The 57333-nt window shown below is 58.9% G+C and carries 54 protein-coding genes and 3 tRNA genes; 29 read left to right on the top strand and 28 right to left on the bottom strand.

What is annotated here, in order from left to right; all coding sequences use genetic code 11:
- Positions 1-49 precede the first annotated feature (49 nt).
- The gene (locus tag HNQ50_RS21785) at positions 50-658 is read left to right on the top strand and encodes a hypothetical protein (protein WP_184103669.1); all 609 of its coding nucleotides are present in this window, start codon (positions 50-52) and stop codon (positions 656-658) included.
- Here the strand turns inward: HNQ50_RS21785 and HNQ50_RS21780 are convergent.
- From HNQ50_RS21780 to folD, 10 genes are all read right to left on the bottom strand, one after another.
- Complete coding sequence (locus tag HNQ50_RS21780; RefSeq protein ID WP_184103666.1) at positions 655-1359, bottom strand: LrgB family protein; 705 nt, start codon at positions 1357-1359, stop codon at positions 655-657. The two genes, HNQ50_RS21785 and HNQ50_RS21780, sit on opposite strands and share 4 nt — an antisense overlap.
- A complete protein-coding gene (locus tag HNQ50_RS21775; protein ID WP_184103662.1) occupies positions 1356-1718 on the bottom strand; it encodes a CidA/LrgA family protein in 363 nt (120 codons plus the stop codon). Before HNQ50_RS21775 ends, HNQ50_RS21780 begins: the two co-directional genes overlap by 4 nt.
- A gap of 12 nt (positions 1719-1730) precedes the next feature.
- Positions 1731-2432 carry an electron transport complex subunit E gene (locus HNQ50_RS21770; protein ID WP_246428824.1) on the bottom strand — a complete coding sequence of 234 codons (702 nt, stop codon included), beginning with the start codon at positions 2430-2432 and terminating at the stop codon, positions 1731-1733.
- On the bottom strand, positions 2429-3061 hold the full coding sequence (rsxG, locus tag HNQ50_RS21765) for an electron transport complex subunit RsxG (RefSeq protein ID WP_184103659.1): 633 nt from the start codon (positions 3059-3061) through the stop codon (positions 2429-2431). The genes HNQ50_RS21770 and rsxG overlap by 4 nt, the downstream gene beginning before the upstream one ends.
- Positions 3058-4104 carry an RnfABCDGE type electron transport complex subunit D gene (locus HNQ50_RS21760; RefSeq protein WP_184103656.1) on the bottom strand — a complete coding sequence of 349 codons (1047 nt, stop codon included), beginning with the start codon at positions 4102-4104 and terminating at the stop codon, positions 3058-3060. Before HNQ50_RS21760 ends, rsxG begins: the two co-directional genes overlap by 4 nt.
- Before the next feature lie 24 nt (positions 4105-4128).
- The gene (rsxC, locus tag HNQ50_RS21755; RefSeq protein ID WP_184103653.1) at positions 4129-6006 is read right to left on the bottom strand and encodes an electron transport complex subunit RsxC; all 1878 of its coding nucleotides are present in this window, start codon (positions 6004-6006) and stop codon (positions 4129-4131) included.
- On the bottom strand, positions 6003-6569 hold the full coding sequence (gene rsxB, locus HNQ50_RS21750; RefSeq protein WP_184103650.1) for an electron transport complex subunit RsxB: 567 nt from the start codon (positions 6567-6569) through the stop codon (positions 6003-6005). The genes rsxC and rsxB overlap by 4 nt, the downstream gene beginning before the upstream one ends.
- 11 nt (positions 6570-6580) lie before the next feature.
- The gene (gene rsxA, locus HNQ50_RS21745) at positions 6581-7162 is read right to left on the bottom strand and encodes an electron transport complex subunit RsxA (RefSeq protein WP_221303313.1); all 582 of its coding nucleotides are present in this window, start codon (positions 7160-7162) and stop codon (positions 6581-6583) included.
- Between the two features lie 265 nt (positions 7163-7427).
- The gene (locus tag HNQ50_RS21740) at positions 7428-8453 is read right to left on the bottom strand and encodes a quinone-dependent dihydroorotate dehydrogenase (protein WP_184103647.1); all 1026 of its coding nucleotides are present in this window, start codon (positions 8451-8453) and stop codon (positions 7428-7430) included.
- A gap of 77 nt (positions 8454-8530) precedes the next feature.
- A complete protein-coding gene (folD, locus tag HNQ50_RS21735) occupies positions 8531-9385 on the bottom strand; it encodes a bifunctional methylenetetrahydrofolate dehydrogenase/methenyltetrahydrofolate cyclohydrolase FolD (RefSeq protein WP_184103645.1) in 855 nt (284 codons plus the stop codon).
- A gap of 119 nt (positions 9386-9504) precedes the next feature.
- Between folD and HNQ50_RS21730 the strand changes: the two genes are divergently transcribed.
- The 11 genes from HNQ50_RS21730 (at position 9505) to HNQ50_RS21680 (ending at position 18247) form a co-directional block, all read left to right on the top strand.
- Positions 9505-9578: transfer RNA gene (locus HNQ50_RS21730), tRNA-Pro, on the top strand.
- 50 nt (positions 9579-9628) lie between these two features.
- A tRNA-Arg gene (locus HNQ50_RS21725) sits at positions 9629-9705 on the top strand.
- 72 nt (positions 9706-9777) lie between these two features.
- A tRNA-His gene (locus tag HNQ50_RS21720) sits at positions 9778-9853 on the top strand.
- Between the two features lie 435 nt (positions 9854-10288).
- Positions 10289-10855: a glutathione binding-like protein gene (locus HNQ50_RS21715; RefSeq protein WP_184103642.1), complete on the top strand. Its 567-nt coding sequence runs from the start codon at positions 10289-10291 to the stop codon at positions 10853-10855.
- 306 nt (positions 10856-11161) lie between these two features.
- Entirely contained in the window at positions 11162-12241 is a 1080-nt protein-coding gene (locus HNQ50_RS21710; RefSeq protein WP_246428823.1) for a glycosyltransferase, read from the top strand.
- Complete coding sequence (locus HNQ50_RS21705) at positions 12238-13383, top strand: FAD-dependent oxidoreductase (RefSeq protein WP_221303312.1); 1146 nt, start codon at positions 12238-12240, stop codon at positions 13381-13383. The genes HNQ50_RS21710 and HNQ50_RS21705 overlap by 4 nt, the downstream gene beginning before the upstream one ends.
- On the top strand, positions 13380-14177 hold the full coding sequence (locus tag HNQ50_RS21700; protein ID WP_184103639.1) for an NAD-dependent epimerase/dehydratase family protein: 798 nt from the start codon (positions 13380-13382) through the stop codon (positions 14175-14177). Before HNQ50_RS21705 ends, HNQ50_RS21700 begins: the two co-directional genes overlap by 4 nt.
- The gene (locus HNQ50_RS21695) at positions 14174-15007 is read left to right on the top strand and encodes a sugar phosphate isomerase/epimerase family protein (RefSeq protein WP_184103636.1); all 834 of its coding nucleotides are present in this window, start codon (positions 14174-14176) and stop codon (positions 15005-15007) included. The genes HNQ50_RS21700 and HNQ50_RS21695 overlap by 4 nt, the downstream gene beginning before the upstream one ends.
- Entirely contained in the window at positions 15004-15360 is a 357-nt protein-coding gene (locus HNQ50_RS21690; RefSeq protein ID WP_184103632.1) for an EamA family transporter, read from the top strand. The genes HNQ50_RS21695 and HNQ50_RS21690 overlap by 4 nt, the downstream gene beginning before the upstream one ends.
- A gap of 2 nt (positions 15361-15362) precedes the next feature.
- Entirely contained in the window at positions 15363-16199 is an 837-nt protein-coding gene (locus HNQ50_RS21685) for a glycosyltransferase family 2 protein (protein ID WP_184103629.1), read from the top strand.
- A gap of 65 nt (positions 16200-16264) precedes the next feature.
- Entirely contained in the window at positions 16265-18247 is a 1983-nt protein-coding gene (locus HNQ50_RS21680) for a glycosyltransferase family protein (RefSeq protein WP_184103626.1), read from the top strand.
- Positions 18248-18346: 99 nt separating this feature from the next.
- On the opposite strand, the gene HNQ50_RS21995 is transcribed toward HNQ50_RS21680, so the two are convergent.
- Complete coding sequence (locus HNQ50_RS21995; RefSeq protein WP_221303311.1) at positions 18347-18703, bottom strand: hypothetical protein; 357 nt, start codon at positions 18701-18703, stop codon at positions 18347-18349.
- Positions 18704-19048: 345 nt separating this feature from the next.
- On the opposite strand from HNQ50_RS21995, the gene HNQ50_RS21670 reads away from it, so the two are divergent.
- Positions 19049-20026 carry a TauD/TfdA dioxygenase family protein gene (locus HNQ50_RS21670; RefSeq protein ID WP_184103623.1) on the top strand — a complete coding sequence of 326 codons (978 nt, stop codon included), beginning with the start codon at positions 19049-19051 and terminating at the stop codon, positions 20024-20026.
- A gap of 87 nt (positions 20027-20113) precedes the next feature.
- On the opposite strand, the gene HNQ50_RS21665 is transcribed toward HNQ50_RS21670, so the two are convergent.
- On the bottom strand, positions 20114-20386 hold the full coding sequence (locus tag HNQ50_RS21665) for a metal-sensing transcriptional repressor (protein WP_184103620.1): 273 nt from the start codon (positions 20384-20386) through the stop codon (positions 20114-20116).
- 116 nt (positions 20387-20502) lie between these two features.
- Here HNQ50_RS21665 and HNQ50_RS21660 point away from each other — a divergent pair, with 116 nt between their 5' ends.
- From HNQ50_RS21660 to HNQ50_RS21620, 9 genes are all read left to right on the top strand, one after another.
- A complete protein-coding gene (locus tag HNQ50_RS21660) occupies positions 20503-21585 on the top strand; it encodes a nickel/cobalt efflux protein RcnA (RefSeq protein WP_184103617.1) in 1083 nt (360 codons plus the stop codon).
- Positions 21586-22318: 733 nt separating this feature from the next.
- Positions 22319-23005, top strand: coding sequence for a response regulator transcription factor (locus tag HNQ50_RS21655; RefSeq protein ID WP_184103614.1), 687 nt, complete (start codon positions 22319-22321; stop codon positions 23003-23005).
- Positions 22983-24416 carry a sensor histidine kinase gene (locus HNQ50_RS21650; RefSeq protein ID WP_184103611.1) on the top strand — a complete coding sequence of 478 codons (1434 nt, stop codon included), beginning with the start codon at positions 22983-22985 and terminating at the stop codon, positions 24414-24416. The genes HNQ50_RS21655 and HNQ50_RS21650 overlap by 23 nt, the downstream gene beginning before the upstream one ends.
- A gap of 374 nt (positions 24417-24790) precedes the next feature.
- Complete coding sequence (locus tag HNQ50_RS21645) at positions 24791-25525, top strand: acid phosphatase (RefSeq protein ID WP_184103608.1); 735 nt, start codon at positions 24791-24793, stop codon at positions 25523-25525.
- Positions 25526-25534: 9 nt separating this feature from the next.
- Positions 25535-27013 (top strand): alkaline phosphatase family protein, encoded by a 1479-nt coding sequence (locus tag HNQ50_RS21640; protein ID WP_184103605.1) that lies wholly within the window; start codon positions 25535-25537, stop codon positions 27011-27013.
- Between the two features lie 75 nt (positions 27014-27088).
- A complete protein-coding gene (locus tag HNQ50_RS21635; RefSeq protein WP_184103602.1) occupies positions 27089-29362 on the top strand; it encodes a TonB-dependent receptor in 2274 nt (757 codons plus the stop codon).
- Between the two features lie 208 nt (positions 29363-29570).
- Positions 29571-30230 (top strand): MotA/TolQ/ExbB proton channel family protein, encoded by a 660-nt coding sequence (locus HNQ50_RS21630; RefSeq protein WP_184103599.1) that lies wholly within the window; start codon positions 29571-29573, stop codon positions 30228-30230.
- A 1-nt stretch (position 30231) separates the two neighbouring features.
- Positions 30232-30624, top strand: coding sequence for an ExbD/TolR family protein (locus tag HNQ50_RS21625; protein WP_184103596.1), 393 nt, complete (start codon positions 30232-30234; stop codon positions 30622-30624).
- Positions 30621-31280 carry a TonB family protein gene (locus HNQ50_RS21620; protein WP_184103593.1) on the top strand — a complete coding sequence of 220 codons (660 nt, stop codon included), beginning with the start codon at positions 30621-30623 and terminating at the stop codon, positions 31278-31280. Before HNQ50_RS21625 ends, HNQ50_RS21620 begins: the two co-directional genes overlap by 4 nt.
- Before the next feature lie 55 nt (positions 31281-31335).
- Here the strand turns inward: HNQ50_RS21620 and HNQ50_RS21615 are convergent, their stop codons facing one another.
- From HNQ50_RS21615 to cyoA, 6 genes are all read right to left on the bottom strand, one after another.
- A complete protein-coding gene (locus tag HNQ50_RS21615) occupies positions 31336-32751 on the bottom strand; it encodes a DHA2 family efflux MFS transporter permease subunit (protein WP_281386238.1) in 1416 nt (471 codons plus the stop codon).
- A 522-nt stretch (positions 32752-33273) separates the two neighbouring features.
- On the bottom strand, positions 33274-34176 hold the full coding sequence (cyoE, locus tag HNQ50_RS21610; protein WP_184103586.1) for a heme o synthase: 903 nt from the start codon (positions 34174-34176) through the stop codon (positions 33274-33276).
- Between the two features lie 10 nt (positions 34177-34186).
- A complete protein-coding gene (gene cyoD / locus HNQ50_RS21605; protein WP_184103585.1) occupies positions 34187-34531 on the bottom strand; it encodes a cytochrome o ubiquinol oxidase subunit IV in 345 nt (114 codons plus the stop codon).
- The gene (gene cyoC, locus HNQ50_RS21600) at positions 34531-35157 is read right to left on the bottom strand and encodes a cytochrome o ubiquinol oxidase subunit III (RefSeq protein ID WP_184103584.1); all 627 of its coding nucleotides are present in this window, start codon (positions 35155-35157) and stop codon (positions 34531-34533) included. The genes cyoD and cyoC overlap by 1 nt, the downstream gene beginning before the upstream one ends.
- A 13-nt stretch (positions 35158-35170) precedes the next feature.
- On the bottom strand, positions 35171-37159 hold the full coding sequence (cyoB, locus tag HNQ50_RS21595) for a cytochrome o ubiquinol oxidase subunit I (RefSeq protein WP_184103583.1): 1989 nt from the start codon (positions 37157-37159) through the stop codon (positions 35171-35173).
- A gap of 6 nt (positions 37160-37165) precedes the next feature.
- Complete coding sequence (gene cyoA / locus HNQ50_RS21590) at positions 37166-38110, bottom strand: ubiquinol oxidase subunit II (RefSeq protein WP_184103580.1); 945 nt, start codon at positions 38108-38110, stop codon at positions 37166-37168.
- Positions 38111-38418: 308 nt separating this feature from the next.
- Between cyoA and HNQ50_RS21585 the strand changes: the two genes are divergently transcribed.
- On the top strand, positions 38419-38607 hold the full coding sequence (locus HNQ50_RS21585; protein WP_184103577.1) for a hypothetical protein: 189 nt from the start codon (positions 38419-38421) through the stop codon (positions 38605-38607).
- Positions 38608-38977: 370 nt separating this feature from the next.
- On the opposite strand, the gene HNQ50_RS21580 is transcribed toward HNQ50_RS21585, so the two are convergent.
- Positions 38978-40861 (bottom strand): glycoside hydrolase family 64 protein, encoded by a 1884-nt coding sequence (locus HNQ50_RS21580; protein WP_221303309.1) that lies wholly within the window; start codon positions 40859-40861, stop codon positions 38978-38980.
- Between the two features lie 522 nt (positions 40862-41383).
- Between HNQ50_RS21580 and HNQ50_RS21575 the strand changes: the two genes are divergently transcribed.
- On the top strand, positions 41384-42571 hold the full coding sequence (locus HNQ50_RS21575) for an acyltransferase family protein (RefSeq protein ID WP_184103574.1): 1188 nt from the start codon (positions 41384-41386) through the stop codon (positions 42569-42571).
- Between the two features lie 6 nt (positions 42572-42577).
- Here HNQ50_RS21575 and HNQ50_RS21570 read toward each other — a convergent pair whose 3' ends face one another.
- On the bottom strand, positions 42578-42841 hold the full coding sequence (locus HNQ50_RS21570) for a DUF2164 domain-containing protein (protein WP_184103571.1): 264 nt from the start codon (positions 42839-42841) through the stop codon (positions 42578-42580).
- A gap of 105 nt (positions 42842-42946) precedes the next feature.
- On the opposite strand from HNQ50_RS21570, the gene HNQ50_RS21565 reads away from it, so the two are divergent.
- Entirely contained in the window at positions 42947-43651 is a 705-nt protein-coding gene (locus HNQ50_RS21565; RefSeq protein WP_184103568.1) for a tyrosine-protein phosphatase, read from the top strand.
- A 10-nt stretch (positions 43652-43661) separates the two neighbouring features.
- Here the strand turns inward: HNQ50_RS21565 and HNQ50_RS21560 are convergent, their stop codons facing one another.
- Complete coding sequence (locus HNQ50_RS21560; RefSeq protein WP_184103566.1) at positions 43662-44570, bottom strand: LysR family transcriptional regulator; 909 nt, start codon at positions 44568-44570, stop codon at positions 43662-43664.
- A gap of 170 nt (positions 44571-44740) precedes the next feature.
- Between HNQ50_RS21560 and HNQ50_RS21555 the strand changes: the two genes are divergently transcribed.
- The 4 genes from HNQ50_RS21555 to panS all read left to right on the top strand — a co-directional run bounded on the left by HNQ50_RS21555 (position 44741) and on the right by panS (position 49734).
- Positions 44741-45607 carry a pirin family protein gene (locus HNQ50_RS21555; RefSeq protein ID WP_184103563.1) on the top strand — a complete coding sequence of 289 codons (867 nt, stop codon included), beginning with the start codon at positions 44741-44743 and terminating at the stop codon, positions 45605-45607.
- 127 nt (positions 45608-45734) lie between these two features.
- Complete coding sequence (locus HNQ50_RS21550) at positions 45735-46613, top strand: pirin family protein (RefSeq protein ID WP_184103560.1); 879 nt, start codon at positions 45735-45737, stop codon at positions 46611-46613.
- Positions 46614-47271: 658 nt separating this feature from the next.
- Complete coding sequence (sbcB, locus tag HNQ50_RS21545) at positions 47272-48693, top strand: exodeoxyribonuclease I (protein WP_184103557.1); 1422 nt, start codon at positions 47272-47274, stop codon at positions 48691-48693.
- 87 nt (positions 48694-48780) lie between these two features.
- Positions 48781-49734, top strand: coding sequence for a ketopantoate/pantoate/pantothenate transporter PanS (gene panS / locus HNQ50_RS21540; RefSeq protein WP_184103554.1), 954 nt, complete (start codon positions 48781-48783; stop codon positions 49732-49734).
- A 39-nt stretch (positions 49735-49773) separates the two neighbouring features.
- Here the strand turns inward: panS and HNQ50_RS21535 are convergent, their stop codons facing one another.
- From HNQ50_RS21535 to cls, 7 genes are all read right to left on the bottom strand, one after another.
- Positions 49774-50844: a glycoside hydrolase family 18 protein gene (locus HNQ50_RS21535; protein ID WP_184103552.1), complete on the bottom strand. Its 1071-nt coding sequence runs from the start codon at positions 50842-50844 to the stop codon at positions 49774-49776.
- Between the two features lie 197 nt (positions 50845-51041).
- Complete coding sequence (locus HNQ50_RS21530; RefSeq protein ID WP_184103549.1) at positions 51042-51395, bottom strand: RidA family protein; 354 nt, start codon at positions 51393-51395, stop codon at positions 51042-51044.
- Positions 51396-51549: 154 nt separating this feature from the next.
- A complete protein-coding gene (locus tag HNQ50_RS21525) occupies positions 51550-52740 on the bottom strand; it encodes a DesA family fatty acid desaturase (protein ID WP_184103546.1) in 1191 nt (396 codons plus the stop codon).
- Between the two features lie 137 nt (positions 52741-52877).
- Complete coding sequence (locus tag HNQ50_RS21520) at positions 52878-54224, bottom strand: mechanosensitive ion channel family protein (RefSeq protein WP_184103543.1); 1347 nt, start codon at positions 54222-54224, stop codon at positions 52878-52880.
- Complete coding sequence (locus HNQ50_RS21515; RefSeq protein WP_184103540.1) at positions 54221-54724, bottom strand: adenylyltransferase/cytidyltransferase family protein; 504 nt, start codon at positions 54722-54724, stop codon at positions 54221-54223. Before HNQ50_RS21515 ends, HNQ50_RS21520 begins: the two co-directional genes overlap by 4 nt.
- Positions 54725-54728: 4 nt before the next feature.
- Positions 54729-55568 carry a ferritin family protein gene (locus HNQ50_RS21510; protein WP_184103537.1) on the bottom strand — a complete coding sequence of 280 codons (840 nt, stop codon included), beginning with the start codon at positions 55566-55568 and terminating at the stop codon, positions 54729-54731.
- A gap of 200 nt (positions 55569-55768) precedes the next feature.
- On the bottom strand, positions 55769-57160 hold the full coding sequence (gene cls, locus HNQ50_RS21505) for a cardiolipin synthase (RefSeq protein WP_184103534.1): 1392 nt from the start codon (positions 57158-57160) through the stop codon (positions 55769-55771).
- Between the last annotated feature and the right edge of the window lie 173 nt (positions 57161-57333).

The raw sequence follows: 57333 nt of genomic DNA, 5'->3' as shown, positions 1-57333 counted from the left end.
TCTTCTGATGAAATGCTGTGTTGCATCAATGGTTTAAGGAGGAAATCCCTTGGCCAGCACCTCGGTCTCGCCAGTCTCTTCAACCTTTGCCGCCTCACCCATCTTGTCGAGCAGCGTGCGCAGTACACCCGCTGCCGATGGCACCGGCGGCGGTGGTGGCAACCCCAACCAGGCCCGGGCGGAACTGGAAGCCGCGCTGTTGCGCGCCAATGCAGAGGGCGGTCGGCACCATGGTCAGGAGCGCGACGGCCATGCACCAGAGCGACCGCCGCCCGAAGACGAATATGTGCAGATCCAGAACGAAGCTGATGAAGCCATACCTGCCAGTACCGCGCCTGTTTCTGGCGCCTCACCCTACCATCATCTGATGGTGGAACCGGACGGAGCCCGTTCGGTCATCTTTGGCCACCGCAAGGTCAACTTGCGCAAAGGCCGCACTCCTGAAGAAACCCTGCGTACCGCACGTATCATCATGGCCACGTCGCTCACGCCAGAGAGCCCATCCCCTGAGGAACTCTCTGCCGCAGAGGACGCGCAAAAGCTGGAAGACGAAGCCATTCAAGAGATCAATGCGCGCCAGACCGTTGCCGCACGCCAGCTCAGCGCCTACCAGCCGCCCGACTTGCCCGCCGTCTCTGATTTTGAAGAAACGGCCTAGAGCAAAATCGCCAGCAACAAGGGCAACAACAGCGAGGTCAGCAAGCCATTGAGGCCCATCGCCAACCCGGAAAAAGCCCCCGCCGTTTCCGACACCTGAAACGCCCGTGCCGTGCCAATGCCATGGCCAGCCACGCCCACGGCCACACCCGCAACCCGATCATCGTCAATACGCAACCAGCGCAGCAAAGGCACCAGCAGAATCGCGGCGACAATGCCGGTGACAATCACAATCCCTGCCGTCAATGATGGCAAACCACCGGCACGCGCCGACAACGCCATGGCAATCGGCGTGGTGACTGATTTGGGCGCAAACGACAACAGCACCGGCATGGACAAACCCAGCCAGCGGCCAAGTAATACTGCGCTGACGATACCGGTTACGCTGCCCACCGTAACGGCAATCAGCAGCGGCCCGGCAATCGCCTTCATGCGCTGGATATTGATGTACAACGGAATAGCCAGCGCCACCGTGGCCGGGGCCAGTAAAAAATGGATCAGTCTGGCCTGCTCAAAATAGGTGGCGTACGGGACGTGCAGCACCAGCAGGCTGACGATCACCAGCACAATCCCGACCAATACCGGGTTCAACAGGGCGAAGCGGCCCGACTTCAGATAGAGATAATCCGCCAGCAGAAAGGCCGCGCAGGTCAGCGCCAGCCAGGTGCCGGGGAAGTTTTGCAGACTCTGCCACGGATTCATGCGGCATCATCCTTGTGCGCCGCGCGGCGCTTGAGCAGCCACGCCAGGGTCAGTGCGGTAGCCAGCAGCGTCATCAGCGTAGACAACACCAGCACGGCCACCATGGCAATGCCTTGTTCCCGCAACAGCCCGGAGAGCGCCATGACACCAGCACCAGCCGGCAAAAAGAACAGACCCAGATAGCGCAACAGGCCGGTGGCGGCCTGTGCGGTGCGCTCGTCAGCGCCTTTGCGGATCAGGCACCAGATGAGCAGTAACACCATGCCGGACACGGTGCCCGGCAGGGGTAGATGGAGAAAATCACTCGCGGCCTCGCCGGCCACGAGAAACCCCAGAATAACCGCCAGCCCGTACAGCATGGCGGACCGGGGTCAAGCAGCCAGCGGAGCGGAGGCTTCTGCCTCGCGCCGGCGCGCAGCTTCCGCAGCGCGACGATCCAGTGCAGCCTTGCCCGCCACCAGCAAACCCAGGCCAATAAACGCGCCCGGCGGCAAAATCATGAACAGGAACTGGTAGTTCAGGTCTGCGGGGATCACGTGGATCACCCAGGATTTGGCCGAAGCACCAAACACCAGATCAATCCCTGACAGCAGTGTGCCCTTGCCCAGGACTTCTCGAATCCCGCCCAGGATCGCCAGCACCACGGTGCCGCCCATACCCATCATGAAGCCATCCAGGCCGGACTGGATCACGCCATTCTTGGCCGCAAAGGCTTCCGCCCGCGCCAGCACAATGCAGTTGGTGACGATCAGCGGGATGAAAATACCCAGCACGTTATAGAGCGCGTGCATATAGGCATTCATGGCCAATTCCAGGATCGTGACCACGGCGGCAATGATCAGGATGTAGATCGGGTTGCGCAGTTCGTTCGGCACAAACTGGCGCAGCAGCGCGACCGCAGCGCCCGAGCACGCCATCACCAGCGCCGTGGCAATCCCCAGGCTGGCGCCGTTGATGACGGAGGTGGTCATGGCCAGCGTCGGGCACATGCCCAGAATCTGCACGACACCGGGGTTCTGCTTCCACACGCCGTTATGGCTGATGTCGCGGACTTCCTGGCGGCTAATCATCATGATGCATCTCCAAACAGACTCGACTTGTGCGCGTCGACGTAAACCAGTGTCTTGCCCAATGCCTTGACCACGGCGCGCGGGCTGATGGTGGCGCCTGCATGGCTGTCAAAGTCACCACCGTCTTTTTTCACTTTCCAGCGCTCCAGCGCCGGATTACCCAAGCCCTTGCCCTTGAACTGGTCGATCCAGTTCGAGATGGCGGCATCGATATAATCGCCCAGGCCCGGGGTTTCTTTGTGATCCACCACGCGCACGCCCAGAATCTGGCCGTTGGGCGCAATACCCACAAGCAGCTTGATCTTGCCAGCGTAGCCATCTGGCGCGGTGGCTTCCACCACAGCACCGACGGTTTTACCGGCTTTTTTGGCCATATAGATGGCCGATGCGTCATCGTTGCCCAGCGCTTTGGCATCCGCTTTGGGCACCACTTGCTTGTCGGCCAGCAGGTTGTTGTCATAAGAACCTGCGGGCAAGACCTGCGCAATCAAGGCACGCTCGGCATCTGCCTGGTTCTTGGCAACAATGTCCTTGGTCATGGCAAAGGTGCCCGCCATCAACGCGGTGAATACCACTGTGAACGCCAACAGGGTCAGCGCGCCCCGCACGCCATTGGCAATCATCGTTTTCATGATTGCACCCCGGCTTTTTTCTGCTTGCCCTTGCGGCCAAAGACCGCCGGTTGGGTGTACTGGTCAATGAACGGTGCGGCCAGGTTCATGATCAGCACGGCAAACGCAATGCCATCCGGATAACCGCCAAACACACGGATCAGGTAGGTCAGCAAACCAATCAGCGCGGCGAAGATCACACGGCCCAGCGGCGTGGTCGGCCCGGTGACCGGGTCGGTCACAATGAAGAATGCGCCCAGCATGGCCGCACCACTGAACCAGTGGAACAACGGCGAGGTGTAATGCGTGGGGTCAACCAGGTGGAAAACGCCAGCCACGCCACCCAGCACGGCCAGGAAGGTGACTGGAATCTGCCACGGGATCAGCTTTTGCCACAGCAGGTAAAGGCCACCCAGGAGGTAAGCGGCGGTAATCCACTCGGTCCCCACGCCACCAATGGTGCCAAACAGCGGAGACTGGAAAATATGGCTCATGCTGGCGTGCTGCATGAGCTGCGTCTTGACGGTATCGAGCGGGGTGGCCGACGCCACGGCATCAAACGCCAGACCGGCAGGCAGGTTGCCAGTGAAAATCCACGACAGTTGCGCGGACCAGTCCAGGCTTTGCGGCAGCACGCCAAACGGTGCGGCCCAGCGCGACATTTGCGCCGGAAACGACACAATCATGATGGCAAAACCGACCATGGCCGGGTTGAACGTGTTCTGGCCCAGGCCGCCGTACATATGTTTGGCCAGCGCGATCGAGATCACTGCCGCGACAACAATCATCCACCATGGTGCCAGCGGCGGAAACGACAGCGCCATCAGCCAGGCAGTCACAATGGCGGAGCCATCGGTCACAAAGGGCTTGATGGGGTAGCCGCGCAACTTGAGGCAAACCGCTTCCGTTGCCAGCGCCGCGACGGTCGCCAGCGTGATCTGCACCAGCACGCCAATGCCGAACGAATACGTATACACGGCAATCGCCGGCACCAGCGCCAGCGCAACCTTGAACATCACCACTTGCAGTGGCGTGGGCTTGATAAAGAACGGAGACGTATTCATTGGTTTTGGTTTTGTCGTAACGGGTTATGCGCCATCGGCCTGATCGCCCTGTGCCTTGGCGGCTTCTGCTGCTTTGGCTGCTTTTTTGGCGGCGGCGGCAGCCATGGCGGCCTCAATCTTGGCTTTCTTTTCTGCCTCACGCGCGGCTTTTTCTTCCGGGCTCATGGCTTCCAGGGCGGCTTTCTCGGCCGCGCGTTTTTCCATCGCCTCACGGATGCGCTCGGCTTTTTCCGGATCAAGCTGGCTCACGGGGGCAACTGGCTCGGGAGCGGGGGCTGCAACAGCCTCGGCAACCGGTACGGCGTTGGCGTCCGGGTCCAGCGGGGTGAGCGGATCGGCAGCCACTTGCGCGGCGGCAGCTTCTACCTTCTTGGCGGCGGCGCGTTCCATGGCGGCTTTGATCTTGGCGGCGCGCTCGGCATCGGCCGGATCAGCAGAGCTGGCGGCGGCGTCGTGCTTTTGTGCGGCCTTGGCAGCAAGACGCTCGGCCTTCTCGCGTTTCTCCCGCTCTTCACGGAACTGGCGGAATTCGTGGCGCTCCCGCGCCTGGTCGGCGGCCTTTTTGGACTTTTCTGCGGCCCAGATTTCGGACTTGGAGAAACGGAAGTAATCCACCAGCTGAATGTTGGACGGGCACACGTATGCACATGCGCCACATTCAATACAGTCGAAGAGGTTGCGTTCCTGCGCCTTGCCAAAATTCTTGCTCTTGCCAAACCAGTACAGGTCCATCGGCTGCAATTCAGCCGGGCATGCGTCGGCGCATTTACCGCAGCGAATGCACGGCATTTCTGCCGGCTTGGGCGGGAACAGACCGCTGCTCTTGGCAATGATGCAGTTACCGGCCTTGGACAGACCCACATCTGTGCCCGGAATTTCAAAGCCCATCATCGGGCCGCCGTAAATATACGAGTCCGAATCGGGCTTGTTGCCGGCAAATGCCAGCAGATCGGCAATCGGCGTGCCGATCAGCGCATCAACGTTGCCAGGGCGCTCCACATTGCCGGTCAGCGTGACGACGCGGCTGATCACCGGCTCGCCGTGTTCAATGGCGCGGTAGATGGTGTACACGGTCGCCACATTGAAGCACTGCACGCCCAGATCGGTCGAACGCACGCCGGACGGTACTTCCTTGTTGGTCAGCAACTTGATCAGTTGCTTGGCACCGCCGGACGGGTACAGCGTCGGCACCACCACGACATCAATCTTGAATTCGCAGCCAGCAATGGCGGCACGCATGGCGTCCACCGCTTGCGGCTTGTTGTCTTCCACGCCGATCAGCACTTCACGCGCTTGCAGCAAGGCCTGCAGAATCTTGATACCTTCGACAATCTGCACCGCGCGTTCCCGCATCAGCAAGTCATCGCAGGTAATGAAGGGTTCGCATTCCGCCGCGTTGATGACCAGCGTATCCAGGCCATCGCTGGCGCCGCCAATTTTCAGGTGGGAGGGAAACACCGCGCCGCCCAGACCCACCACGCCCATATCCCGCAAATAATCGCGGATAGCGCGGGATTCGGCGGTACGCCAGTCAAAACGGTTACGGTCGATCCAGCGATCTTCGCCATCCGACTCGATCGTGATGCAGTGTTCCAGCAAGCCGGACGGATGCGGCACCCGCTGCGGGCTGATCGACAGCACGCGGCCAGACGTCGGTGCATGCACGGCGGCAGACACCGTGCCATCTGCAGCGGCAATCATCTGCCCTTTGAGGACATGGTCACCGACATTGACGAGCGCCTTGGCCATATTGCCAATGCTCTGATGCAGCGGCACCACCAGCTTTGCCGGAATCGGCCCCGCCGCAATGGGCGTGCCGGAAGATTCGGTTTTATGTTCCTGCGGATGAACCCCACCATGGAACGGGAAGAAAGTGACAGCCAGCGCGGCACGTGCGTTCATGCGGCGGCCTTTACAGTCAACGGGATCACGGGATAACGCCACTTCCAGGTGGTCACGGTCTCGCCCACGGTCTGCATGCTGATGCAGTCCACCGGGCACGGCGCAATGCACAACTCGCAACCGGTGCATTCGCTGGAGACAATGGTGTGCAGATGTTTGGCCGCGCCGACAATGGCATCGACCGGGCAGGCCTGAATGCACAAGGTGCAGCCAATACAGGTGTCTTCATCAATCACGGCGACGGCTTTGGGCTTTTCTTCACCGTTTTCCGCGTTCAGTGCCTTGAAGTCTTTACCCAGCAAATCAGCCAGTTTACGAATGCCGTCTTCGCCGCCCGGCGGACAGCGGTTGATGTCGGCTTCTTCGTTGGCAATGGCGGTGGCATATGGCTTGCAGCCGGGGAAGCCACACTGGCCGCACTGCGTTTGCGGCAGGATGGCGTCGATCTTGTCGACGAGCGGATCTTCGTCAACTTTGTATTTGATGGCGGCCCAACCCAGCACAGCACCGAGCAAGATCGCGAGGATCGCCATGATGGCGAGGGCAAGCGTGAAAGTCAGCATAAGATCAGTCGTTACTTCACCAGGCCGGCAAAGCCCATGAACGCCAGACTCATGAAGCCGGCGGTAATGAAAGCAATCGGGGTGCCCTTGAACGGGGCGGGCACGTCAGCGCCATCCAGCCGTTCGCGAATCGCCGCAAACAGAATCAGGATCAGGCTGAAACCAAAAGACGAACCAAAACCAAAGACCAGAGATTCGGTAAAACTGAATTTCTGGACCGAATTGATCAATGGCACGCCCAGCACGGCGCAATTGGTCGTGATCAGCGGCAGGTAAATACCCAGCACCTGATACAGCACCGGGCTGGTTTTATGAATGAACATCTCGGTGAATTGCACGATCGCGGCAATCACCACAATGAATGACAGCGTGCGCAGGTATTCCAGATGCCAGGCCACCAGCAACTGATCAATCAGCCAGGATGAACCCGAGCCCAGTGTCAGCACAAACGCCGTGGCAATCCCCATGCCGATTGAAGCTTCCAGCTTTTTGGAGACACCCATGAACGGGCACAGGCCCAGAATGCGCACCAGCACCACGTTGTTGACCAGCACTGCGCCAACCAGCAAGAGTAAATAGTGATTCAAACCCATCGTCAGAACCGTCGCTATATCGAATGAATCGATAAATCTGTCATTTGAGGCCCGGATTATCCAACCTCCAGATATACCGGGCAAGCTTTATATCCTGCTATCCATATAACCGATATGGCTTATCAGGATTGCCAATGATTTTGTTGATAATCAGTGAATTACGAGTGAGGCGTGAGGGGTGAGGTGTAAAACCGGTATGCCAATCATGAAGACCAGGCCTGCGCTGCGGTTTTGCCTTTACCCCTCACTCCTCTCCCCTCACACTTTAGTACCGGATAGACGCAATCGCCGCCGCGCATTCTTCAACCAGCGTCGGTCCGCGATAAACCATCCCGCTGTATACCTGCACCAACGAAGCGCCAGCATGGATTTTCTCGACGGCGTCGTCACCCGACAAAATACCGCCGACGCCCATAATCGGCAGCGCACCATCCAGCGCTTCTGCCAGCTCACGAATCACCGAGGTCGACTTGGCTCGCACCGGCGCGCCAGACAAACCACCCGCCTCGGTGCCATGCGGGTGATGTTCTACGCCCACGCGGGACAACGTGGTATTGGTGGCAATCACGGCGTCAATCTGGTGTTTGATCAAGCGCTCGGCGACTTCCTGAATCTGGTGGCTATCCAGATCCGGCGCAATTTTCAGCGCCAGCGGCACATAACGGCCGTGTTTATCCGCCAGTTGCTGCTGGCGTTGTTTGAGCGCGGCCAACAGGCTCGACAACTCATCAGCCTGTTGCAACTGGCGCAGGTTTTTGGTGTTGGGCGAAGAAATATTCACCGTCACATAGCTGGCATATTCGTACACCTTGTCCAGGCAAATGAGGTAATCCTCGACCGCGCGTTCAATCGGCGTATCAAAATTCTTGCCGATATTGATCCCCAGAATGCCTTTGTACTGGGACTTGCGCACGTTCTCAACCAGCTTGTCCACGCCTTCGTTGTTAAAGCCCATGCGGTTGATGATGGCTTCAGAATCCACCAGCCGGAACATGCGCGGCTTGGGATTGCCCGGCTGCGGGCGCGGCGTGATGGTGCCGATCTCGATAAAACCAAAACCCAGATCGCCCAGCGCATCAATATATTCGCCATTCTTGTCCAGACCTGCCGCCAGACCCACCGGATTGGGAAACTCCATGCCCATGACCGTGGTCGGGCAACTCACCGGCGCGGGGACAAAGGCCCGCAACAAGCCCACGTCATGAGCAAAGTTCAGCCCACCCAGGGTGACATGGTGGGCCGTTTCTGGCGCCAGCATGAACAAAAACGGACGTACTAATGGATAAGGCATGAGCGGTCTTGTATTTATGATCGGGTTCAACAAATGGACCGCCGGGGCGGTCCATCCAGTCTTGCTTTATGAATCAGTTACGGTTTGCGGTTCACCGCAGCGTCATAGGTGTTTTGCATCAGGGTGGCCACCGTCATCAGCCCCACGCCCCCCGGCACCGGGGTAATCCAGGAAGCGTGCTGGCGCGCCACTTCAAACTCCACGTCGCCGCACAGCTTGCCGTCCGGCAACCGGTTGATGCCCACGTCAATGACAATGGCGCCCGGCTTGATCCAGTCCCCTTTCACAAAATTGGGGATACCAACACCAGCGACCACCACATCCGCACCGCGCACTTTGCCGGCCAGGTCTTTGGTCTTGCTGTGGCACACGGTCACGGTGGCGCGCGCCAGCAGCAACTCCAGCGCCTGCGGGCGGCCCACAATGTTGGATGCGCCCACGATCACGGCATCTTTACCCACCAGATCAATCCCGGTGCGTTCCAGCAAAGTCATCACGCCGCGCGGGGTGCATGGGCGCAGCAATGGCATCTTCAGGGCCAGGCGGCCAATGTTGTACGGATGAAAGCCATCGACATCCTTTACGGGGTCGATCAGCTCGATAATCTTTTCTGCGTTGATATGTGCCGGCAGTGGCAACTGCACCAGAATGCCATCAACCGCGTCATCCGCATTGAGCTTGCCGACCAGCGCAACCAGTTCTGCCTCGGATGTGGTTTCTGGCAGATCAAAGGCCAGCGAAGTGATGCCGGCGTTTTCGCACTGGCGCTTCTTGTTCCCGACATAAACCTGCGAGGCCGGATCGCTCCCGACCAGTACTACCGCCAGCGCCGGGGCGCGGTGACCTGCGGCCGTGCGAGCGTCAACCTTTGCGCGCACACTCTGCACGATGTCCTGCGAAATGGCTTTTCCGTCGAGAATTTGCGCTGTCATAGGCGGGCTCCGGCACGAGGTTTTATCAGTAAGATCACTATTGTCTCATTTTTCTGGTGATTGTCTCAATCGTCAGGCTTGACGAGGGTGGATGACCTCGCTATAGTCTCGGTCTCGTTCGGGGCGTAGCGCAGTCTGGTAGCGCACCTGGTTTGGGACCAGGTGGTCGTGAGTTCGAATCCCACCGCCCCGACCCTGCATTAAATCTGCTCTGTACTAACAAAGAAATGTAGCCTGATCCGGGCGCCCGTAGCTCAACCGGATAGAGCAACGGCCTTCTAAGCCGTAGGTTACAGGTTCGATTCCTGTCGGGTGCGCCAAATCTGCAGACGGGATGTACAGCAGAGTCAGTTTTAACGATTTATGTCACGCATAAATCAGCGAGTTTTGTGGTGGCTGTAGCTCAGTTGGTAGAGTCCAGGATTGTGATTCCTGTTGTCGTGGGTTCGAGCCCCATCAGCCACCCCACCTTATATATGCAAAAAGCCCGGCCAACAGGTCGGGCTTTTTGCTTTCTGGCGTTTATATAGGCGCTATGCAGGTTTTTTCGGTCAAGCATAATCCTTCCGAATCTACATCCCATAGGCACAATAGCCCCCTTAACGCCCTCCCCGCGAAGAACACCTCTCCCCGCAGAGGACGATTTCGATCATTGTGTCATGGCGTGCCAGATAGCACTGCGCATTCGGTTGTGTATTCGGTGCTGCGGTACAGTCTTCCCGAAGCAGATGCCAGCCCGAAAGCCGGCATCACCGAACGTGCGCGGTTTATGCCACGCACGCTGGATCGCCATTCATCGCATGCGGCGGCATGCTTCCCATAGTCGAATTCGATTGGGGCGGTGCCGTGTACACCCATGTCATGGAATCCGGCCCGGTCTGAGCCGACGCTGACTTTATCTACGTGGATATCCATACCCGCCCGGGCGAACGCCTGCTGGCCGATGGCTCGGACTACCATGCAATCAACCCGATGGGCCAGGCGCTGGCAATACGCATACGCGGTGGCGAAGTAATCACCGAGAACCCGGTGGTGCTGCAATATGTGCCCGACCAACACCCGCAAGCGCGGCTGGCCCCGGATAACGGCATGGAACGTTACCGCTTGCAGCAATGGCTGAACTTCATTGCCACAGAACTGCACAAGGCCACGTACATCCCGCTGCTGGACCGGCATAGCCCGGATGGCGCCAAAGCCTTTGCCCGCCAGAAACTGGCCTTGCGCTTTGACTACCTGAGCCAGCAACTGGCAGAGCATGAGTATCTGCAGGGCTACTTTACGCTGGCCGATGCCTATCTGATTACCGTGCTGAACTGGTCGCCCTACGCCGGGATCGACCTTGCCGCATGGCCACGCTTGCAATCCTGGGTGCGCGCGGTGAAACAACGCCCGGCCGTCGCGAGGGCGCTGGCCGAAGAGATGGCCGCATATAACGCAGAAATGAGCGCAAACCAGGCAACAAGCCCGTGACATTGAGGCGTCCCCCTTTCACTCGCGGCGAAGGGGGCCGCAAATTGCAAATGCCCGGCCAGGCATCCAACCTGAAAATTGTCCACCATCCTCTTTAAAAAAACGCTGATTTATGTGTATCTGACGCAGGCAGGTATAATCTGCGTTTAGCGCGGCCTGATCTCCATGTGCAATACATGGCAAACGAGATCTCCCCCTGTTACTTGCGACGCAAGCCCGATCTGTCTGTGCCGCGCGCTCTACCCGGAATTACCAATTCAAAAAACAAACTGATCGTCCAGTGCATTCCGGACAGACAGTTGATGGTTGATCCAGCCAGATAACAATGCGGCCGTGACGAGGGAAGTAAAATTGGCGTTTTTTCCGATTTTCCTGTCAGTAGTTTATGTACTGCACAACCAGGAACAGCAGCTAGACGGGATTTTGCGTGACGCTTCGTCACAATTAGGATCGCTGGTCAGCGATTATGAGCTGATCGTCGTGGACAACGCGTCTGATGACAGCAGCGTGACGCGGCTTGAACAACTCACCGCGCAGGAAGGACTTCCCAATCTGCAAGTCTACGTCCTGACCAGAGAAGTTGACGCAGACACCGGCGCCTGGGTCGGGGTTGAAAACGCACTGGGGGATTTTGTCGTCATTATTGATCCAATGGTCGATGACATCGCTTTTTTGCCTGAAATGCTTGAAAAAGCAGCAGGTGGTTCGGACGTGGTGTTTGCCAGAAACCGGCAAAAACCGGTGCACCGTCTGACTTACCGGATTGCCCATGCGGTTTTCAATTCCGCTTATAAATACTTCAGTGCGGTCAACCTTGATCACGATGCACCGCAATACCGTTTATTGAGCAAACGGGTCGTCAACTTCATTTTGCAACACCCCCAGCCAGCCCTCACCTATCGCTATTTGCCTGCAACCGGTGGGTTTGCCCGGACTAACCTGGATTACAGCGCAGCGCCTCTGGCCGCAAGCCCGAAAAAACTCGGGGATAGCATTGATCGTGGCATGCGTTTACTCGTCTCGACCACGCGTGCACCCATGCGAATTGTCACGACCCTCTCATTGTTCGGGGCCGTGGCCAATTTGCTGTATTCCGTTTATGTCGTTGCCATCGCCATTTTCAAATCCGATGTCGCGCCAGGCTGGGTTAGCCTGTCGTTACAGCAATCCGGCATGTTTTTCCTGATTTCACTGGTCCTGTTGTTGCTGGGCGAGTACATCTTGCATATGGCCAGCCTTTCCAACGAAGGGCCGCCCTATTATGTTGCCCAGGAATTCACCAGCGCGCGGATCACCCGCCGGGAAAAGCTGAATATTGAAGAGGTGGCCTCCCCTTCTGCCACCGCAGCCCCTGAGCGTCACACCGCAAAACGGATAAGCCAGTGACCCCGACCGGGCAAATGGTCGAAGCCGTGGTCATCGGCGGCGGCCTCTATGGATGTACCATTGCCAGCTATCTGGCCCAGGAACGGGGTCTACGGCGGGTTTTGCTCATTGAAAAAGAGCCCCGCTTGCTCGGGCGGGGTTCTCATAACAACCAGGCTCGGGTCCACAATGGCTATCACTACCCTCGCAGTTTCACGACAGCCTATCGCAGCCGGATCAACTTTAACCGGTTTGTCCAGGACTGGCCGGGAGCCGTCAAACGGGACTTTACCAAGCTGTATGCCATAGCTCGGCGTAACTCCAGGGTAACAGCACGGCAATTTGAGCGTTTTTGTCATGAAATCGGCGCAAAGATCAAACCGGCAGACCGCTCACTGCATGCCTTGTTTGAAAAGCGACTGATTGAAGAGGTCTTTGTTGTCGAAGAATATGCCTTCGATACCACCTGCCTTGCCCACTGGGCGCAACAGGAACTGGCGCGCACGGGGGTACATGTGCGGCTGGGCACACGCGTGTTGTCAATCTCGCGGGTCGATGGCGGGCTACAGGTGTTGCTCGAACAACAAGACGGGCAACCGGCTGAACTGATTGGTTGCCAGTATGTTTTCAATTGTACATACAGTGGGCTGAACCAATTTGCTGGCGACTTCCCGGGCACCCAGACCGGACTCAAGCAAGAGGTCACCGAGATGGCGTTGATACAAGCTCCTGCGGTACTGAAGGATCTGGGTATTACTGTGATGGATGGGCCTTTTTTTTCAATGATGCCGTTTCCCTCCCGTGGTCTGCACACGCTTTCCCATGTGAGGTATACCCCTCATTTCAGTTGGGCAGACCAGCCGGACACTGATCCCTACGCCCAACTGGAAAACTACGCTCAATCAACCCGGTTTGATCGCATGGCGCGGGATGTGGCGCGCTATCTTCCTGCCATTGCCGATAGCCAGTATGTCGACTCGCTGTTTGAGATCAAAACGGTTTTGCTCAAGAACGAAGGGGATGACGGTCGCCCCATCCTGTTTGAAAAACATCCCGCATTGCCAGGATGCTTTTCCATCCTCGGGGGCAAGATCGACAACGTTTATGATGTTCTGGAAAAACTCGGAACCGAAGAGTTCAGGAATATCCCGGAGAACCAATGAACAACAACGCATTGATTGGCTTTTCAGGTTTTGTGGGGAGCACATTGCTCAGGCAAACCACCTTCGATCAGCTTTATCGCTCAACCAATATCCACGACATCGCCCATCAGGAATTTGATACCGTGGTTTGTGCGGGTGCGCCCGCACAAAAATGGCTGGCCAACCGGGAACCGGAGGCAGATCGTCGTAGCATCGAGCACTTGATCTCTGCGCTGGAAACCATCCAATGCAAGCGTTTCGTGCTGATCAGTACCGTGGATGTGTTCGGCAATCCAGTGGGAGTCGATGAATCGACCGAAGTTGAAGAATCCGGCCTGCATGCATATGGACTGCACCGTCGCCAGCTTGAGAAGTTTGCACAAAGGCATTTTGCCCAGACACTGGTTGTGCGCCTGCCGGGGCTGGTGGGGCCCGGCCTGAGAAAAAACGTGATCTACGACTTTCTCAACAATAACAATCTTGATGCCATTGAGAGCCGCAGCGTCTTCCAGTTTTACCCGATGGTCAATCTCTGGTACGACATCCAGACTGCACTGGCTGCCGGCTTGCAACTGCTGCATCTGACCGCCGCCCCACTGAGCGTTGCCGAGGTGTCCTCTCAAGGGTTTGGCAAACGCTTCGAACACACACTGGATCGCCCCCCTGCGCAGTACGATATGCAAACCCTTCATGCTGATGTTTTTGGTGCTCAGGGCAGATACCAATATGGTGCGAGCGAATCCATCCAGGCTATTCGTGCGTATGCCCAGTCCGAACCGCTCGTCCCGCCCCAACCTGCGGAGCACAGCCGGTGAGACTGGCCATATCCAATATCGCCTGGGATGTCACCTGGGACACGGCCATCGCTGCGCTGCTCAAGCGCCACGCCATTGATGCAATTGACATCGCACCCGGCAAATACTTTTCCGAGCCGGCCAAAGCGAGTGCCGCCGAAATCAACCGGGTGAAAGACTGGTGGCAATCGCACGGGATCGAGATCACCGGCATGCAGGCCCTGCTGTTTGGCACCGTGGGGCTAAACGTATTTGGCACGCCTGACGTACAACGTCAATTGCTGGATCATCTGGCCGCGGTGTGTCGCATTGGGGCTGGGCTGGGTGCGACCCGCATTGTATTTGGCTCCCCGAAAAACCGGGATCGCTCAGGCCTGACAGATGAGGTAGCGCTGGACATGGCGGTCCGCTTCTTTCGCCAGGTGGGGGATATCGCCCAGGCGCACGGGGTGAGTTTCTGCCTCGAGCCCAATCCGGCACACTATGGCGCAAACTTCATGCTCGACAGTGCGCAAACGGCACATGTCATTCGCCACATTGCCCACCCCGCAGTCAACATGCAGTTTGATACCGGCGCACTGGCTATCAATGGCGAATCTGCCGAAGACGTCTTGCGCCAATACGCCCCTTTGATTGGCCATATTCATGCCAGCGAGCCCGACCTGGTCCCGCTGGGGGACGGCACGGCGCCGCACCACGACATCGCGCAAGCCTTGCAACACTGGCTGCCTCATCACCTTGTCACCATCGAGATGGTGGCAACCCGGAACGAACCTCACTTGCACTCGGTTGAACGTGCTTTGGAGGTTGCCATTGAACACTATCGACCGACCGGAAATACCTTTTCATGAAATGGTTCATCTTGATCATGGGGATTGCCGCCAATGCCTCTGCCAGTGTGCTGGTGAAGCTGGCCATGGTGCCGCCCCGCAAATTTCCCTCGCTGGCTGATCCGGTTTCCGCATTGACCAACTGGCCGTTCTGGCTGGGGCTGGGTTTGTATGGTGGCGCCTTCCTGCTCTATGCGGCGGCATTGGCACGCTTGCCACTGAACGTCGCGCACCCGGTCCTGACCTCCGGGGCAATTGCCACGGTCGCCGCATTTTCCATTCTGATTTTTCGCGAACCGTTTCACTGGACAACCGTCGCCGGCATTGTCCTCGTCATCACCGGTGTTGCCCTGATCACAGTCCAGGTGGGTTAAACATGTCCATAGCTCCCGATATCTCTGCCCGGATGCGCGCAGCCTGGCAGGTCCCTGCCTTCGAAACCGCCTTCTGGCTCGGGCGCAGCAAACCCTGCTGTGTGATTATCCCCGTCATCAACGAAGGGGATCGCATCCGCAATCTGCTCAGTCGCATGCATGCCCTGGACATCGCCACAATCGCCGACATCATCATTGTCGATGGCGGAAGCAAGGATGGCTCGCTCGCGCCGGCGCAGCTACAGCAAAACGGCGTTCGCGGGTTGCTGGTCAAAACGGCGCCCGGCAAGTTGAGTGCGCAATTGCGTTGCGCGTATGCCTTTGCACTGGATCAAGGCTACGACGGCATTGTCACCATTGATGGCAATGACAAGGATGATCCACAAGCTATCCCTGCATTCCTTGAACAACTGACGCAGGGAACCGATTTTGTGCAGGCGTCCCGTTTTATCCCGGGTGGAACCGGGATCAATACGCCGGGCGCCCGCCATATGGCCATCCGGTTGATTCATGCGCCACTGCTAAGTCTATCGTCCGGATTTCACTGGACCGACACCACGCAAGGATTTCGGGCCTATAGCCGGCGCATGCTGCTTGACGCAAGAATTGCGCCGTTTCGTGATGTGTTCATGACTTATGAGTTGCTGGCTTATCTGTCGCATCGAGTCCCGAAACTGGGCTTCAAATGCGTCGAACTTCCCACGGCCCGGGTGTACCCGCCCGGTGAAGTACCGACAAAGATCAGCGGCGTGCGGGGCAATATCGATCTTATCAAAGTCCTGTTGACCGCCTGCACCGGGGGATATGACCCGGTAGCCCAAGTGAGGGACCCGGGTTGAAATTCGCACTGTCGATCATGAAAAAAATACCATCTGGTCACAACCAGCCTGTTGCCGGACCCTGCTTGCAAGGGCTGGGACAAGCATGGTGTCTGGCCATTTTGTTATGCGGACTATGGGCGACGTTGCACGCTTTCCCGGATGCCGCCCACGGCCTGCTCGTTGCCGGGCTGACCCCGCCGCTGCTGATCGGCTTGTATGTGGCCGCACATCAACTCAATCATGCAGGTCAGCAGGCCTGGTGGCGAACCGGCTCGGTCTTGCTGATCGCCCTGGTCCTTGTTACGTATGCCTGGGCCGGGGCATTTGATTCCAGCCAGGCCAGTGATTTTGGCATTTATTACCGCTGCGGCACTCATCTGGACAATCATCTGGCCGCCTGGATGTCCAGTTGTCGTTCCCATTATTTTTATCAGCCCGATAACACTTACTGGGCCAGAGCCCTGGCCTACTCCGCCCCCTTTGGCGTCATTGCTGGCGATAACTATCCGCTGTTCAAGCTCTACAACGCCAGCCTTCATGCCCTGACCATGGCATTGCTGTTTTTCGGGCTGGGCCGGCAGAAAGGCCCGCGCGTCGCCACCCTCGCGCTGCTACTGTTTGGCCTTTACCCGGAGTGGTTTTACTCCGTCACGCTGGCCACGCCCGACAACCTGGCCTTGTTGCTTGTCGTGTCTTTTTTGCTCTGCCTCCCCGGGCTTGAGCGTGAACGTCAGGGCGCAATACGCGTCGTTGCGCTTGCTGCCATTGCATTTCTGGCCAACCTGGCCCGGACCATCGGTCCCATCATGCTGATCACGATTGCATTGTGGGCGCTGGCCTTTGCAGAGCGCACAACCTGGAAACGTGTGCTGAGCCGGTTTGTCGGTATTGCCGCGCTCTACTGGCTGGCGAACACGCTGTTTGTGTGGCTGATCCACGCGCCGGCCCAAGGGCAATTTGATCTACTGACACGGATTTCAACGGTCGATCTACGCCAGCCCAACCAGGATTTCAGGTTAGTGTTCGCCTGGCTAGATCAGTTTCTTCCCGACTTGCCAGCCAACACCCGAACCAATGTGATACTGCATAAAATCGCCCTGGAGTTCGCTCACGGGTTTGGCGCTTACCCGGGATATCTATTTACCAAAGCCAGTGTCCTGTTTAACGGCATGGGGTATTTCTGGTTCTCCAGCCATCAATTGGGGCCCAATCCGGACTCATCCAGTGTCGTGAGTATTGTGACCGTGCCTGCAGGTGCAGCCATGCCTGCGGTCTTGCTGGCCAGCATGACACTCCAGCTTGGCCTGGCCGCACTCGGCATGATCCGGGCCCGGCATGATCGGCTGCTGTGCGCCAGCATTTTCTTCATGGCGATGTTCTTTGTTGTTGTGCTTGGATTTGGTGATACGCAACCGCGGTACAGCCTGCTGATTGCGCCAGCCCTTGCCATTTCCGGCGCGATAGCCTTGTTTCCGGCGGATAACTGCCCACACCAGGAACTGCGTGGACCATTGCAAGCCAACCTGTTCTGGGCCGGCGTCGGCGTGATTGCACTTGCGGTTTTTTACGCTGCTGGCAGCGCTCTGGCAGCAAAGGTTGCGTTGCACCTCCCCACGCCAGTGGTAATGGCCCATCAGGAGCCGCCTTACCCATTGGCGAATGGCGCTAAATGCAACACAGCGCCGCTTGCTTTTGAGGCCAACTACAAGCGCCTGAAAGTGACCTCTCCCGCGCAGAACCAGTGCTTCCGTTTCTCCATCCCGCTCCCTGCGGGTGCGCGGTCCTTCTCGCTTTTCATTTCGCGCGACCAGTTCCCGTTTCCGTTTGAACCGAGAACTCCGTCCCCTTATCACTACCGGATTGAACAACAGGGTGTGCTGCTTTATGAGGGCGGGTTAAACACGGATGTCGTGCGCTGGCTGGAGCTCAATACGGTGAATTCACAGCAAAAGACATCTGCAGAGCCCATACCCATTACCTTCAGCGTGACCCGGCAGACCAATGAAACGCCCCCGGAACCCTTTGAAGTCTGGTTGATGACCCCGTCTTCCAGAGCAATCCGTTGAGCTCCACATGGGTGGAACAGGCAAGGCATGCCTTTGCCTTTTCCACCCACCGCATAGCTTGCACCTGCGCAGGAAGCGGGCGCTTGGGGCAGCACAACATCACAGTTCGGTGGAAATTTGCTCCAGCGCGAGACCATTGGTTTTCGGCCCCATCAAACCAATCACCAGCATCACCACCAGCATGGCTGCCGCAATAAATACAAACACGCCAGGTGTGCCAAAACCTTGAGTACGGCGGCAATGATGAACGATGAAAAAATCGCGGAAAAGCGGCTCCAGGAATAAACAAACCCTAGCGCCCGTGCCCGGATGCCCCCGAGTGAACACGTCGCCAATGTGTAGAAACAAAAATCGCCCAGAACAAAACGTCTTAGGCCAGGGAGCTACAGCCGCCTTTAAGTTTTGTTCGTATGCATCACAATCAAACTCGGGGCCGTCGGCCCAAGCGGCGACCACCTACAAACCGGCAAGAATGTTTACGAACACCGCGCCGGTCCTTTGGCTGGCTTGAAAGCATGACGACCCTACAACCTATATTGGCCGCCGACCTGTCGATGTTGTTCAAAAAAATAGCGACAACGACACGCCCGCATTTGGCCTTCCTCGCCTGGCTGGCCCAATCGGCACAGTTTGCGGCGACCCAAGTGCAAATTGGTACAGATCACCGGCCAGAACCGCCGCAATCCGCAGCGCTGCCACGCGGTTAGTGCTGGCACGATTTCTGCAAGAACAACTACACGCCCGGTTGTGGGCGACTCCCGGACAACGGGCTTTTAGCTGCGCTTGATGAGGAATCACAACATGTCTACGACGACTGCGCCTTCTGGCATTACCGTGACGCAACTGGCGGGCCATATTGGCGCCGAGATTGGCAATCTGGACCTGGCCGGCCCGGTCAGCGATGCGGCCATTCACGATATCCGCCAGGCTTTACTGAAATGGAAAGTGGTGTTCTTTCGAGGCCAGAATATCGATCATGCCGCGCAAGTAGCGTTCACCCGGCGTTTTGGTGAAGTCACTTATGCCCACCCGCATGAAGACCAACCGATTGATGGTCACCCGGAAATCCTGCCGATTGACCGCAGCCGCTATGAACGCCGCAATGGTCTGCGCCGCGCCAGTTACGAGAGCCGCTGGCATACCGATGTAACTGCTGCGGTGAACCCGCCGGCGGCATCCATCTTGCGTGCAGTCGATGTCCCTTCATTTGGCGGTGATACGCAATGGACCAACCTCGTCGCGGCGTATGAAGGGCTGTCAGCCCCGCTGCGCGCACTGGCCGATACGCTGAAAGCAGAGCATCGTTTTGCCGCCAACCAGCGTATTCCGGCAGGCAGCAAGCTGGCGCAACGGTTTGCGCAAAACCCGCTGGTGGCGATTCATCCGGTGGTGCGGGTCCACCCGGAAACCGGCGAGCGCGCCCTGTACGTCAACCCGGGCTTCACCTCACATCTGGTGGGTTTGTCCGCGGTAGAAAGCAGCAAGCTGCTGGAGATCTTCTTTGAGCAAATCACCCGCCCGGCGTATACCGTGCGCTTCCACTGGCACAATGGCGACATTGCGTTCTGGGATAACCGCGCCACGGCCCATCTGGCACCGCAAGACCTGGACCATATTGAGGTAGAGCGCGTGCTGTACCGTACCACCCTGGTCGGTGATGTACCGGTGGGGCCGGATGGCTTTCATTCTGAATTGCTGGAAGGCGAGGTTTTTGGCACCACCGTGCCCGCCGCGCTGGAGCAATTTGCCAAAGCCGAGGCACAAGCCCAGCCGGCTTGAGTCCACCGCAGGCCATAAAAAACCGCCAGCGTCACACCTGGCGGTTTTTTTTATGGCCGCAGCGCGGCTTGCAAGCAGTAGCCCCGCTTATTTCACGTAAGAGCGAATCACCTGCAACACCACATCCAGGTCTTCCCGCCGCTGGGCTTCATCCGCCTCCAGCACCAGGTGATCGGTGATATGGCCTTCAATCACCGCTGCCAGCAAGCCGTTCACGGCACCGCGAATGGCCGCGATCTGCTGCAGGATTGCGCCGCAATCCCCTTCTACATCCAGTTGTTTTTCCAGCGCCGCCGCCTGCCCCTGAATCCGGCGCACCCGGGCCAGCAGCCTGGCTTTGTCCTTGATGGTGTGACTCATGGTTTTTTCCTGCAATCAATGACGGCAGCGTATCACGCCATTACTGGGGGGTAGTATATTTATATACTTGGGGGTAGTATCGACGCCGTTGATAGTCCGCCCCTATAAAGCCCGCCATGACCGAATTCGCCACCCTGTTGCAGCAAGGTAATGCCTGGCTGTTTATCCCCAGTGCCATTTTGCTGGGGGCGTTGCATGGGCTGGAACCGGGTCATTCCAAGACCATGATGGCCGCGTTTATTGTGGCCATCCGCGGAACGGTGGGGCAAGCCGTGTTGCTGGGTTTGTCGGCCACGCTCTCTCACACCGCCGTGGTCTGGCTGGTGGCGCTGGCAGGCTTGTACTTTGGCGGGCACTGGAATGCCCAGACCACTGAACCATATTTCCAGGTGGCCTCAGCGGTGTTGATTATGGGTGTGGCGGCCTGGATGCTGTGGCGCACCTTGCGTGAACAACACGCGGCCCAGGACCACCATCACGATCACCCCGAGGGGAAACGGATTGATACCGGCCACGGTACGGTTCGGCTGGACATCTTTGAAGACGGCGTGCCGCCGGTATTCCGCCTGTATCAGGAAGGCCGCATGGGGCATCACTGGTTGTCCAAAGACGTGCAACTGGCTATCCAGCGACCTGATGGTCAAACGCAGACCTTCCGCTTTGTCTCCAGAATGGGTTATCTGGAATCGGCAGAACCCGTTGCCGAGCCGCACGATTTCACCGCCCGTTTGTCTTTGGGCCACGGCGGTCACACGCACGACTATGACGTGACGTTTTCAGAGCAGGGTCACGCCAATGCACTGGCCCTGGGCGACGGTGAATACCAGGATGCCCACGAGCGCGCACACGCCAACGACATCCGCCGCCGCTTCGCCAACCGCAACGTCACAACTGGCCAGATCATTGTGTTTGGCCTGACCGGCGGACTGGTGCCCTGCCCGGCGTCCATCACCGTGTTGCTATTGTGCCTGCAATTGAAAAAATTCAGCCTGGGCGCCGCGCTGGTGCTGTGTTTCAGCATTGGCCTGGCGTTGACCATGGTCATGAGCGGCACCGTCGCCGCGCTGTCTGTCCGCCATATGTCCAAACGCTGGACCGGCTTTGGCGACTTCGCCCGCAAGGCGCCATTTGTATCTGGCGCGCTGATCATGCTGGTGGGGTTGTATGTGGGATATCAGGGGGTGATGGCGTTGGGGTGATGGGGTGCGCGGTTGCCGCTGGGGTTGCTTTTGAAGTTGCAGTTGTTTTTGACGTATCTCCCCTCCGGCGGCGCCGAGCATCGCAGTGAGGGCCGGGGGGCCGCCGAGGCGTTTCGGCGTAAGGGTGTTTGAGCGTAGCGAGTTCCTGCCCCTTGGGGGTACCCCCACAAAGTTGATCATCCCATCGGATGACAGTAGAAGCGGGGCTGGAGCCAGCCGGCACTCACGAGAAGCACAGGGGATTCGCGCAGCGAACGCTGTCGTAGGGGTCGCCTTTCTTTGCTTACTTTCTTTGGGGCCGCCGAGGTGGCGAAGCACCTCGGCGGCCCCAAAGAAAGTAAGGTGGTCCGGGCACTCCCGGTGTGTAAACAACCGCGCCGTCAGGCGCTAACAGGGCTTCAAGGTTTTAAGCCAGCCAAGGTGGATTGTCGCTAACGCTCCGAATCCACCCTACAGTTGCCAACGATCGGGTTCTCGCCAGAGAACGGAACCGTTCCGGCTCCCACTGGATTCCTGCTTTCGCAGGAATGACGAGTTAGCGGGACATGGAGGCACCTTTATTCTTGCAAGCACTGCGGCAAGCGTCCGCCCCAAGGGCTGTCAAAGCCGACAACGCCAAAGTCCGGGGCTCGCCAGCCCCACTCCTCCCCCCCAGCAAATCCCCCTCCCGTAATACCCACGTCACACCGTCATGGCAGCGTCGCAGGTTTGTCGCATTCTGGCCGCCCTCCCCATGACCCACGTTCTGGTTGTCGAAGACAACACCACCACCGCCGCCGAAATCAATGCGGCACTGTGTGATCACGGCTTTCAGGTCACGCATGCAGATACCGGGCAGAGTGGTCTGACACAGGCGCAAGCCGGGCATTTTGATGTGATTGTGCTGGACCGCATGCTCAATGGCGGCATGGATGGGCTCTCTGTCCTGACGGCCTTGCGCAAGACGCTGATTGATACGCCCGTGCTGATCCTGAGCGCCCTCTCCACGCTGGATGAACGGGTGCGCGGCCTGCGCGCAGGGGGCGATGACTATCTGACCAAGCCTTTTGATTTTGTGGAACTGACCGCCCGGCTGGACGCGCTGACCCGCCGCCGTGGCCGTAGCGAAGAACGTGAGTTGCGTTTGCGCGTGGGCGAACTGGAGGTCGATCTGTTGACCCGCACTGTGCGGCGCGGCGAGCGGCTGCTGGATCTGTTGCCGCGTGAGTACGACCTGCTGCTGTACCTGATGCGCAACGCGGGCCAGACCGTCACCCGCACCATGATGTTTGAATCCGTGTGGGACTATCACTATGACGAGCGCACCAACGTGATCGAGGTCCACATTGGCCGCCTGCGCCGCAAGCTGGATGTCGCGCCAGAGCCGGACATGATCCACACCGTGCGAGGAGCCGGCTATGTTCTCCGTGCGCCTGAGTGATATTCCGCGTACGACCAGCTTTCGCGTCGCCTTGTTGTTCATGCTGCTGTTTGGCACTACATCGCTGGCCCTGTTTGGCTATATCTACTGGCGCACGTCCAGCTATCTGTCGGTGCATATTGACCACACGCTGGAGCGCAAAGTCTACAACTACAGCCGCATGACCCCGCATGACATGCTGGCCGAAGCCACCGAACACACCGGGCATGATGCAGCCGGTCTGGCGCCGGTAGGACTGTTTGATGCCACGGGCCACTGGCGCCTCGGTGGCCTGCAGCAAAAGCCTTATATTCCGGCCTGGGACGTGCCCTTCAATTTCAGCCGGACGGGAAATGATGGCTCGTTGCAGCATCTGCGGGGCGTGGCGCATGTGCTGGCCGATGGCAATGTGCTCGTCATGGCCGCCGATGTGCGTGATATCAGCGAGTTTGGTCAGGCCATTCTGGGCGCGCTGGAATCCGGCGGCGTGATCATGCTGATTCTGGGTTTGCTGGGGGCCACCGCCATGGGCCTGAGCACACAACGGCGGTTGCAAGGGGTGACCAGCGCCATCCAGCGCATTGTGAAGGGCGATCTCTCCAAACGCTTACCGGTACGCGGCGTCACCGATGATGTAGACCAGTTGGCGGTGGTGGTGAACCACATGCTCGATGAGATTGAGCGGCTGATGCACGAGGTCAAAGGCGTCTGTGACGATATCGCCCATGACCTGCGCACGCCCTTGACCAATCTGCTGGCGGGGCTGGAGCGCGCGCAACGACGGGGCGAGATGAGTCAGAGCGAGTATCAACAGGCCATTGAACAGGCCATCTCGCAGGCCCGTGGTTTGTTGGCCACCTTCCGGGCGCTATTGCGTATTTCAGAGATTGAAGACAACGCCCGCCGCGTGGGCTTTGCCCGGCTAGACCTCAACCGCATCGCCACGGATATCGCAGAATTTTTTGAACCCATGGCCGATGAAAAGCAGATCAGCCTGCATTGGGAACGCAGCCGGTCTGCGGTCTGGATTACCGGTGACGCCGATCTGCTGTTTGATGCCATGTGCAATCTGCTGGACAACGCCCTCAAGTTCACCCCATCCGGTGGCGCGGTGTGGATTACGCTCAATGCGCAGCCGCACTACGCCGTGCTGAGCGTGAGTGATAACGGCCCTGGCGTGCCGGAGGCCGATCGGGAAGCCGTGCTGCGCCGGTTTTTCCGTTCAGAGCGCAGCCGCCATACCGCCGGCAACGGTCTTGGTTTGAGCATGGTGGCGGCAGTCGCGCGTTTGCATGATGTCGATGTCAGTCTGCATGACGCCCAACCGGGTTGCCAGGTGCGCTTGCGCTTTACCACCGAGGCCGATCCCGCAGTGATCGGCCTCAAACCGGTGACAGAGAGCCTCCCCACCGCGCCCATTGCTGCGATCTGATCATCAACTGCCAAAAGCCCACCCACACAGGGTGGGCTTTTTTTATCCGCAACAATCCGGACCCAGGTATTTCTTAAACAAAAATTTAGAATAAGGGCACACATTCAATTCACCCCCATTCGGCTGCGTATTTTTACGGTTTTCAAAAAACACCCTTCTCATCCAATACCTGGAAAAGGGTTGACACAAATCTAAATTATTTTTTAAAAACCAATAAAAAACAGTCACTTCAAATCATATTTAGATAAAAACCGGTTTATATACGACACCCCTGGATGACTGATTCAAAAACATCCATTCCTATTATTTTTCTGTAATAAATCCAGGCTAGTTTGGCGCACCTTTTCACAAAAACAGAATTCAGGTTCACCAACATGCTGCAATTTTTTAAACAACTTGTCGTTCCCGTGACAGTGCTACTGCTGGCGACCACGCCAACCTGGGCTGCGGATGCAACCTACCTGGGCAGCACCAGCCCGGATCTCGTGCAATTGCTGCCTCCACCCCCGGCACTGGGCACCCCAGCCGGGGACGCTGACCTGCAACAAGTGCTGCTCTGGCAAAAGAACCGCACCGACGCCCAGCTCAAGCTGGCCGATGCCGATACCCACAAAAGCGTGTTCCGTTTCAACGATGTGCTGGGCTCCGCATTTGATGCCGACAAGTTACCGCTGACCGCCGCTTTTTTTACCCGCATTGCCAAACAAGGTGCAGTGCCCATGAAGGCTGCCAAGGCGTACTGGAAACGCCCCCGCCCTTATAACAGCAGCACCGATGTTCACCCCGGCATCGTCACCGAAGGGACTTCGCCCAGCTATCCGAGTGGTCATGCCACCTTTGCCTGGCTGACCGCCGAAATGCTGGCGCAAATGGTCCCGGAAAAGCGCGCAGAGATTTTCAACCGCGCAGACAGCTTTGCGCTGGGCCGCGTGATTGGTGGCGTGCATTACCCCAGCGATATTGAGGCCGGCAAAGCATCCGGCATGCTGATTGCCGCGGCCATGCTGCAAAACCCCGCCCTGCGTGCCGATCTGCAAGCCGCCACCAACGAAACCCGCAAAGCGCTGGCCCTGCCGGCGCTGACCATCGCCACCCAGACTGCCCAATAACCCAAGATCATGAAGAAACTGACCCGCCATTGCTCTTTCACAACCCACCTGTGTGTGGCCGCTTTGTCCGCCGCCCTGGCCGCCTGTTCCAGCTTTAGCCCCGCCAGTGCAGCGCCAGCACGCCATGTTCTGTTGATCAGTGTGGATGGTCTGCATGAACAAGACCTCACCCGCTTTGTGATGGATCACCCGCAATCGAACCTGGCCCGCATGTATGCCAGTGGTTTGAACTACCAACGCGCCTATGCACCGATGCCGTCCGATTCTTTCCCGGGATTGGTGGCGCTCATCTCTGGCGCATTGCCGGCCCAGTCCGGCGTGTATTACGACGACAGCTACGACCGCAGCTACGCCGCTGCGGGCTCGGATTGCAGCCATCGCGGCGCCGAGGTGGTGTACGACGAGTCGATCGACCAGCACCCGGAGCAAGTCAACGGTGGGGGCGCCATCAACCCGGCCCAATTGCCGCGCGACGCAGTACACGGCTGTACGCCGGTTTATCCGCACCAGTTTGTGCAGGTCAACACCGTGTTTGAAGTGGTGCGGGCGCATGGCGGCCAGACCGCCTGGGTGGACAAACACCTGGCTTATGACTTTGTGAACGGCCCCAGTGGTCAGGGCGTAATGGACTTGTACACGCCAGAGATCGCCGCCATGGGAGAGAAAACCACCAGTTTCCCGGCGTATGACAATCTCAAGGTGACGGCCGTGATTAACCAGATCAACGGCCTGGATAGCAGCGGCCAGCACAAGGTCGGCGTCCCCACCCTGTTTGGCATGAACTTCCAGAATGTCAGCGTCGCCCAGAAAAGTGGTGAAGGTTATCTGGATGCCAACGCCCAGCCCGGCCCGGCCATTGCCAGCGCGCTGACCCATGTCGACGAGTCCCTTGGCCGCATTGAAGCCGCGCTGAAAACCGCACACCTCAGCAAATCGACGCTGGTGGTGCTGACCGCCAAGCACGGCCAGGCCCCGATCGACAGCGCAAAACTGCGCCGCATAGACGGCAAGTTATTGCTGGCCCAGGTTAATGCCGCCGCACCTGGCGCGCTGGCCAAGGCTTCGCTCGATGACGTGGGTTTGCTGTGGCTGAACGATCGCCGCACCGCGCCGACTGTTGTGGCGGCACTGAATGCCCACGCGGCAGAACTGGGCATTGCCCACGTGTACAGCGGAGAGGACATGCCGGCCGGGTTTGGCCGCGCTACGGATAACCGCACGCCGGATATTGCGCTGGCCGTGCAACCGGGCGTGGTGTACACGCACGGCAAAAAGATGGCCGAACACGGTGGCTTTGGCGAGGACGACCGCCACGTGGCGCTGTTACTCAGCGGCCCCGGCGTGGTGCCCGGCCAGGTAGAGGACACGGTGAGCACCACACAAGTCGCACCGACCATTCTGGCCGCGCTGGGGCTGGACCCGGCTGCACTGCAATCCGTGCAGCACGGCTCGGCCCGGGTCTTGCCCGGCGCCTGGACGGCCCGCTGATCTGATCAGGATTACTGCAATTAACCCGAAAACAAAACGGGCGCGCCCCGCCGCCCACCAGGAGACATGCCAGTCATGAACAACACCACACGCCACACGATGACGCTGATTGCGTTTTCGGTCATGGCCGCCTGTGCCCACGCTGCTGACCCCGCCCCGGTGACCGATATCGGCACCGTATCGGCCAATGGCAACGATGACACCACCAACGCCCCTGCCCGCAAAAAGGCAGTGACGCCAGCCGCCGCTGCCGCGCTGACCCAGGCCCCGCTGGATGCGCAATCGCCGCAGACCCAGATTGGCAGTAACTACATTCACGATCAGCTGACGCCGGTGGCCGATTACGGTTCCATGATCCGTATCGCCCCCAGCTACTCCAGTTCGTCCCCGAACGGCACCGGTCTGTCCGAGGCCAAGAACCAGACCCTGCGCGGCTTTCCGGACGGTCAATTCAACGTGACCTATGACGGCCTGCCGTTTGGGGACACCAACGACTTCACCCACCACACGACGTCGTACTTCCCGTCCGCCACCATTGGCAGCATCAGTATTGACCGCAGCCCGGGCGATGCCACGCAACTGGGTTATGCCACCTTTGGCGGCTCGGTGAACATGTTCTCGCCCAAGCTCTCGCCAACCTCATTGTTCAGCTTTGGTCAGACCCTGGGTTCGCATTACACCTCGCAGACCGATATCGGCTATACCACCGGCGCCGTGCAGTCGCTGGGCGACAACAACCTGATGATCAACGCGCATTACCTGGGCTCGGACGGCGCGCTGACCAATGGCGACGTGCGTGACGCCAACATCTACCTGAAAGACCAGTTGCCGCTGGGTGAAAACACACTGCTGACCTTTGTGTATACCTTCAACCGGATCAACTTCAACAATCCGGATGGCACCACGCTCAACGACGCCAACAAGTATGGCTACAACTATGGTCTGTCCAAAGACCCGACCCGCGCTGACTACATTGGCTACAACTATCAGGACAAAGACACTGATTTTGCCTACGTCGGCCTGGATCATGACTTTGGTAACGGCTGGACCGCCAATAACAAGCTCTATACCTATTACTACAACAACGTCAGCCATGAGCTGAATGGCGACACCACGTCATCCCCACTGTCTGCCGTGAAAACCGCCAAGCCGTATACCACAGGCCAGAGCGGCACCGACATTGCCGGCGCCATCAAGATCAACCAGTACCGTACCTGGGGCGATGCACTGACCACCGAACACGCCGACGCCACCGGCACGTTCACGGGTGGTCTATGGCTGGAACACACCTGGAACAACCGTAACCGCAACGCGGTGGATTTCACCACCGGCACGCCATACAACCAGAACGCCACCTACGGCCCGACGTTCTACGACATGAAAGACATGGTGGATACCCGCCAACTGTTTGCCCAGTATGACTGGAAGGCATTGTCCAACCTGACCGTTTCGCCCGGCCTGCGCTACCAGAATTTTGAGCGCACCCTGAACGCCAGAATCAACCAGAACAACCTGCCGGGCACCAATGGCGAAATCGACAAGACCTGGGATTCTGTCCTGCCCAGCCTGTCCGCCAACTATCGCTTCACGCCGCTGTGGTCCGGCTATGTGGAGGTTTCCAAAGGCACGCTGGCCCCTAACCTGAACACGCTGTACTCGGGCAACCCGCTGAGCAATAACTCGGTGGACCCGCAGTCTTCCATTGCGTATCAGATTGGCACGGTGCTCAAGGCCGAGCGTTACACCTTCAATATTGATGCCTACCTGATCGACTTCAGCAATTACCTCTCCAAGACCGGCTCCGGCCAGAACGCCACCTATTTCAACTCGGGCGGCGTGCGTTACACCGGCGTGGAAGCGGAAGGCAACGTATTGCTGGGTTACGGCTTTGGCGTGTACGGCAATGGCTCGGTCAACCATGCCACGTTTACTGAGGACGGCGTGGGTTCGCAGGCCTGGAAATCCGGCCAGACGATCTCCTTTGTGCCGCAGTACACCGCAGCACTGAGCCTGAATTATGACCAGAGCGTTTATCACGCGGCGCTGGCGACCAAGTTTATTGGGGCCATGTACCAGGGCAGTAACGGTGAAGCCGACGGCAGCCTGTACCGCGTGCCGGCCTACCACGTGACCGATCTGACACTGGCGCGTGATCTGACCGATCTGGGCACCCGGTTCAAGAACCTGCGCCTGACCTTTGGTGTATCCAACCTGTTCAACACCAACGCCATTACCGACAACATGGGCCCGGCCGCCAGCGACACCAGCCACGGCACCGATCCCAACCAGTTCCTTTATTACTTTGTGCCGGAGCGTAGCTATTTTGTGAGCCTGCGCGGCGACATCTGATCCTGGTGCCACCAACACAATCGCTGCTGGCCAGGCGCGCAAAGCACAGACAGCCGTGGTTTTGTGGGCAGCACATTAATTTTGCAATAACAGAACTGTAATGTGACCGTCACGGCGCACCCCTGCTTACCTGGGGGTGCGCCCTGCGTTCAGGCAGAACCGAATCACCCGGCCACGGTTGTGGCCACATGCAAAAGCGAATTCAAACATGGATTTTTCTCATCTTAACCAGATGGCCCTGGGCTCTGGCGGCACGCTGTATCTGATGGCGGTGCTGGTATTTGTCGGCCTGACCGTCATCATTGATCGCGGTTTGCGCATTCGCCGCAACGTGCGCCGCGGCGCGCAACTGGTCCACGATCTGAGCACCCTGCCCACGCTGGGCCAGAGCGACGTGGAACGCCTGCGCGAACAAGCCACTGGCCTGCCCCTGGCGCGCCTTTTTGATGTTTACGCCGTGCGCCACACCGCGCCCAATCTGGATGAATTGCTGGAAGAAGCCATTTACATGGAAATCCCGCAGGTTGATCGCGGTTTGTGGCTGCTGGACACCGTGATTACCGTCGCCCCGCTGCTGGGCCTGTTTGGCACCATCATCGGCATGTTCAACGCGTTTGGCGTGCTGGGCCAGAATGGCGGCGATACCTCTGGCGTCACCGCTGGCGTGGCCGAAGCGCTGGTGGCCACCGCCTGCGGCCTGGCCATTGCCATGAGCCATTTGTGGTTCTTCAACGGTATGAATGACGCCGTGCGCCAGATCGTGCACCAGATGGAAACCGTCAAGCGTCAATTGCTTAACCGGCTGCCAGGTGTCCACAAGAACCCCGAGCACAATGGCTTGCGCGCCAAAGAACGAGTGATGGCCTGATATGCGTTACTTTGAAACCCGCAAGGCACGTATTGAAGTGGTGCCGATGATCGACATCATGTTTTTTCTGCTGGTGTTCTTCATCATGGCCGCGCTCAAGATGATTCCCGCCCACGGCATTGGCGCCAAACTGCCTGGCAGCACCACCGCGCAAAACCTGCCCAAGGCCCGCGTGATTGTCACCCTGCATGCGGACGGCAGCATTGAAGCCGGCCACGACAAGGTAACGCTGGATACACTGACCGCCCGCCTGCGCGGTGGCGACGCCACCAATACCGTCGTGACCCTGGCCAGCGAAAAACAAGCCAGCGTGCAACAGTTGACCCAGGTCATGGATGCCTGCCGCAAGGCCGGTGTGACCCAGATCGGCATTGCCGCCCGTGATGCCCAATGAGTAGCACCGTGATGCAATCGCCTTTGTTGCGTTCCATGGGCATGGCCCTCTTGCTGGAGGGGCTGCTGGCGACGACCGGTGTCTTGCTGTTATCGCACCAGTTGCTCAAAGCGCCTGCCCCGGCACCGGCGCCGCAGATGGTCAGCCTGGTGGCGCCAGAAGCGGCCCCGACACCCGCGCCGCCCAAGCCGCCCGCCCCCATGCCGCGCCCGGTGATGCACGACGAGCCGCATCCGGCCCCCGCACCGCATGTGCAAGCCGCGCCACCAGCGCCGGCCACACCGCCATCCCCGCTGGATACCGCCGCGCAAAGCCCCACGCCACCAGCACCGCCACCGCCGCCCGCCCCCGCGCCGGCCGTGGCCGGCCCCAGCCCGGTGGACGTGTTTGCTGCGCAATTACGTGGCGCGGTGCAGTCGGCGGTGTTGTACCCGTATGCCCTCAAGCAAATGGGTGAAACCGGCCAGGCGACGGTGGAGTTTGATTATCTGGATGGCACGCTCAGCAACATCCACATTGCCAAATCCAGCACAATCAGCGCCTTTGACCACGCGGCCCTGGCCGCAGTACAGGCCGCGCCCTTGCCGGCAGAACCCGCTGCGCTGGTGGGGCACAAACACACCTACCGGGTGAATGTGCAGTTTCGGCTGGATTGAAGGTTGGCGTTGGCTAGAAGAAACAGGGCGGACCATGTCTGCCCTGTTTTGTTTTTCAGGCCGCCTGATGCCCGCTGACCGCTGCGCCGGCATTGCGCGGTAACGGCAACAGATCAAGCAGCCCGGCCGCGCTGATCAGTGCCATCCCCAGAAACGCCAGCCGGAAGGCCGTCACCGACACGCCATGCCCTGCGGCCGGAAACCAGACGGATGCCGCGCGCAACATAACCGCCCCCAGCGCCACGCCCAGGCCAGCACTCATCTGGGTGAGGATGCTGCTCAGCGTAGATGCCCCACTCATGCGCTCGGGCGGGATATCGCAAAAGCTGAAGGTGGAAAAACCGGTGAACTGCATGGAACGGCTTAACCCGGTAAAGAACAGGACAGCCATGGTGACGAGATAAGGCGTATCTGGCCGCAACGCCATGCATAACACAAAACCCAACGCCACCATGACGCCATTGACCAGTAACACGGTACGAAAACCCCAGGCTTTCATCAGCGGGGTCGTCGCGGGTTTCATCAGCAAGTTGCCGGCAAACAGCGCCAGCAACAGCGTCCCGGAGGTCGTGGCGCTGTAGCCAAAGCCAAGCTGGAACAACAGGGGTAGCAGAAACGGCGCACTGTTGATCGCCATGCGGAACAGCAAGCCACCACGCATGGCCACAGCAAAAGTGGGTATGCGGAGCGCATCCAGATCCACCAGTGGATGGGGCGTCCGGCGCAGATGTCGTACCGCCAGCCACAATGCCCCCACACCGCCCAGGCCCCATAACAGCACGGCGCTAGCCATAAAGGGCGTCTGTGCGGCCAGGTTGCAGGCGTACATCAACGCACTGCAACCCACGCCGCTCAGGATAAACCCCACCGTATCAAACCCGCGCCGCCCGCCTGGTGCGCCATCCACCAGCCGTAGGGTCAACACAAAACCCAGCAGCCCAAACGGCACATTCAACAGAAAAATCCAGTGCCAGCCCCAATGCGTGGTGATCAGCGCACCCAGCGGCGGGCCCAGCACCGGTGCGCCCAGCGCGGGCCAGGTCAGCGTGGCAATGGCCGTTACCAGTTTGTCTTTGGGTGTGGCGCGCAACACCACCATGCGCCCGACCGGCACCATCATTGCCCCGCCCAAACCTTGCAACACGCGGGCGAAGGTAAAGAACCACAAGCTGGTGCTCAGGCTGCATAACACCGACGCCAATGTGAACAGCAAGATGGCCCCGCCAAACACCTGGCGCGGGCCAAAGCGATCTGCCAGCCAGCCGCTGATGGGGATGAACACTGCCAGCGCCAGCAGATAGGCGCTGACGCCAATGGAGAGATGCACCGGCGCCGTGCCAAAACTCTGTGCCATCTGCGGCAAGGCCGTGGTCATGACGGTGGAGTCCAGCAGCTCCATAAAGAAGGCGCCGGCCACCAGCCAGACTAGCCAACGGTTGCGGGGGGACTCTGCAGGTAAGGTGTGGGGCATTGGAACGGGGGCTTGATTCATGAGTGTATTGATATATTACGCGGCGCAACCCAGGGGTGGGGGCTTTGCGGCATTTGGGTGTGCCTCTAAGACAAGGCGTGTGAACGACACCGTTTCAGCGCCTGCGGCGCAGATATTTACGCCTGGATTCCGGCTCAAGGCCGGAATGACGATGTGGTGGGCAAGGGAAACCGTTCTTGCGCACAGACGGTTTGCGGGGTTGGGGTTGGCTGTTGCCTTTCCTCCCATCCGGCAGCGCCGAGCATCGCAGCGGAGTACGGGGGGCCGGTACCCCGGGTATCGAATGCCTTTCAAGCCCGCGCCGGCAGGCGCTAACACAGAGATCGCAATGGTGGATTGTCGCTAACGCTCCGAATCCACCCTACGGCGGCCTCACCGGATTCCGGCTCAAGGCCGGAATGACGAGTCAGTGAGCCAGCCAGGAAGCAAGCCGCTCACCGCCCTCCCCAAAAACAAAAAACCCGGTTAGCCACCGGGTTTTTCATCTGCCAAAACAACCAATCACACGTGATGCACAAGCTGCGTCAGGCTAGCCACTTGCTGCCTGGGCTGCTTGCCATCCACCGCCATCGAAACAGACAACGCCGTCACGGTAATGATGGAGAACACAAACACCTGCCGGGCCCATTTCACATGGTTGTCGGTCTGACGGCCATCCAGTGCCAGCTTCAGCCAGTACAAGGAGGTCGCCACGGCGACGGCCATGTAACCGTAACCGGCGTAACCCGCCACTTGCAGCGCCACACAGGCCACCGCAAAAGCGATGATATAGGCGACCATCTGACGGCGGGCTGCGGTAATACCGCGCACCACCGGCAAGACCGGAATCCCCGCGCGCTTGTAGTCTTCCTGGCGGAAGATGGCAATGGCGTAGGAATGCGGCATTTGCCACAGACAGAACATCAGCATCAGGATCAGCGCGCCGGTATTCCACTCACCTGCGGCGGCACAAAAGCCCGCCACAGGGGGCATGGCGCCGGAGAGCGAACCCACCAGCGTGCCGTGCACCGAATTGCGCTTCATATACAGGCTGTAAACGCCCACATAGATGACGTAGCCAAAAGCCACGCAATACACGGTGACCATCGGGGTGAACCAGGCCAGACAGGCAAAGCCCAACACACCCAGCAACACACCATGCGCGAGTGCGGCAGCGGGGCTCATCACCCCGGTCACCGTCACGCGCTTTTTGGTGCGCTCCATGCGGGCGTCGATGTCACGATCAATCCAGTTATTGATCGCGCAGCCCGATGCCACCACCAACGCCGAACCGATCACCGTGGCGACCATCACCAGCCAGTCAGGGTGACCCTGGCTGGCCAGCAAAAAGCCGCCGACGGTGCTGATCAGGTTACCCATGATGATGCCAGGCTTGGTGACCAGCAGGTAACGCTTGAGTTTCAAACTGCCCACCTTAGCGCATCATCAACGCGTCAGCGGTGGTGATGATCCAGATCGACAGACCCACCAGCATAACGATGATCAAAGCGGTAAACAGGAACGCCAGCGTGTTGATCTTGCCTTCCTTGGTGAAGTCCAGGTGCAGGAAATACTTGAGCTGCACGATCACCTGGGCCACAGCGAACACGGCGATCCCAATCATGGTGCCCTGACGGCTGAACGATTTGCTCATCACCATCCAGAACGGAATAACCGTCAGGATGACCGACAGCACAAAGCCAACCAGGTAGTCCACATAGCTGCCGTGATCTGCAGCAGCGGCGTGTTGATGCGAATCATGACCTTCAATGCGTTGCATCACGCGACCCCTTTCAGATACACAACGGTGAACACACAGATCCAGACCACGTCCAAAAAGTGCCAGAACAGGCTCAAGAGGCTCAGGCGCAGTACGGCCGGTTTGGTGAGGCCGCGCTTGGCCACTTCAAACATCAAGACCGCCATCCAGATCAGACCGGCCGTGACGTGCAGACCGTGCAGACCCACCAGACCAAAGAAGGCCGAGAGGAATGCGCTGACGTTCGGGCCATGACCTTCAGCAATCAGGTGATGGAATTCGTTGACTTCCATACCGATAAAGGTGGCACCAAACAGGAACGTCACAGCCAGCCAACCCAGTACGGCCGACTTGTTGCCGCGGCGGCCGCTGATCATGGCAAAACCGTAGGTGATAGAAGACAGCAGCAGGGCTGCGGTTTCAATCGCCACGTACTTCAGGTCAAAAATCTCGAAGCCCGCCGGGCCGGTCGCAATATTGCGATACAGCACGGCGTAACCGGCAAATGCGGTGGCAAACAAGATGCAGTCGGTCATCAGATACAGCCAGAAGCCCAGGATATCCTGGCTGTCTGTATCGTGATGATGTTCGTGACCGTGTTCGTGCTCGACTGGGGCGTCGAGCGTTTGTTCAGCAAGATTACTCATTTATCAATATCCCTCAGGCCGCAACCACTTCTTTGGCACGGCTGTCAGCAGCAGCGCGCTCGGTGTGGGCGATCTCGTTCGGCATGATGTAAAAGTCTTTGTGGTTGTCGTAAACGCGGGTCAGCAGCGTCACAACAATACCCACCAGACCGACAATCGCCAGCCACCAGATGTGCCAGATCAGCGCAAAACCCAGGGCGGTTGCAAACGCACCCATGAACACGCCGGCCGAGGTGTTCTTCGGCATATGGATCGGGTCGTAATGTTCTGGCTTGGCGTATGGCTTGCCTTGTTCCTTCATGTCGGTGAAGGCGTCGATGTCGCGCACTTGCGGCAGCACGGCAAAGTTATAAGCCGGCGGCGGGGAAGACGTGGCCCATTCCAGGGTGTGGCCGTTCCACGGATCGCCCGTGTTGTCTTCCAGCTTCTTGCGCTGGTAGATCGACACGGCAATTTGCAGCAACTGGCAGCCAATACCTGCCGCGATCAGCAGCGCGCCAAACAGGGCAAAGTACAGGTAGATGTTCCACTCATGATGGTCGGTATGGTTCAGACGACGCGTCATGCCCATGAAGCCCAGCACGTACAGCGGCATGAAGGCGAAGTAGAAACCCACTTGCCAGAACCAGAACGCAGCCTTGCCCAGCTTGGCGTTCAGCTTGAAGCCGAACACTTTCGGGAACCAGAACGAGAAACCGGCCAGGTAACCGAACACCGCGCCACCAATGATGGTGTTGTGGAAGTGAGCGATCAGGAACAGGCTGTTGTGCAGCACATAGTCAGCACCCGGTACAGCCAGCAGCACGCCGGTCATACCACCGATGGAGAACGTCACCATGAAGCCCAGCGTCCACAGGATAGGCGGCTCAAAGCGCAGACGACCCTTGTAGATGGTGAACAACCAGTTGAACAGTTTCACGCCGGTCGGCACGGAAATCACCATGGTGGCGATACCGAAGAACGCGTTGACGTTAGCGCCCGAACCCATGGTGAAGAAGTGATGCAACCACACCATAAAGCCCAGCACGGTGATCGCGCCGGAAGCCACGATCATGGAAGTGTGACCGAACAGGCGCTTGCCCGAGTAGGTCGAAACCACTTCCGAGAAAATACCGAAAGCAGGCAGAACCAGCACGTAGACCTCAGGGTGACCCCAGGCCCAGAACAAGTTCAGATACATCATGGCGTTACCACCAGCTTCCGCTGTAAAGAAGTGGAAGTCCATGTAACGGTCCAGGCTCAGCATGGCCAGAGCGCCGGTCAGGATCGGGAAGGAAGCCACGATCAGCACGTTGGCCCAGGTGCAGGTCCAGGTGAAGATCGGCATTTGCATCAGCTTCATGCCCGGGGCGCGCATCTTGATCACGGTCACCAGGAAGTTGACCGCCGTTAGCGTTGTCCCTATCCCTGATATCTGTAATGCCCAGGTGTAATAGTCCACCCCCACGTCCGGACTGAACGCCAGTTCAGCCAGCGGCGGATAGGCCACCCAGCCGGTACGGGCAAAGTTGCCCACGCCCAGCGACAGGTTCACCAGAATCGCAGCGGCCACCAGCAGCCAGAACGACAGCGAGTTCAGGAACGGGAACGCCACGTCACGCGCGCCAATCTGCAGCGGCACAACAATGTTCATCAGCCCCGTCATGAACGGCATGGCCATGAAAATAATCATGATCACGCCGTGCGCGGTAAAGATCTGGTCGTAGTGAGACGGCGGGAAGACGCCCATGGCGCCATCCGTAGCCATGGCCAGTTGCGAGCGCATCATCAGCGCATCGGCAAAGCCGCGCAGCAGCATGACCAGCGCAACGGCGATGTACATCACGCCAATACGCTTGTGGTCAACCGAAGTCAGCCATTCGCGCCACAGGTAGCCCCATTTGCCGAACTTGGTAATCAAGGACAGCACAACAAGACCCATCAGGCCGGCGCCACCCAATGCACCCATCACGATGGGTTCATGGAACGGGATGGCGTCCAGAGTAAGTTTGCCCAGCAACATCTATCGTTACTCCTTCACAGGTGCCAGGGTTGGTGTTTTACAGAGAACACGGCTCAGTTCGGCCACCTTGATCTCTTCGTCGGATGCCGCCATCGACTGGCGACCGGCCATGTACTTATGCAGTACAGCCGGGAACAGGCGCGGCTCGGCCAGCGTGTAGTACGCCGCCGGGTTGTTTTCGCTCGGCGTGGTCAGGCCGATATAGCCTTGCGCATCCAGCGGTTTGCCCGTTGCCTTGACGTGGGCCACCCAGGCATTGAACTGCTCAGGGGTTTCCGTGGCGATGGCATTGAACTTCATGCCAGAGAAACCAGCGCCCGAGTAGTTGGCCGAAATACCGTGATAGGTACCGGCTTCCTGTGCGGTCAGGTGCAGTTTGGTTTCCATGCCAGCCATGGCGTAAATCTGGCCACCCAGTTGCGGGATGAAGAACGAGTTCATCGCGGCATCAGAGGTAATGCGGAAATTGACGGGCGTGTCTTTCGGGAAAGCCAGCTCGTTCACAGAAGCGATACCCAGATCCGGGTAGATGAACAGCCATTTCCAGTTCAGCGAGACCACTTCGACATTCACCGGCGCCACAGCGGACTCCAGCGGACGGTACGGGTCCAGCTTGTGCGTGGATTTCCACGACAGAATGGACAGACCGGTCACGATGATGATCGGGATGATCCAGACCACGGCTTCAATCTTGCCCGAGTGCGACCACTTGGGCTGGTATTCGGCAGCGGTGTTGCTGGCGCGGTATTTCCACGCGAACACAAAGGTAAGGATGATGACCGGTACGACGACCAGCAGCATCAATACGGTTGCCGTGATGATGAGGGATTTCTCGTCCGCGGCGATCTGGCCTTTCGGATCGAGGATGCCCCCTTGGCATCCGGATAGAAGAATGGGCAAGACCCCCCAGAGTCCCCGCCAGTTGCGGGCACGACCGATCAAGTTTGGCATGCTGGTTCTAGTCAGAAAGAGTTACAGAAAACGGGCTTGCGTGAGGCATCCGGCGGCTTATGCCGTCAGTGCAAAATGGAGGACGAAACAGGAGTAACGAAGGTACGGGGATTGCGGGTTGGACAGGCAACGGGCAGATCTTGTACTAGCTGCGCCACAGACAGGCAAATGAGCCTTAGCGACGTCGGCTACGTCTTGTGTAGTGATAGACGCGGGTTTACACATGCTTCGCACGTCAACCCAAGGGGAGAACGGGTCAAGTTGCGTATGTCACAGCAAGCGACTGGTATTACGGGCGCAACTATTAGATGAAAAAACTTGATTTTGAGCAAATGGTATTTGTACCGTTGCCGGCAATGTGGAATATTGCCCTGGATGGCCCGCTGCCCGCGTGCGCCCAAAGCTTTCTTCAAGCCTTCGACAACACCACACCACCTGCAAAAGAAGTCGCAAAAATCAGGAAAGCCACATTGGCGTGGCGGCCTGTACGTTTTTGAGCGGAATCGTCAGGTGCAGCAAATGTGCATCGATCTTCCCGTAACTTCTTCTAAAACACGTTTGCGTAAAAATCTGCCCGATTTGCTTGCCGCGATACGCTCACGCCCCTGCCTTGACTTACGCCCGCCCGACGAACGGCGGGTTTCCTGACAATCACCCAAACCAGTGGCTGCCCAAAAAACAGGCAACGCTCCCGAAAAAGTGATGCTGCAAAGCAACACCGGCTTGGTTTGCGCTTTCTCAAGGCTGGCCCATCAAGACCATGCTACCGCAATTTTTGTTCCCGGCAATTATTTCGGGCCGTCCTGTTCTTTTTCAATAGCAAAGAACAGAACGGCCCGAAAAAAGCCCGGACAAGGTACTGGCGCGTTACCAGCCGACGGTAATCGTCGCCACGGTCGGGTTGGCCCCAATCAACGAAGAACTGAAGCCGCGTACGTCGTCATAAGAGAAGCCGTAGGACAACTGGTCAATGCTGTGCTGATGCCAGAACTGCGCGTAGTAGTTGGTGGGTGCGCTGCTATAGAACCCCGCTGCGTTATCCCAGGCCGCCGGGTTTTCCGCCACATGACGGTTCATGGCTGCGGCCAGTTGTGCCTGGATCTGCAACTGCTTGGCCGTCGGCACACTCGCTGCAGCGTTGCTGGCATCGTTAAACACGCCGTTGCCCAGCAAGACTTCAGAGGTGGTGGGCATGTGGTTGATGTAATACGTGCCCGCGCCATCATTAAACACAAACTGACCATTCACCACGTGGCCGGTGAACGTACCCTGAGCATCCGTAAACACCAGCGGCTGGCTGGCGTACTGGCTCCAGATGGCGGCGATGTAGCTATCCAGATAGTTGCTGTACGCCCCGCCCGTGGCAAAACCGCCATGCGCCGGTGCGACAATCCGGTACGGCGCCTGGACGGTCGCCAATTGCGAGAACGGTGCCGGCGTCTGTGCCGCAAATTCCTGGAACAGCGCGGCGCGGGTTTCGGTTTCGCCCACGGTTTGATCGGTGCCGCCCTGCCCTTGCAGACGCAAACGGACCGGGAAACCAAACTGGTCAACGCGGGTGGTGTTGCCAAAGAAGCTGGCCGCGCTGACATCCATCTCGATAAAGTCAAAGATCACATTGCTGTTGGGATCCGTCGGGTTATCAATGTTCGGGCCGGTGTAGCCAGTGACCGGGCTCCCCACCGCCGCCATGAACATGGGGCTGCCGACACTGAGGTAAATCCGCGCCGAGGTAATCTGCGGCACAGTCACCGATTTACACTGTGACAGCGGAATGGAGTAATTGGCGTAGCTCTGGCCGCCCTTGGTTTGCGCGTTATTGTCCGCCGCCGACATGGGGATCAGCACCCCGGCACAGTTCACATGCACATAGCCCTGGGTGACCGGGTCTTTGCCGACCATGGTCCAGTAGACCTGGCTATCGGCGTAGGTGCCGTTGGTGCCATTCACCAGGTTAAAGGTCGTACCGGCGGCCGGGAACAGCGGATTGCCGCCGGAAGGCGCTGGCGTGGGTGTGGGGGTCGGCGTGGCCGTGCTGTAGGTCAATGTTTGCGCTGGCGTATCTGCCGCCGAACCATTGGCCTGGCCGATGGTGAACCAGTAATTGACCGTCGCACCGTTGGTCACACCGGTGATCTGCCAGGTATTGGTGCTGCCGCTGTTGGTCATCCGTACATTGGCCTGACCGCCGCCATTCACGCTGTAGTGCAGATCAGCCCATGTACCGCCATTGGCATAGAACGCCACCACCCCACCGCTGAGCGCGTTGGCACCGTAAGTGGCGGCCGGTGCGGGAGCAGGCGTCGGCGTGGGGACCGGAGTTGGTACAGGTGTCGGTGCTGGCGTGGGGGTCGGTGCCGGCGTCGGGGTTGGCGCGCTATAGCTGAACTGCGTCCAGGCCGTATCCTGCGCCGAGCCGTCGCTCTGCCCCACGGTAAAGGAGAAACGCACCACCGCACCGGCAGGAATCCCGGTCACGGTGTAACTGTTGTTGGTGCCGCTATTACCCATGCGGATATTCAACTGCGCGCCGCCGTTCACCGTGTAGTGCAAGTCGGCCCATACACCACCATTGGCATAAAACTGCACCGAGCCACCCGCCAGCGCGGTGTAACCCGTACTGACCGAGGCGGCATACGCGGCCGGCGCGGTCAGCGTGGCCATCAGGGGCAAGGGTGCGGCGACCAGACCCGCCAGCACCAGCGCCAGCGTACGTTGTTTACCGGCCAGAAACCGGGTGTGATTTGTCATGACTCTCTCCATCCTGTCCCGCTGATACGGGTTTTGAAATGGATTTCATGCTGCGGCGATGCACCACGCCAATCAAGTAACGTCTTTCCCCTACGCTACACGTACTTTACCCATCACTGACAAGCAAATATGCCGTTTGCAACCGGTTGCGATTTTTCTGCCGCGCTAAAACCCGGCTGACGAACGTGCAGCAGAAGCGCCTGACCGGTCGGAATATGCTCGCCACGCCAGAGCGCCACTCCCGGCCGAAGGTCCGCCCAGCCTGGGTTTGGCGCCGCCCGGCATATCATGATTTGCTGTCAGACCGGCGGGGCTGGCGTGACGCTTAAAGACGCTTTGGGCACGCCTGGCCAACACCGCCACGCTTGAAAGTATCCATTCATCTTTCGGGAGTACCTGTTGCGACGCACAACGAGAAGATGCTTGCTATCGATAAGAAGAGCGCGCCTAATTACTGATTCCTGACGCGCTGCACCAGGCACCGCACGGTGCTTCCCCTGCACGTTTGATGGTGAAACCCGAATGACCCAGAGCACCCGGCCGGCACCACCCAATTTGCGCATTCCGGAAATCAACGGACTGCGCGGGCTGGCGATCATCGCCGTCGTCTGGCACCACATCACCATCGCGCTGGCTTTTCATCCACCCCTTGTGCTGGGCGTATCGACGGGCTTGCTGCTGCTGAACGGCTGGACGGGCGTCAATCTCTTCTTCATGTTGTCCGGGTTTGTGCTCTACCTGCCCTATGCCGCGCAAAAGCGGCAAATCCGCAACACAACAGATGCATGGACCTTCTACAAACACCGTTTTTTCCGGCTGATCCCGCTGTACTACCTGGTGTGCGTCACCGCCGTGGTCCTCAGTGGTCACCTGGCTCATGCGGATCGGGGCATGCTGCGGGAGGCCTTCGCCATCGCCACGTTCACCTTTCCCTTTCATCACGCCACGTTTGTCCCTGCGTCCAACTGGGCCTTGTGGTCGATCGGGACCGAGGTCCTGTTCAGTGTCCTCTTCCCGCTGCTGGCCGTGCTGGCGGCGCGGCGGGGGATCAAGCCCATGCTGATTGTCGCGCTGGTCTTGTCGCTCGGCGTGCGCGCCATCCGTGCACTGGACCCGCCGCCAGCCGGGCCGGACTGGATTGCCGACGCCCTGCTGCTGGGTCGCCTCGATGAGTTTGTCATTGGCATGGCGCTAGCGGCCGCCTGGGTGCGCGGCACCTTTTGGCGGATACCCACCACGCGCTCCGGCGTTCTGGCAGTGCTGCTGCTGCTGGCCGCTTGTTATGGCTTTGATCGATGCATTAGCCGCACGATCAGCTTCGAGTGGATGGCCATTTTGAATAACGTGTTCGATCTGGGTTTGACGCTGTTGATCCTGACGTTACTAAACGGCGCGCCATGGTTGCGCTTTTTGCGCTGGCGGGTACTGCAACTGCCTGGCATGGCCTGCTACAGCATTTATCTGTGGCACCTGCCGGTCATGAACGCCCTGGGCTTGTTCAAGGGGAATACCCAGCCCGCGTTCATGGCTGCCGCCCTCTTGATCACGCTATTTCTGGCCGCCCTGACTTATCGCTTTGTCGAGTTCCGCGCTGCGCCGGACTGGCGCGCCCTGTTCTTGTTCAAGTCGCCCCAGCCCGTACTGACGGTCACCCATGAGCCGCAGCCAGAGCATGAACCCAAACTGCAGACCCCTACCGTGACTTTGTGAACCCGTTTAGCGGCGGCGGGGCGATTTCTTCCACCAGCCAAACTCGTCTTCGTACACTTCCATATCAAGATCGGCCACGCGGGCCTGCATGCGTTCCTGCGCCGCGCGTACGCCCTGGTTGTAAAGGCTGGGGCCGATTTCCTGCACAAAAAAAGTCAGCAAGCCCGCAATTTCCAGGTTACCCACATCCAGTTCCAGCTCCTCGGCCAGATATTTTTCCAGCGAATCGAGCGCGGCCTTATGCGCGTCTTTGTCCAGTTCCATGCTCATGATGTTGTCCGTCTGTAGGTCGGCGCGGCGCGCCGGCAAGCAAATGCTATGTTGAGACAAGGCGACGCTGTATGCCGCCCGCGTTTTCATGTCCGCAGCGATGCCATGCCAAGAGATATTCCCCTGCAAGGCGCACGCAATGTCCGCGATCTGGGCGGTTTGTACAACCGTGCCGGTCAACCTTTGCGCACGCACCGCTTTATCCGGGCTGATAGCCTGGAGTCTTTGCACGCCATGGATGTGATCCGCTTGCTCGATTACGGCGTGCGGGTCGACATTGACCTGCGCGGCTTGCGTGAACGCCGGCAATGGGGCGATGCCCTGAGCCGTATTTCGGAAATCGAGTATGCCCCCATTGCGCTACTGGACGGGCTGGAAGCGCATCTGGATGCATTACCTGCCAGCCTGGGCGCGCTCTATGTCGCCGCCTTGCAGTATTGCCAGTCTGGCTTTCTGGAGATCTTCCGGCAAATGCTGGCCCAGCCGGATGCCTGCGTGCTGTTTCATTGTTCTGCCGGCAAGGATCGTACCGGCATGGTGGCGGCCTTGCTCTTGAGTCTGGCAGGGGTGCCCGATGCAGAAATCGTCAGCGATTACGTACAAAGCGCTGCCAATCTGTCACAAACCCTGGAGCAACTCAGCGTCCAGAATGCGCCAGAATTGCGGCATCTTCTGGGGGCTGAGCCAGAACACATGATCTTGTTTCTGGATCAGTTACGGCAGCGTTATGACGGGGCAATGGGGTATCTGACGCTGATTGGCCTGCAACCGGCCGAGATCGCCGCGCTCCGCGCCAGCATGTTCGACTGATTGCCTTCGCTCACCCCGCGTGGCGCTCTGACCGGCGCAGCCGCTCCATCCACCAGCGCAACGCCGGGCCGACGGGCTGACCAATGCGCGTGGCCACATGCATCGCCAGTTGCATACCGCCCTGCGGTTGCATATCCAGCGGCAACGCCACCAGCCGCCCTGCGGCCAGGTCGTCTTCTACCCAATGAATCGGCATATAGCCCCAGCCCATGGAGGCCAGCAGCATGGCGTGCTTGACGCCCAGATCAGACAAGCGCCAGGTGGTGGGCGAAATCACGCCGTAATCCCGCCCCTCGGTCAGTGCGCTGCGATCAGTCAGCACCAATTGCACGTGTTCTTGCAGGCTGGCCCGATCCAGCGCCCCGGCATACTTAACCAATGGATGATCCGGTGAGGCCACCGCCAGCACGCGGATTGGGGGCATGGAAAACCCGTCCAGCCCCGGTGGCAGCTCAGGCAGCGTCGCCAGAATACCCAGTTGCGCACTGCCGGCCAGCACGCGCTCTGCCACCGCGCCCAGCGCCTCGACATACAAGCGAAAGGTCACGCCAGGGAAGGTGGCGCGAAAGTCATTCAGACAATCCAGCAAGCGTGACAACGGAAAATACACGTCCACAGCCAGCGCCAGTTCTGCCTCCAGCCCGTGTTCAATGGCGCTGGCCCGGGCTTGCAGGCGATCCACCCGCTCCAGAATGGCATGCGCATCCCCCAGCAGCGCTTCGCCAGTCGGGGTGAGCTTTGGCCGGTACTGGCTACGATCAAACAGTTGAATGCCCAACTGTTGTTCCAGCGTGGCTACCGTATAACTCACCGCAGACTGCGTGCGGCCAATGGCCTTGGCCGCGGCCAGAAAGCTGCCGGCGCGGACCACTTCGGTAAACACGCGCAATTGTTCCAGCGAAATGCGTTCAAGGTTCATACCAACAACAATATCAAATTATTTTATATAGATCACCAAAAGATAACCCGTTTCTTCGATGATTGATGGCGCCTAAGATGCACTCATCGCCACACAGAAAGTGTGGGCAGCGCAGCGACAGACCCGGAGCCATCGCCTGGGCTCGCCGCGCCAGACAACAGGAGAACACCATGACCACCTTGCAACTGCCCGCTGTGACCCGCTCGCGTGAAGTGGAGCGCCTGGTCAACGGCATCCCGACGACTGACGGCGCCGGTGTACGACTGACCCGCGTACTGACCCATGATCTGCAACGTCGGCTGGACCCGTTTCTGATGCTTGACGCATTCCGCTCGGATAACCCGGATGACTACATCGCCGGTTTCCCCTCCCACCCGCACCGCGGCTTTGAAACCGTGACCTATATGCTCAACGGTCGCATGCGGCACCGCGACAACGCCGGCAATGAAGGCTTGTTGACCGAGGGTGGCGTGCAGTGGATGACTGCCGGCCGCGGGATTGTGCATAGCGAGATTCCGGAGCAACAAGATGGCTTGATGGAAGGTTTCCAGCTGTGGGTGAACCTGCCCGGCAAAAACAAGATGACGGCGCCGTGGTACCGCGACATCCCGGCCGGCGACATTCCGGTGTATGACCTGGGCAACGGCGCATCGCTCAAGCTGATTGCGGGCCTGGTGGCCGGCGCGACGGGTGCCATTACCCGCGACGATACCGAGCCGTTTTATGCTGACCTGACCATTGCGGCCGGGCAGTCGGTCAGCCTGCCGCTGCAGGCCAGCCACAACGCGTTTGTGTATGTTTACCGGGGCGAGGCCAGTATTGGTGGTCGCGCGGTCAAGTCGACCCAGATGGGCCTGTTGCAGAACGCGGCGGACGCGGATGGGGTCACCGTGACCGCGGGCGCAGCCGAGACGCGTTTGATTGTGTTGTCCGGCAAGCCGCTGGCAGAAAGCATCGTGCAGTGGGGCCCGTTTGTCATGAACTCCCGCGAGCAGGTGGAACAAGCCATCCTGGACTATCAGGCGGGTCGCTTTTAAGACAGGCATGCCTGGCCGGAACAAACCGATACAGTCCGGGCTGGCCCGGGCGCGTCGGCCAGGCCATATTGATATCTAACAAACCGCGCCGGGCGAGTGCCCGGCGTGGCCCTGTCTGGAGAGCCCGATGTCTGAGTTGATCCATATTACCGGCCGCGCCGAAACCGTAGGCGGCCTGCCTATCTCGCGTCTGTTGCCAGCCGTCCAGCGCCGCGCCGTCGGGCCATTTGTTTTTGTTGACCATATCGGCCCAGCCGAGCTGGCTCCCGGCCAGGGGCTGGACGTACCGCCGCATCCGCATATTGGCCTTGCCACCGTCACTTATCTATTTGACGGCATTCAACTGCACCGTGACACGTTGGGCAACGAAGTATTGATTGAACCGGGCGATATCAACCTGATGACCGCGGGCCGTGGTATTGCCCACGCCGAACGCACCCCGGCCAATGCGCGCAATGGCGGCAAGTTGCATGGCGTGCAAACCTGGATTGCCTTGCCGCGCCCGCTGGAACAATGCTCGCCGCATTTTGAGCATTACCCGGATACCGACCTGCCCCGCATTGCTCGTCCGGGTGTAGACATTCATTTGCTGATCGGCCAGTTGTTCGGGCACATCTCACCCGTGGCGGTAGAGTCCCCGACCATCTATGCCGTGATTGATCTGGCGCCCGGCGCCAGCATCACCGTTCCCGCCGATTACGCCGAACGCGCGCTGATGCTGATCCATGGCGAAGCTCACGCCGATAACAGCGTGCTGGCTGTGAACGAACTGGTGCTGCTGCCAGAAACGGGCGACACCCCGCTCACCGCCACGACGGCCTCGCGCATCATGTTGCTGGGCGGCGCCCCGCTGGACGGCCCACGCACCTTGTGGTGGAACTTTGTCGCCAGCGACCGCGAACTGATCGAAGCCGCCAAAGTGGCTTGGCAAGAAGACCGCTTCGGCCAGATCCCCAATGAAACCGAACGACTGCCGCTGCCGGTGAAACGGGCGACGGCGGATTGAGGTGAGCGGCTCCACGCGATAGGCAGAGCGCCGCCAAGCACGGGCGCGCCACTGCTGTTGTTTTTGCTGTTGTCTCTGCTGTTGGCTCTGCTGTTGTCTCTGCTGTTGCTGTTGCTGTTGCTGTTGTTTTTGACCTTCTCCCCCGTCAAAGCCCAGCGCCGAAGGAATGGAGGGAGACCTTAGGCTCCCGACTGACTGAGGGAAGCCCGGAGGGCCGCCAGGCTGGGTCGCCTTTCTTTGGTTCCTTTCTTTGGCGAAGCAAAGAAAGGGACGTGCTCCGGCCACCGCCGGTATCAAAAGCCTTCAACACCTGCGCCGCAAGGCGCTAACACACATTGCAACGGTGGATTGTCGCTTCGCTCCGAATCCACCCTACGAGTTTGGCATTCTTGCCAGCAAAGGCCACCCGCGGTGGCCAGACTGGATTCCCGCCGGGACCCGCCGAGGGGAATAACGAAATAGTAGCGCGGTAACCAACTCATTTTTGCAAATAGCGCAGCCCCGGATTCCCGCCTGGCGGCTCCATCCGGGCTACGAGGTGGTGCTAGCCAGCAAAGGCTACCTGCAACGGCCAGTTGCCCCTCTTTGCGCCACTCACCCCCTCCACCCCACCCACCTTGCTACAATGCCCCTTTCAAGGCACCCGACGACCCCGCGCATGGCCGAACTCACCTTCTTCTGGCACGACTACGAAACCTTCGGCGCGGTCCCGCGCCGTGACCGCCCGGCGCAGTTTGCCGGCATCCGTACCGATGCCAATCTCAATGAAATCGGCGAACCGGTCGAACTCTTCTGCCTGCCCGCGCCAGACTTCCTGCCCGATCCGCAATCCTGCCTGATCACCGGCATTACCCCGCAAGACTGCCTGGCGCGCGGCGTGCCCGAACATCAGTTTGCCGCGGCGGTTGAACACGCGCTGGCGGAGCCCGGTACCGTCGGTGTGGGTTACAACTCCATCCGTTTCGATGACGAAATGACGCGCTTTTTGTTCTGGCGCAATCTGATCGACCCGTATGCGCGGGAATGGCAAAACGATTGCGGCCGCTGGGACTTGCTCGACACCGTGCGCACCGCCTACGCCCTGCGCCCGGAAGGCATAACATGGCCCACCGGCGAGGATGGCAAGGTCAGCTTCCGGCTGGAGTTGCTCACCAAGGCCAATGGCCTGGCGCATGAAGCCGCGCACGACGCCCTCTCTGACGTGCGCGCAACCATTGGCATGGCCCGGCTGATCCGCGACAAACAACCCCGACTGTTTGATTTCTGTTTGAGCCTGCGAAAGAAAGACGCCGTACTCAAAGAGATCGGCAGTGAGCCCAAAGTGTTTTTGCATGTCTCAGGCATGTTCGGCGCGGACCGGGGTTGCATTGCGGCGGTGTGGCCGTTGGGCTGGCACCCGACCAACAAGAACGAGTTGATTGTGTGGGACCTGGCGTTTGACCCGGCAGAGCTGGCCGGGCTGGATAGCGCCACCATCCGCGAGCGCATGTTCACCCGCACGGCAGACCTGCCAGAGGGGGTGACGCGCCTGCCCATCAAGACTATTCATATCAACAAGTCGCCCATTGTGATCGGCAACCTCAAGGTGCTCTCGCCGGAGATGGCGGCCCGCTGGGGTGTGGATATGGATGTCATCCAGATGCACGCGGCGGCCGTGGCCGCCCTGCCCCGCCCGGACTGGGACACCATCTACAAACGCGAACCGCTGGGTAAACAGGATATTGATGAAGACCTCTACGGCGGGTTTGTTGGCAACAATGATCGCCGTACGCTGGAAAAACTGCGTCAGCTTCGTCCGGAGCAACTGGCCAGCGCCCGACCGGCCTTTGATGATCAGCGCCTGAGCGAGTTGGTGTTCCGGTTCCGCGCCCGCAACTTTGCCGACACGCTCAACGAAGAAGAACAAGCACAGTGGCAACAGTTACGGGTAGAGCGGCTGATCCAGGGGCGTGGTGGTTATCGCACGCTGGAACAGTTTGCCGACGCCATCGACACCCTCTCGGATACGGCCGACGAGCGCGCGGGCGCCATCCTGGAGGCCCTTTACGATTACGCGGAGCAGATCGCCCCGGAGTGGTAAGCGCGGCGTATTGCGGGGCACGTGCAACCCGGTAAGATGGGCGCACCAAAACAACAGCGCGGGCCCCGCCGCGCACGGATACGACTCATGCTTGCCAGACTCACCCGGCTTTTCCCGCTCTGGGCGATCTTGCTGTCGCTGGCCGCGTATAACAGCCCGGCCAGTTTCGCCCCGATTCAAGCGCATACCGCGCTGCTGCTCGCGACCATCATGTTCACCATGGGCCTGACGCTCACGGTGGCCGACTTCAAACGCGTACTCACCCGGCCTGCGCCCGTCGCCGCCGGCATTGTTCTGCACTATCTGGTCATGCCGCTGGCCGCCTGGTGTCTGGCCAAAGCCTTCAATATGCCGCCCGAGCTGGCGACCGGCATGATTCTGGTAGGCAGTGTCGCCAGCGGCACGGCGTCCAACGTGATCATTTATCTGGCGGGCGGGGATGTGGCGTTGTCGGTCACCATCTCGTCCATTTCCACCCTGGTCAGCGTCGTGGCCACGCCGTTGCTGACGCGCTTGTACGTGGATGCCTCTATCCACGTCGATATGCTGGCCATGCTGCTGTCCATCGTGCAGATCGTGATCCTGCCGATTGCTTTGGGTTTGCTGTTGTATCGCTTCTTCGGGCGCGCAGTGCGCAAGGTTGAGCCGTATCTGCCACTGGTGTCGATGATTGCCATCGTGACCATCATTGCCGCGATTGTGGCCGGCAGCCAGAAGAGCATTGCCTCGGTGGGAGCCGTCGTCATCATTGCGGTGATGCTGCACAACGCCATAGGCCTGGCGGGTGGGTACTGGGGCGGCAAGCTGCTGGGGTTCGAAGAATCGGTTTGCCGGACGCTGGCCATTGAGGTGGGCATGCAGAATTCGGGCCTCGCCGCCCAGTTGGGCAAGACGTATTTCAGCGCGCTGGCGGCCTTGCCGGGGGCGTTGTTCTCGGTCTGGCACAATATCTCCGGCGCACTGTTGGCGGGTTACTGGCAGGGCAAGCGCCCCAGGACGCTGGCCAAGGCAGAGACCGAGCCGGTTACGCCGGTCGTGTAATAAAAAAGCCCGCGTCTGCGGGCTTTGTTATTTGGGGCGCTAGTCGCGCAAACCCTTCCACAGCGTGGAGAGCAGCGTATCCGTATGGTCCTGGCTGTACTCCCAGAAGAACGCGCCGGCCAGCTTGCGTTCCTGGATGAACGCCAGTTTGTAACCCAGCGACTCTGCATCTTCGTAACTGACGAACATCTCACCCGAGAGCAGCCACGGCGCTTTGGCAGCATCATCCCAGTAGCGGGTAGCGCCTTCCGGAATCAGCTTGCCCACAATATCGTCATAGTCGATTGAGGTATTGCTCTTGGGCGTGCCCGGCGCGCCCAGACCGGCCTCACCCACGCCATCAAGGCCGCGCCCGTAGAACGCGCAACCCAGCACCAGTTTCTCCGCCGGCAAGCCATTGGCAATGAACAGATCGACTGATTTCTGGCAGCTATCGCCCTCAGGATCGCCCGGCGTGTTGTAGAGATTGGTGTGATGCCCGGCGCGGGTGGCCCAGCCGTTGTAATAGTCGTAAGTCATCAGATTGACGAAATCGCACAGCCGCGCAACTTCTGCCATCTCCACACCATCCAGGTAATACTGGCCCGCCCCAGCGGCAATGGTCAGCAGATAGCGCGCTTTGCCGGTACGGCCTTGTTCGTCGGACAAGGCATCGAGCTTCTGGCGCAAAGCGGCCAGCATCAGCGTGAAATTATGTTTGTCCTCCGGGCGGGCTTTGATACTGGCCATGTCGTTGGAGGGGTACTCCCAATCCAGATCAATCCCGTCCAGACTACGCTGGGTCATGAAATCGATGGCCGACTGGGCAAATTCTTCGCGGGATTCTGCGGTGAGCGCGGCATCAGAAAAACCGTCGGCCGCCCAACCCCCAATCGAGATCAGTAATTTAAGCTGCGGGTTCACGCTGCGTAGCTCATGCAACCGGGCAATGCCTTCTTCGCTGCGTGCCTGGCCTTCGGTACGGTCTTGTGAGGTCAGCAACACCACTTTGCCTTCATGGATATTGGCAAAGGCGTAACAGATATGCGTCAGGCGTTCAGCATCACGAATCAGCGGCAGGTTATTCCAGTCCCGCCAGCCGGCAAAATACGCCAACAGAATGTTCGACATGGGCAACAACTCCACGAGGTGGGCAGAAAGGGGCGGCGCACGAGGCGCGAAACGCATTATGCGACGAGGCGCGCAGGCCACCTCATAATGGAGCAATCCCGATCAAGTTTCGTTCCCGCTTTCACGCACGGTGCCCCACCACAAACGACATTGCCCCGTTCACCGGGGCAATGGGGCAGCGACCAACACCAGCGCAGTTACAGCGCGGCAATCACCGACAGCTCTACCTTGTAGCGCGGGTCTGCCAGGCGGGCCTCTACGGTGGTGCGCGCCGGGGTATGGCCTGCGGGCACCCATTCGCTCCACGCGGCGTTCATGGCGTCGTACTCGTTGACCACATCGGGCAGGTAGATGGTCACGGTCAGAATCTTGGTCTTGTCCGAGCCCACTTCCGCCAGCATACGATCCACCGCAGCCAGCGCTTCTTCGGTTTGCCCGCGGGTATCTTTGTCGAGCGACTCGGCAATCTGCCCGGCCATGTAAACGGTGTTGTTGTGAACCACGATTTCGGACATGCGCGGTCCGACATGGTAGCGCTGAATACTGGACATGCTGTTTCCCCTGTGGCGCGCCAGATGCGCGGCAATGCAAAAACGTGATTTTAGGCAGATTCAGGCGGGAAAGCTGCAAGACAGTTGAAGCATCTCTGTCAGATAACAAAAAAGGCGAACCTTGCGGTTCGCCTTTTTGCTCATCACGCGGCGATCAGACCGCAGCGACGCGACGCAGACGCTGGGAGAAATCCTGCAGCGCGGCAATGCCACTGGCCTCGGCACGCGTGCACCAGTCTTGCAGATGGCTCAACAGTTCAGCACGGGTCAGGCTGGAGCGTTCCCACAGACGGGTCAGTTCCTGGCGCATCTGGTAGACCTGATCCAGCACCTTGCTTTGCGCCAGCAGGCTATCAAGGTGCGGCTTTTCGCCAACCGGGGTGTCCTTGGCATCTTGCTTGAGCCACACCTTCATCTGGCGATCCGGGTTGAAGTCAAAGTGCGGCAGGCTGGCGTTGGCACGCAGCTTGTCGACTTCTTCACCCACCACGCGCTTGAGCGATTTGGCATAGTTAGCGGCGATGGTATAGCGGTTGGCGATAATGGCGGCCAGCGCTTGCTCGTCCAGCTCCATATGACCATCAACCATCTTCATGCGCGGGGCAACCTTGCGCACCTTGGCCATCTTCAGGGCCGACAGGCAGCGGATGTACGCCCAACCCAGGTCAAACTCCCACCACTTGTTGGAGAACTTGGCGGAGGTGCCAAAGGTGTGGTGGTTGTTGTGCAGTTCTTCGCCGCCAATGATGATGCCCCAAGGCACCAGGTTGGTCGACGCGTCTTCGCACTCAAAATTGCGATAGCCAAAATAGTGGCCCACGCCATTGATCACGCCAGCAGCCCAGAACGGAATCCAGGCCATTTGCACTGCCCACATCCACAGACCATTCGCACCAAACAGCGAAATATCAATGATGGCCATCAGGGTCGGGCCCATGATGCTGTGCGGGGTATAGATATTGCGCTCGAGCCAGTCGTCAGGTGTACCGACGCCAAACTTCTCCAGCGTTTCCTTGTTCTTCGATTCCTTGCGGTAGAGTTCTGCACCTTCCAGCATGACCTTTTTCAGGCCCAGCACTTGCGGGCTGTGCGGATCTTCAGCAGTCTCGCAACGGGCATGGTGCTTGCGGTGAATCGCCACCCATTCCTTGGTGACCATACCGGTCGTCATCCACAGCCAGAAGCGGAAGAAATGGCTGGGAATCGGGTGCAAATCAAGACCGCGATGGGTCTGGTTGCGGTGCAGGAAAATCGTGACCCCAGCAATCGTAATGTGGGTGAGCACCAGCAACACCACGATGTAGCCCCACCAGGGCATTTCGATCAGGCCGTTCAGCCATTCCATCAATGAAACTCTCCAGAACAAGAAATCCTTTGAAGTTGTTCAGAATTTTCTGATACGGATCAAAGGCGAACAGATATTACAGAATAATTGCTTGCAATGCGCAACCGTTCGTACGCCAGGTTGTGCAAATTGCCTGCTTAACCTTCATCGGCAGGCGCTGGCGGGGCGTAACCTGTCAAATTACCATCGCTCGCCAGTTTGTTGGATGGCTTGAAGTGCACCACATCCAGCCGGTTATACGGAATATTGATGCCGTGCTCCTTGAAGAGCCGCCATACCCGCAAATTGATCTCGGACTTCAAACTACCCTGCCCGTTTTCCGGATCTTTGATCCAGAAACCAACCGAGACATTGACCGAGCTATCACCAAAGCCATCCAGATACGGAAATGGCTTGGGATCCTGTACTACCCGATCCAGACCTTCCGTGGCCTTGACCAGCAATTGCATCACTGCTTCCAGATCAGACTCATATCCGACCGTGAACGGCATTTTGATCCACACCTTGCGGTCGGTATAAGACTGGTTCACGACGGTGGAGGTGACCAGGGTGTCGTTTGGCACCAGCGACTCGGTGCCATCCAGGCTCTTGAGGACGATGTAGCGGGAGGTCAGTCGGGAAATGACGCCCTGCCGATCCCCGATCTGCACCAGATCGCCCAGACGGACCGACCGGTCCAGCAAAATAATGAAGCCTGAGACGTAGTTGGAGGCAATCTTCTGCAGGCCCAGACCCAACCCGACACCCAGCGCACCCCCAAAAACAGACAGCACCGTGGGGTCGATCCCCACCAGCGGCAGCGCCACCAGGATGGCAATCACCACCAGCAGCGACTGAATCACTTTGGTCAGCATGACGCGCAGGCTGGTATCGAGCATTTCCGCCCGCATCAGCCAGCGTTCCGCCAGGCGGCTGAGCCACATGGCGACCAGCAAGGTGGCGCCCACCGACGCCAGGCCTTGCAGGATGGTCAGCACGGAAATGCGCTGATGCCCCAGATGAAAACTGATGTCATCCAGTGCGTCGGCTATTTCCGGCAGAACACCAACCACATGCAGCGCATACGCCAGCCAGATCAGCGCGGCAATCCGGCGCTCCCAGCGACCAACCCATGGTGCTTCGTTAAATACATGGCGCAGCAAATAAGCCAACACACTGATGTTGACCATGGCCAGCAACAGCACATCAGCCACGCCAATCAAACGCAGCGGTGCAGCGGGGTAGAACAGGCCCACCAGCACGGTGCCCAGCTTGGTCACCGTCAGCGCTACCAGCGGGAAGATCAGCCGGATCACCCCCTGACCAAACCACTGCCAGCGGGAATTGTCACGAGTGATGCGCGGCTTGAGCAGGTAATACGCCGTCAGGCCGATCAGAACAGCCAGCAAAACCACACCCGCCTGGCTGACCATATCCGTGCGGAGCCAACCGTGCTCGTTGATATCGCCTATCAACTCGGCAACAAGGTTCTCACGCGGGGTCATGGATGCAACTGGCGAATGCGCTTGAGGGTTTCTGTGGTCGAGGTCTGGTAGAGGAAGGGAATGGAATGCACCTGCCCACCCCAGCCCAGTACTTCCTGGCTGCCGACAATGCGATCAACCGACCAGTCACCGCCTTTGACCAGAATGTCAGGCCGGGCGGCGATGATCACGTCGTAAGGTGTATCTGCGTCAAACCAGGTCACCAGTGCCACGCTTTCCAGCGCAGCCATCACGCTGGCCCGCTTACCCAGATCATTGATCGGGCGATCATCGCCCTTACCCTGACGTTTAACCGAGGCATCCGTATTGAGCGCCACGATCATGCTGGCGCCCAGCGCCCGAGCCTGAGCCAGATAGGTGACATGCCCGGTATGCAGGATATCGAAACAACCGTTGGTAAACACCAGGGGTCTGGGCAGTTGGGCAATCCGCGCGGCCAGTTGTTCCGGCGCGCAGATTTTCTTCTCAAAGTCAGGGTGCGGGTATTGCGCTGCAGTCATGAGATCAAGCCTGGCCGAGATTAACGACCAATTGCTTGCGGTAGCGATTCAGGTCTGCTGCCGTTTCGAAGGTTTCGCCAAACAAGCTGGACAGATTGCGCAGAATACCGCCAACCACGCGGCCTTCCCATTCTTTGCCAAACTGGATTTGCGTATCCAGCCAGCGCTCCAGCCATTCCGGATCAGGCAAGCGGCTTTGCACGGTGTCCATTGGATACAAATCCTTGTTCACGTGCAGATTGGTCGGATGCAGCGGCTTGCCACTACGGGCGGACGAGGCCATCAGCATGCCAATCTTGGCAAAGGCCAGACGGGCTTCATCGCCCAGTTTTTCAATCGCCCGCTTCATGTACTTCAGATAAGCGCCGCCATGACGGGCTTCGTCGGTAGAAAGCGTCTTGTAGATCTGTTTGATCACCGGCTCGGTATGCCAGTCAGAGGCGCGGCGATACCATTGCGTAAGGCGCACTTCACCACAGAAATGCAGCATCAGCGTTTCCATGGGCGGGGCCGGATCAAACTCGAAGCGCACTGCATGCAGTTCGGCCTCGGTCGGGGCCAGTTCCGGGCGGAAGCGGCGCAGATATTCCATCAGCACCAGCGAGTGCTTTTGTTCTTCATAAAACCAGATGGACATGAACGCGGAGAAATCGGAGTCGTCACGATTGTCACGCAAAAACATCTCGGTGGCCGGCAGGGCGGACCATTCCGTGATGGCGTTCATCTTGATCGTCATCGCCTGCTCATCGCTCAACTTGCTCGCGTCGAACTGATCCCAGGCAATATCGTCCGCCATGTCCCAGCGGGCTTTTTCCAGATCAGCGAAAAGTTGGGGGTAAAGCATGCAATCGGCTCCTGCGGCGACAGTTCTAGTTAGAAAGCAAAACTCCCTAATTAGACAGGCAGACGCGGCCCACGGCAAGGCATTTCAAACGCTGTGGCCACGAATGCGAAGCATTACCAATTAATTTGTGATTGTCATACAACTGTGATCCAACTCCCACTCCGCAGGACCGCTGATGCAAAAAAATACGGACAAACGGATCACAACAGCGGTGAAAACAATCTGGCCCACGCTTCACCAAATGCGGAGAGCTTTGATATCTGGCGGGGACGGGATACGCGCTGGGCCTGGGCAAGGTCTGCCTTGAAGCGTTCTGCCAGGGCATTGGCTTGCACGGGGCCGTAGGCCAGTACGCTCACCTCGAAATTCAGCCGGAAGCTGCGGTTATCAAAATTAGCCGTGCCAATAGCCGCATATTTCTGGTCGACGACCAGCGTTTTGGAATGCAGCATACGGCCGTTGTATTCCCAAACCTGCACACCGGCGATAACCAGTTCGTCAAAATACGAGCGCGCTGCTTCGGTCACGATCCAGGAGTCGCTCCGGCGTGGCACCATCACCTGCACATCCACCCCGCGCAGCGCCGCACTGGTCAAGGCCACCATTGCGCCCTCATCCGGCACAAAATAAGGCGTGGTGAGCAAGATGCGCTCTTCTGCGGAATTGATCGCGGCAAGATATGCCCGATAGATCGGTGCCCAATCATTGTCCGGCCCGGATTGCAGTACCTGCACAATATGCTCGCCCTCTGGCGGCTCTTTGTAGGGCAATGGTTCCGGGCGTTCCCCAGTCGTGTAGAACCAGTCTTCCAGGAATATCTGCTGTAACTGATCGACCACCGCACCCTCAAGGCGCAGATGCAGATCGTGAAAAGCGACCGGGTTGGAGCGCTCGTCCTCTTCATCGGTGATATTGATCCCACCGGTAAACCCGACGCCACCATCGCAGATCACCAGCTTGCGGTGAGTCCGCATATTGATCACCGGCCGCAGGCGCCGAAAGCTGGTTTCATGAAAGAACGCCACCTCTGCGCCAGCAGTGGTCAGCGGCCCAAGAAACTTGCGGCCACAACGCTTGGAACCCAATGCGTCGATCAGCAAACGGACCTGCACGCCCTGGCGGGCTTTCCGGATCAGCAAATCCCGCAATGCGGTGCCAATCCCGTCTGGCTCATAGATATAGTATTCAAGGTGAACTTGCCGGGTCGCCGCTTCAATAGCGGCAAAGATCGCTTCGTAAGTCGCCCCGCCATCAACCAGCAGATCAAACCGGGTGCAGGTGACGGTGGGCATTTCCGTGGTAGCCAGCCCCATTTTTGCCATCTGCTCGGCATAGACCGGTGGTGCTTTGTTAGTGCTTCCCTGTTTATGAATGCCCAGACGCTGCTTGCTGGCAGCGCGGCGCAAGCGCTTGCGTTTGATTTTCTGCGGGCCAAACACCAGAAAGATGACCAGGCCAATCCAGGGCAATGCCGCCAGCGAAAGTATCCAGCTCAAGGTCGCCACTGGCGCGCGCCGCTGCCAGATGATGAGCACCGACAGCACCAGCAGATAAACAATCCACAAAAGGGAAATGGCTAAAGTCAAAGTCACGGAGCAACCCGGATATTGTTTTGATTGCTGCCAAGCTTAACAAGGAAGTGAAGATATTTCGCGCGGAACGCGCAGGGAGAGTGCATTGCGGGAGCGCACAAAGCAAAACGCCCGTACAGTTGTCTGTACGGGCGTTCTAATGGGTGTCTGGCAATGTCCTACTTTCACACGGG

It is taken from the genome of Silvimonas terrae, assembly GCF_014202765.1.
GTDB classification, from domain to species: domain Bacteria; phylum Pseudomonadota; class Gammaproteobacteria; order Burkholderiales; family Chitinibacteraceae; genus Silvimonas; species Silvimonas terrae.
This window is presented reverse-complemented; position numbering and strand designations above follow the sequence as displayed.

Bases quoted from the DNA above. Each gene is read 5' to 3' on its own strand.
- HNQ50_RS21780 (WP_184103666.1), bottom strand. From the start codon at position 1,359: ATGAATCCGTGGCAGAGTCTGCAAAACTTCCCCGGCACCTGGCTGGCG.
- HNQ50_RS21775 (WP_184103662.1), bottom strand. From the start codon at position 1,718: ATGCTGTACGGGCTGGCGGTTATTCTGGGGTTTCTCGTGGCCGGCGAG.
- HNQ50_RS21770 (WP_246428824.1), bottom strand. From the start codon at position 2,432: ATGATGATTAGCCGCCAGGAAGTCCGCGACATCAGCCATAACGGCGTG.
- rsxG (WP_184103659.1), bottom strand. From the start codon at position 3,061: ATGAAAACGATGATTGCCAATGGCGTGCGGGGCGCGCTGACCCTGTTG.
- HNQ50_RS21760 (WP_184103656.1), bottom strand. From the start codon at position 4,104: ATGAATACGTCTCCGTTCTTTATCAAGCCCACGCCACTGCAAGTGGTG.
- rsxC (WP_184103653.1), bottom strand. From the start codon at position 6,006: ATGAACGCACGTGCCGCGCTGGCTGTCACTTTCTTCCCGTTCCATGGT.
- rsxB (WP_184103650.1), bottom strand. From the start codon at position 6,569: ATGCTGACTTTCACGCTTGCCCTCGCCATCATGGCGATCCTCGCGATC.
- rsxA (WP_221303313.1), bottom strand. From the start codon at position 7,162: ATGGGTTTGAATCACTATTTACTCTTGCTGGTTGGCGCAGTGCTGGTC.
- HNQ50_RS21740 (WP_184103647.1), bottom strand. From the start codon at position 8,453: ATGCCTTATCCATTAGTACGTCCGTTTTTGTTCATGCTGGCGCCAGAA.
- folD (WP_184103645.1), bottom strand. From the start codon at position 9,385: ATGACAGCGCAAATTCTCGACGGAAAAGCCATTTCGCAGGACATCGTG.
- HNQ50_RS21700 (WP_184103639.1), top strand. From the start codon at position 13,380: ATGAACAACAACGCATTGATTGGCTTTTCAGGTTTTGTGGGGAGCACA.
- HNQ50_RS21690 (WP_184103632.1), top strand. From the start codon at position 15,004: ATGAAATGGTTCATCTTGATCATGGGGATTGCCGCCAATGCCTCTGCC.
- HNQ50_RS21685 (WP_184103629.1), top strand. From the start codon at position 15,363: ATGTCCATAGCTCCCGATATCTCTGCCCGGATGCGCGCAGCCTGGCAG.
- HNQ50_RS21670 (WP_184103623.1), top strand. From the start codon at position 19,049: ATGTCTACGACGACTGCGCCTTCTGGCATTACCGTGACGCAACTGGCG.
- HNQ50_RS21665 (WP_184103620.1), bottom strand. From the start codon at position 20,386: ATGAGTCACACCATCAAGGACAAAGCCAGGCTGCTGGCCCGGGTGCGC.
- HNQ50_RS21660 (WP_184103617.1), top strand. From the start codon at position 20,503: ATGACCGAATTCGCCACCCTGTTGCAGCAAGGTAATGCCTGGCTGTTT.
- HNQ50_RS21655 (WP_184103614.1), top strand. From the start codon at position 22,319: ATGACCCACGTTCTGGTTGTCGAAGACAACACCACCACCGCCGCCGAA.
- HNQ50_RS21650 (WP_184103611.1), top strand. From the start codon at position 22,983: ATGTTCTCCGTGCGCCTGAGTGATATTCCGCGTACGACCAGCTTTCGC.
- HNQ50_RS21645 (WP_184103608.1), top strand. From the start codon at position 24,791: ATGCTGCAATTTTTTAAACAACTTGTCGTTCCCGTGACAGTGCTACTG.
- HNQ50_RS21640 (WP_184103605.1), top strand. From the start codon at position 25,535: ATGAAGAAACTGACCCGCCATTGCTCTTTCACAACCCACCTGTGTGTG.
- HNQ50_RS21635 (WP_184103602.1), top strand. From the start codon at position 27,089: ATGAACAACACCACACGCCACACGATGACGCTGATTGCGTTTTCGGTC.
- HNQ50_RS21630 (WP_184103599.1), top strand. From the start codon at position 29,571: ATGGATTTTTCTCATCTTAACCAGATGGCCCTGGGCTCTGGCGGCACG.
- HNQ50_RS21625 (WP_184103596.1), top strand. From the start codon at position 30,232: ATGCGTTACTTTGAAACCCGCAAGGCACGTATTGAAGTGGTGCCGATG.
- HNQ50_RS21620 (WP_184103593.1), top strand. From the start codon at position 30,621: ATGAGTAGCACCGTGATGCAATCGCCTTTGTTGCGTTCCATGGGCATG.
- HNQ50_RS21615 (WP_281386238.1), bottom strand. From the start codon at position 32,751: ATGCCCCACACCTTACCTGCAGAGTCCCCCCGCAACCGTTGGCTAGTC.
- cyoD (WP_184103585.1), bottom strand. From the start codon at position 34,531: ATGCAACGCATTGAAGGTCATGATTCGCATCAACACGCCGCTGCTGCA.
- cyoC (WP_184103584.1), bottom strand. From the start codon at position 35,157: ATGAGTAATCTTGCTGAACAAACGCTCGACGCCCCAGTCGAGCACGAA.
- cyoB (WP_184103583.1), bottom strand. From the start codon at position 37,159: ATGTTGCTGGGCAAACTTACTCTGGACGCCATCCCGTTCCATGAACCC.
- cyoA (WP_184103580.1), bottom strand. From the start codon at position 38,110: ATGCCAAACTTGATCGGTCGTGCCCGCAACTGGCGGGGACTCTGGGGG.
- HNQ50_RS21585 (WP_184103577.1), top strand. From the start codon at position 38,419: ATGAAAAAACTTGATTTTGAGCAAATGGTATTTGTACCGTTGCCGGCA.
- HNQ50_RS21580 (WP_221303309.1), bottom strand. From the start codon at position 40,861: ATGACAAATCACACCCGGTTTCTGGCCGGTAAACAACGTACGCTGGCG.
- HNQ50_RS21575 (WP_184103574.1), top strand. From the start codon at position 41,384: ATGACCCAGAGCACCCGGCCGGCACCACCCAATTTGCGCATTCCGGAA.
- HNQ50_RS21570 (WP_184103571.1), bottom strand. From the start codon at position 42,841: ATGAGCATGGAACTGGACAAAGACGCGCATAAGGCCGCGCTCGATTCG.
- HNQ50_RS21565 (WP_184103568.1), top strand. From the start codon at position 42,947: ATGCCAAGAGATATTCCCCTGCAAGGCGCACGCAATGTCCGCGATCTG.
- HNQ50_RS21560 (WP_184103566.1), bottom strand. From the start codon at position 44,570: ATGAACCTTGAACGCATTTCGCTGGAACAATTGCGCGTGTTTACCGAA.
- HNQ50_RS21555 (WP_184103563.1), top strand. From the start codon at position 44,741: ATGACCACCTTGCAACTGCCCGCTGTGACCCGCTCGCGTGAAGTGGAG.
- HNQ50_RS21550 (WP_184103560.1), top strand. From the start codon at position 45,735: ATGTCTGAGTTGATCCATATTACCGGCCGCGCCGAAACCGTAGGCGGC.
- sbcB (WP_184103557.1), top strand. From the start codon at position 47,272: ATGGCCGAACTCACCTTCTTCTGGCACGACTACGAAACCTTCGGCGCG.
- panS (WP_184103554.1), top strand. From the start codon at position 48,781: ATGCTTGCCAGACTCACCCGGCTTTTCCCGCTCTGGGCGATCTTGCTG.
- HNQ50_RS21535 (WP_184103552.1), bottom strand. From the start codon at position 50,844: ATGTCGAACATTCTGTTGGCGTATTTTGCCGGCTGGCGGGACTGGAAT.
- HNQ50_RS21530 (WP_184103549.1), bottom strand. From the start codon at position 51,395: ATGTCCAGTATTCAGCGCTACCATGTCGGACCGCGCATGTCCGAAATC.
- HNQ50_RS21525 (WP_184103546.1), bottom strand. From the start codon at position 52,740: ATGGAATGGCTGAACGGCCTGATCGAAATGCCCTGGTGGGGCTACATC.
- HNQ50_RS21520 (WP_184103543.1), bottom strand. From the start codon at position 54,224: ATGACCCCGCGTGAGAACCTTGTTGCCGAGTTGATAGGCGATATCAAC.
- HNQ50_RS21515 (WP_184103540.1), bottom strand. From the start codon at position 54,724: ATGACTGCAGCGCAATACCCGCACCCTGACTTTGAGAAGAAAATCTGC.
- HNQ50_RS21510 (WP_184103537.1), bottom strand. From the start codon at position 55,568: ATGCTTTACCCCCAACTTTTCGCTGATCTGGAAAAAGCCCGCTGGGAC.